The sequence below is a fragment of the Sphingomonas sp. RIT328 genome (assembly GCF_000632225.1).
GTDB classification, from domain to species: Bacteria; Pseudomonadota; Alphaproteobacteria; order Sphingomonadales; family Sphingomonadaceae; genus Sphingomonas; species Sphingomonas kyungheensis.
Genome location: NZ_JFYV01000017.1, coordinates 1 through 56599 on the forward strand (window position 1 = coordinate 1; position 56599 = coordinate 56599).

51 protein-coding genes (1 of these 51 cut by a window edge) are annotated in these 56599 nt (G+C 68.5%); 29 read left to right on the plus strand and 22 right to left on the minus strand.

Annotated features, from left to right (window positions below; translation table 11 throughout):
* Positions 1 to 1225: TonB-dependent siderophore receptor (locus BW41_RS09180; RefSeq protein ID WP_152542230.1), on the minus strand; the 1225-nt coding region annotated here is incomplete at its 3' end.
* A 205-nt stretch (positions 1226 to 1430) separates the two neighbouring features.
* Positions 1431 to 1985 (minus strand): dCTP deaminase, encoded by a 555-nt coding sequence (gene dcd, locus BW41_RS09185; RefSeq protein WP_037533833.1) that lies wholly within the window; start codon positions 1983 to 1985, stop codon positions 1431 to 1433.
* An 87-nt stretch (positions 1986 to 2072) separates the two neighbouring features.
* On the opposite strand from dcd, the gene BW41_RS09190 reads away from it, so the two are divergent.
* The 6 genes from BW41_RS09190 (at position 2073) to BW41_RS09215 (ending at position 8866) form a co-directional block, all read left to right on the plus strand.
* On the plus strand, positions 2073 to 2534 hold the full coding sequence (locus BW41_RS09190) for an NUDIX domain-containing protein (protein WP_037533911.1): 462 nt from the start codon (positions 2073 to 2075) through the stop codon (positions 2532 to 2534).
* Between the two features lie 57 nt (positions 2535 to 2591).
* Positions 2592 to 2891, plus strand: coding sequence for a putative quinol monooxygenase (locus BW41_RS09195; RefSeq protein WP_037533835.1), 300 nt, complete (start codon positions 2592 to 2594; stop codon positions 2889 to 2891).
* A 51-nt stretch (positions 2892 to 2942) separates the two neighbouring features.
* Complete coding sequence (locus tag BW41_RS09200) at positions 2943 to 4589, plus strand: NAD(P)/FAD-dependent oxidoreductase (RefSeq protein WP_037533837.1); 1647 nt, start codon at positions 2943 to 2945, stop codon at positions 4587 to 4589.
* A 583-nt stretch (positions 4590 to 5172) separates the two neighbouring features.
* Positions 5173 to 5796, plus strand: coding sequence for a TetR/AcrR family transcriptional regulator (locus BW41_RS09205; protein ID WP_373276441.1), 624 nt, complete (start codon positions 5173 to 5175; stop codon positions 5794 to 5796).
* 53 nt (positions 5797 to 5849) lie between these two features.
* On the plus strand, positions 5850 to 7556 hold the full coding sequence (locus BW41_RS09210; RefSeq protein ID WP_081793004.1) for a sensor histidine kinase: 1707 nt from the start codon (positions 5850 to 5852) through the stop codon (positions 7554 to 7556).
* A complete protein-coding gene (locus BW41_RS09215; protein WP_037533842.1) occupies positions 7553 to 8866 on the plus strand; it encodes a sigma-54-dependent transcriptional regulator in 1314 nt (437 codons plus the stop codon). Before BW41_RS09210 ends, BW41_RS09215 begins: the two co-directional genes overlap by 4 nt.
* Here BW41_RS09215 and BW41_RS09220 read toward each other — a convergent pair whose 3' ends face one another.
* Positions 8867 to 9475, minus strand: a complete 609-nt coding sequence (locus BW41_RS09220; protein WP_037533843.1) for a TetR/AcrR family transcriptional regulator — start codon at positions 9473 to 9475, stop codon at positions 8867 to 8869.
* 145 nt (positions 9476 to 9620) lie between these two features.
* On the opposite strand from BW41_RS09220, the gene BW41_RS09225 reads away from it, so the two are divergent.
* Genes BW41_RS09225 through BW41_RS09235 form a run of 3 tightly spaced genes read left to right on the plus strand, consistent with a single transcriptional unit; the run spans position 9621 to position 15599 of the window.
* Positions 9621 to 10805, plus strand: a complete 1185-nt coding sequence (locus BW41_RS09225) for an efflux RND transporter periplasmic adaptor subunit (RefSeq protein ID WP_037533845.1) — start codon at positions 9621 to 9623, stop codon at positions 10803 to 10805.
* A gap of 6 nt (positions 10806 to 10811) precedes the next feature.
* The gene (locus BW41_RS09230; protein ID WP_037533847.1) at positions 10812 to 14039 is read left to right on the plus strand and encodes an efflux RND transporter permease subunit; all 3228 of its coding nucleotides are present in this window, start codon (positions 10812 to 10814) and stop codon (positions 14037 to 14039) included.
* Between the two features lie 6 nt (positions 14040 to 14045).
* Entirely contained in the window at positions 14046 to 15599 is a 1554-nt protein-coding gene (locus BW41_RS09235) for an efflux transporter outer membrane subunit (RefSeq protein ID WP_200870392.1), read from the plus strand.
* Between the two features lie 635 nt (positions 15600 to 16234).
* Here BW41_RS09235 and BW41_RS09245 read toward each other — a convergent pair.
* The 4 genes from BW41_RS09245 to BW41_RS09265 all read right to left on the minus strand — a co-directional run bounded on the left by BW41_RS09245 (position 16235) and on the right by BW41_RS09265 (position 21087).
* Positions 16235 to 17260: a glycosyltransferase family 4 protein gene (locus tag BW41_RS09245; RefSeq protein WP_037533850.1), complete on the minus strand. Its 1026-nt coding sequence runs from the start codon at positions 17258 to 17260 to the stop codon at positions 16235 to 16237.
* Positions 17260 to 18135 carry a UDP-2,3-diacylglucosamine diphosphatase gene (locus BW41_RS09250; RefSeq protein ID WP_037533852.1) on the minus strand — a complete coding sequence of 292 codons (876 nt, stop codon included), beginning with the start codon at positions 18133 to 18135 and terminating at the stop codon, positions 17260 to 17262. The genes BW41_RS09245 and BW41_RS09250 overlap by 1 nt, the downstream gene beginning before the upstream one ends.
* 261 nt (positions 18136 to 18396) lie before the next feature.
* Positions 18397 to 20058, minus strand: coding sequence for an inorganic phosphate transporter (locus BW41_RS09260; RefSeq protein ID WP_037533856.1), 1662 nt, complete (start codon positions 20056 to 20058; stop codon positions 18397 to 18399).
* Positions 20059 to 20124: 66 nt separating this feature from the next.
* Entirely contained in the window at positions 20125 to 21087 is a 963-nt protein-coding gene (locus BW41_RS09265) for a cation diffusion facilitator family transporter (RefSeq protein ID WP_037533858.1), read from the minus strand.
* 79 nt (positions 21088 to 21166) lie between these two features.
* Here BW41_RS09265 and BW41_RS09270 point away from each other — a divergent pair, with 79 nt between their 5' ends.
* The 6 genes from BW41_RS09270 (at position 21167) to BW41_RS22055 (ending at position 25738) form a co-directional block, all read left to right on the plus strand.
* Positions 21167 to 21418 (plus strand): transcriptional regulator, encoded by a 252-nt coding sequence (locus BW41_RS09270; RefSeq protein WP_051583392.1) that lies wholly within the window; start codon positions 21167 to 21169, stop codon positions 21416 to 21418.
* A complete protein-coding gene (locus BW41_RS09275; RefSeq protein ID WP_037533860.1) occupies positions 21415 to 21807 on the plus strand; it encodes a type II toxin-antitoxin system death-on-curing family toxin in 393 nt (130 codons plus the stop codon). Before BW41_RS09270 ends, BW41_RS09275 begins: the two co-directional genes overlap by 4 nt.
* Positions 21808 to 22021: 214 nt before the next feature.
* Positions 22022 to 23410 carry a helix-turn-helix domain-containing protein gene (locus BW41_RS09280; protein ID WP_037533862.1) on the plus strand — a complete coding sequence of 463 codons (1389 nt, stop codon included), beginning with the start codon at positions 22022 to 22024 and terminating at the stop codon, positions 23408 to 23410.
* A gap of 133 nt (positions 23411 to 23543) precedes the next feature.
* Positions 23544 to 25136 (plus strand): isocitrate lyase, encoded by a 1593-nt coding sequence (locus tag BW41_RS09285; protein WP_037533864.1) that lies wholly within the window; start codon positions 23544 to 23546, stop codon positions 25134 to 25136.
* 216 nt (positions 25137 to 25352) lie between these two features.
* Positions 25353 to 25652, plus strand: coding sequence for a DUF805 domain-containing protein (locus BW41_RS21540; protein ID WP_037533866.1), 300 nt, complete (start codon positions 25353 to 25355; stop codon positions 25650 to 25652).
* Positions 25583 to 25738 carry a DUF805 domain-containing protein gene (locus BW41_RS22055; RefSeq protein ID WP_161773123.1) on the plus strand — a complete coding sequence of 52 codons (156 nt, stop codon included), beginning with the start codon at positions 25583 to 25585 and terminating at the stop codon, positions 25736 to 25738. The genes BW41_RS21540 and BW41_RS22055 overlap by 70 nt, the downstream gene beginning before the upstream one ends.
* Before the next feature lie 6 nt (positions 25739 to 25744).
* Here BW41_RS22055 and BW41_RS09295 read toward each other — a convergent pair whose 3' ends face one another.
* From BW41_RS09295 to BW41_RS09305, 3 genes are read right to left on the minus strand one after another with little or no spacing between them, the layout of a single operon-like run.
* Positions 25745 to 26692 (minus strand): aldo/keto reductase, encoded by a 948-nt coding sequence (locus BW41_RS09295; protein WP_037533868.1) that lies wholly within the window; start codon positions 26690 to 26692, stop codon positions 25745 to 25747.
* The gene (locus tag BW41_RS09300) at positions 26689 to 26889 is read right to left on the minus strand and encodes a hypothetical protein (RefSeq protein ID WP_037533915.1); all 201 of its coding nucleotides are present in this window, start codon (positions 26887 to 26889) and stop codon (positions 26689 to 26691) included. Before BW41_RS09300 ends, BW41_RS09295 begins: the two co-directional genes overlap by 4 nt.
* Positions 26890 to 26894: 5 nt before the next feature.
* Complete coding sequence (locus BW41_RS09305; RefSeq protein WP_037533916.1) at positions 26895 to 27266, minus strand: hypothetical protein; 372 nt, start codon at positions 27264 to 27266, stop codon at positions 26895 to 26897.
* A gap of 104 nt (positions 27267 to 27370) precedes the next feature.
* Here BW41_RS09305 and BW41_RS09310 point away from each other — a divergent pair, with 104 nt between their 5' ends.
* The 4 genes from BW41_RS09310 (at position 27371) to metH (ending at position 33375) form a co-directional block, all read left to right on the plus strand.
* The gene (locus BW41_RS09310) at positions 27371 to 28351 is read left to right on the plus strand and encodes an ArsR/SmtB family transcription factor (protein ID WP_037533870.1); all 981 of its coding nucleotides are present in this window, start codon (positions 27371 to 27373) and stop codon (positions 28349 to 28351) included.
* On the plus strand, positions 28348 to 29289 hold the full coding sequence (gene metF / locus BW41_RS09315) for a methylenetetrahydrofolate reductase [NAD(P)H] (RefSeq protein WP_037533872.1): 942 nt from the start codon (positions 28348 to 28350) through the stop codon (positions 29287 to 29289). Before BW41_RS09310 ends, metF begins: the two co-directional genes overlap by 4 nt.
* Positions 29290 to 29504: 215 nt before the next feature.
* On the plus strand, positions 29505 to 30551 hold the full coding sequence (locus tag BW41_RS09320) for a homocysteine S-methyltransferase family protein (protein ID WP_037533874.1): 1047 nt from the start codon (positions 29505 to 29507) through the stop codon (positions 30549 to 30551).
* Between the two features lie 145 nt (positions 30552 to 30696).
* Positions 30697 to 33375 carry a methionine synthase gene (metH, locus tag BW41_RS09325; RefSeq protein ID WP_037533917.1) on the plus strand — a complete coding sequence of 893 codons (2679 nt, stop codon included), beginning with the start codon at positions 30697 to 30699 and terminating at the stop codon, positions 33373 to 33375.
* A 51-nt stretch (positions 33376 to 33426) separates the two neighbouring features.
* On the opposite strand, the gene BW41_RS09330 is transcribed toward metH, so the two are convergent.
* The 3 genes from BW41_RS09330 to BW41_RS09335 all read right to left on the minus strand — a co-directional run bounded on the left by BW41_RS09330 (position 33427) and on the right by BW41_RS09335 (position 35290).
* Positions 33427 to 33675 (minus strand): hypothetical protein, encoded by a 249-nt coding sequence (locus tag BW41_RS09330; protein WP_152542234.1) that lies wholly within the window; start codon positions 33673 to 33675, stop codon positions 33427 to 33429.
* 219 nt (positions 33676 to 33894) lie between these two features.
* Positions 33895 to 34053 carry a hypothetical protein gene (locus tag BW41_RS21210; protein ID WP_153810794.1) on the minus strand — a complete coding sequence of 53 codons (159 nt, stop codon included), beginning with the start codon at positions 34051 to 34053 and terminating at the stop codon, positions 33895 to 33897.
* A gap of 28 nt (positions 34054 to 34081) precedes the next feature.
* Positions 34082 to 35290 carry a cation:proton antiporter gene (locus BW41_RS09335; RefSeq protein ID WP_037533878.1) on the minus strand — a complete coding sequence of 403 codons (1209 nt, stop codon included), beginning with the start codon at positions 35288 to 35290 and terminating at the stop codon, positions 34082 to 34084.
* A gap of 678 nt (positions 35291 to 35968) precedes the next feature.
* Here BW41_RS09335 and BW41_RS09340 point away from each other — a divergent pair.
* Complete coding sequence (locus BW41_RS09340; RefSeq protein ID WP_037533880.1) at positions 35969 to 36895, plus strand: right-handed parallel beta-helix repeat-containing protein; 927 nt, start codon at positions 35969 to 35971, stop codon at positions 36893 to 36895.
* A gap of 52 nt (positions 36896 to 36947) precedes the next feature.
* Here the strand turns inward: BW41_RS09340 and BW41_RS09345 are convergent, their stop codons facing one another.
* From BW41_RS09345 to BW41_RS09355, 3 genes are all read right to left on the minus strand, one after another.
* Positions 36948 to 37187 carry a hypothetical protein gene (locus BW41_RS09345; RefSeq protein ID WP_037533881.1) on the minus strand — a complete coding sequence of 80 codons (240 nt, stop codon included), beginning with the start codon at positions 37185 to 37187 and terminating at the stop codon, positions 36948 to 36950.
* Between the two features lie 6 nt (positions 37188 to 37193).
* Positions 37194 to 38258 carry a sialidase family protein gene (locus BW41_RS09350; protein ID WP_051583393.1) on the minus strand — a complete coding sequence of 355 codons (1065 nt, stop codon included), beginning with the start codon at positions 38256 to 38258 and terminating at the stop codon, positions 37194 to 37196.
* 97 nt (positions 38259 to 38355) lie between these two features.
* Positions 38356 to 40017, minus strand: coding sequence for an alkaline phosphatase family protein (locus tag BW41_RS09355; protein WP_037533883.1), 1662 nt, complete (start codon positions 40015 to 40017; stop codon positions 38356 to 38358).
* 91 nt (positions 40018 to 40108) lie between these two features.
* On the opposite strand from BW41_RS09355, the gene BW41_RS09360 reads away from it, so the two are divergent.
* From BW41_RS09360 to BW41_RS09385, 6 genes are all read left to right on the plus strand, one after another.
* The gene (locus BW41_RS09360; RefSeq protein WP_037533921.1) at positions 40109 to 42103 is read left to right on the plus strand and encodes a protein-disulfide reductase DsbD family protein; all 1995 of its coding nucleotides are present in this window, start codon (positions 40109 to 40111) and stop codon (positions 42101 to 42103) included.
* 120 nt (positions 42104 to 42223) lie between these two features.
* Positions 42224 to 43729 (plus strand): circularly permuted type 2 ATP-grasp protein, encoded by a 1506-nt coding sequence (locus BW41_RS09365; protein WP_037533885.1) that lies wholly within the window; start codon positions 42224 to 42226, stop codon positions 43727 to 43729.
* On the plus strand, positions 43729 to 44664 hold the full coding sequence (locus BW41_RS09370) for an alpha-E domain-containing protein (RefSeq protein WP_037533922.1): 936 nt from the start codon (positions 43729 to 43731) through the stop codon (positions 44662 to 44664). Before BW41_RS09365 ends, BW41_RS09370 begins: the two co-directional genes overlap by 1 nt.
* A complete protein-coding gene (locus tag BW41_RS09375) occupies positions 44664 to 45464 on the plus strand; it encodes a transglutaminase family protein (protein WP_037533887.1) in 801 nt (266 codons plus the stop codon). Before BW41_RS09370 ends, BW41_RS09375 begins: the two co-directional genes overlap by 1 nt.
* 86 nt (positions 45465 to 45550) lie before the next feature.
* On the plus strand, positions 45551 to 47638 hold the full coding sequence (locus BW41_RS09380) for a catalase (RefSeq protein WP_037533890.1): 2088 nt from the start codon (positions 45551 to 45553) through the stop codon (positions 47636 to 47638).
* Between the two features lie 109 nt (positions 47639 to 47747).
* The gene (locus tag BW41_RS09385; RefSeq protein ID WP_037533891.1) at positions 47748 to 48686 is read left to right on the plus strand and encodes a cell wall hydrolase; all 939 of its coding nucleotides are present in this window, start codon (positions 47748 to 47750) and stop codon (positions 48684 to 48686) included.
* A 6-nt stretch (positions 48687 to 48692) separates the two neighbouring features.
* Here the strand turns inward: BW41_RS09385 and BW41_RS09390 are convergent, their stop codons facing one another.
* Positions 48693 to 49457 carry an arginyltransferase gene (locus tag BW41_RS09390; protein WP_037533924.1) on the minus strand — a complete coding sequence of 255 codons (765 nt, stop codon included), beginning with the start codon at positions 49455 to 49457 and terminating at the stop codon, positions 48693 to 48695.
* Between the two features lie 223 nt (positions 49458 to 49680).
* Here BW41_RS09390 and BW41_RS09395 point away from each other — a divergent pair, with 223 nt between their 5' ends.
* A complete protein-coding gene (locus BW41_RS09395; RefSeq protein ID WP_037533893.1) occupies positions 49681 to 49923 on the plus strand; it encodes a hypothetical protein in 243 nt (80 codons plus the stop codon).
* A 256-nt stretch (positions 49924 to 50179) separates the two neighbouring features.
* On the opposite strand, the gene BW41_RS09400 is transcribed toward BW41_RS09395, so the two are convergent.
* Complete coding sequence (locus BW41_RS09400; RefSeq protein WP_037533895.1) at positions 50180 to 51418, minus strand: threonine ammonia-lyase; 1239 nt, start codon at positions 51416 to 51418, stop codon at positions 50180 to 50182.
* Between the two features lie 55 nt (positions 51419 to 51473).
* On the opposite strand from BW41_RS09400, the gene BW41_RS09405 reads away from it, so the two are divergent.
* Positions 51474 to 53153: an amidohydrolase gene (locus BW41_RS09405; RefSeq protein WP_051583395.1), complete on the plus strand. Its 1680-nt coding sequence runs from the start codon at positions 51474 to 51476 to the stop codon at positions 53151 to 53153.
* Between the two features lies 1 nt (position 53154).
* Here the strand turns inward: BW41_RS09405 and BW41_RS21215 are convergent, their stop codons facing one another.
* From BW41_RS21215 to BW41_RS09415, 3 genes are all read right to left on the minus strand, one after another.
* Entirely contained in the window at positions 53155 to 53331 is a 177-nt protein-coding gene (locus BW41_RS21215; RefSeq protein WP_153810795.1) for a hypothetical protein, read from the minus strand.
* Positions 53332 to 53534: 203 nt separating this feature from the next.
* Positions 53535 to 54230, minus strand: a complete 696-nt coding sequence (ctrA, locus tag BW41_RS09410) for a response regulator transcription factor CtrA (RefSeq protein WP_037533896.1) — start codon at positions 54228 to 54230, stop codon at positions 53535 to 53537.
* Positions 54231 to 54361: 131 nt separating this feature from the next.
* Positions 54362 to 55462, minus strand: coding sequence for an AI-2E family transporter (locus BW41_RS09415; protein ID WP_037533897.1), 1101 nt, complete (start codon positions 55460 to 55462; stop codon positions 54362 to 54364).
* 216 nt (positions 55463 to 55678) lie between these two features.
* Here BW41_RS09415 and BW41_RS09420 point away from each other — a divergent pair, with 216 nt between their 5' ends.
* Positions 55679 to 56536, plus strand: a complete 858-nt coding sequence (locus tag BW41_RS09420; RefSeq protein ID WP_037533898.1) for a fumarylacetoacetate hydrolase family protein — start codon at positions 55679 to 55681, stop codon at positions 56534 to 56536.
* A gap of 33 nt (positions 56537 to 56569) precedes the next feature.
* Here the strand turns inward: BW41_RS09420 and BW41_RS21545 are convergent, their stop codons facing one another.
* Positions 56570 to 56599, minus strand: partial view of a hypothetical protein gene (locus BW41_RS21545; RefSeq protein ID WP_200870394.1) — the 3' portion only. Its footprint extends 132 nt past the window's final position; only the last 30 of its 162 coding nucleotides appear in the window; its start codon lies beyond the right edge, outside the window; its stop codon occupies positions 56570 to 56572.

Here is a 56599-nt window from a genome sequence, read left to right on the forward strand (position 1 = left end):
GCTGCGGGGGGATGGGGACCGGGTGGTTCAGGTTTTGCGGCACTGAACGACGGACGGCGATCGGCACGTTGCCGTCGCGGATCTGTACGGCGATGCCGATGAGCAGATCATGGTGGAGCGGACCGGTGCGGATGCCGCCGGACAGGTCGCCGCGATAGACGAGGTTGGTGAAATCGTTGCCGCGCGTCCGCGCGACGGTGACGATCCCATCCCCGGTGAGCGGATCGTAGCGGCCGAACGACGAATAGGCCCGATCGCGCGTCAGATAGGAGCGCCCGATCGCGGCCGCGAGCCACCAGCGCGGCGCGACATCATAGTTCACCCGCGCCAGCAAATTGGTTTCGCGACCCCGCGCCTGCATCCAGTCGGCGCCGAGGTTGCGGTGCGGTGACGACAGCGGCGGCAGGACGATCCTGTCGTGCACCGCGGCCAGGCTGAATTCGGTCGGCTCGGTGACCGTCTTGGCGATATAGGCGGCGTCGACGAGAATCTGGACCGCGTCCGTCGGCGTCCAGTCGAAGGCGAGCGTCGCGAAGCCGCGCTGGCCCTTGGTCCACCGGACCCCCGTCGCGACGAGGCCGGTGCCGCCGTTGATCCGGATGCCGACCGCGCCGGAGCGCCGGCCGACATCGCCGGTCAGGCCGATCGCGCCATAGGCGTTGCCGCTGATCGTGATGCGGGTGACGGGCGTCGTGCCCGCGCGCGCGGTGACGAGATTGACGATGCCCGATGGCGTGGCAAATCCGTAATAGAGACCGGCCGCCCCTTTCAGCACCTCGACCCGGTCCATCGCCTCGACCGGCTGTTCGATGACGTTGACCACCGGCAGCACGCCATTCCACCGCACGTTGGTGAAATTGTTGAGCGTGATGCCGCGTATCGCCAGATTGCTGTAGATGCTGGTGTTGATCTGCGCCTGGCTGACGCCGGCGGTGTTGCGGACCGCATCGTTGAGCGACTGCGCCTGCTGGGCGTCGAGCAGGGGGCGGGTCAGCACCGACACGGTCAACGGCGTGTCGATCAACCGTGCGTCGCGGAATGTGCCGGCCTGCACATAATCGGCGCCGAAGCTGTCGCGCCGATCGGCGGTGACGACGATATCGTCACTGGCGCCATCCTCGGCGCGCTGCGCGATCGCTGCCGTCGGAAGCAGGCATCCGCTCGAGACGAGCGACATCGACAGCAGAAACGCCCGCGCCGAGCGGGCCTGCACGACAGCAACCACGATGATCCCCCTGTTCAGGTCATCATCGATGCCAGTGATGCAAATGACTTGCAATAGCTTGCAGGAAAGGGCTGGATCATCAGGAGGTTGGCGCCGGGGTCGGTCGCGCCGCCATGCGCGTGCGGGCCTTCATGCGCGAATCGGCCCCTCGTCACCGCAGGCGCCGGTCCGGTCGGACGGGGGGGCGGGTGCCCTCCCGGCGCGCCTACAGCTTCGGCAAGGTCACGCCGCGCTGGCCCATATATTTGCCCGCCCGGTCGGCGTAGCTGATCTCGCACGGCTCGTTGCCTTGCAGGAACAGGAACTGGCAGGCGCCCTCATTGGCGTAGATCTTGGCAGGCAGCGGCGTCGTGTTGGAGAATTCGAGCGTGACGTGCCCCTCCCAGCCGGGCTCGAGCGGCGTCACGTTGACGATGATGCCGCAGCGCGCATAGGTCGACTTGCCGAGGCAGATGACCAGCACGTCGCGCGGCACGCGGAAATATTCCACCGTGCGGGCGAGCGCGAAGCTGTTGGGTGGGATGATGCACACGTCGGTCTTGCGATCGACGAAGCTGTTGGCGGCAAAGTCCTTCGGGTCGACCAGGGCATTGTCGACATTGGTGAAGATCTTGAATTCGTCGGCGACGCGGGCGTCATAGCCATAGGAGGACAGGCCGTAGCTGATGCAGCCCTCGCGGCGCTGGCTCTCGACGAACGGTTCGATCATCCGCTGCTCGCGCGCGGCGTCGCGGATCCAGCGATCGGACAAGACGGACATAGGCTTCCCTTCGATCCGCCTCTTTGCCGGTTCGCCGGCATCGCGCAAGCGTTGGTCGCAGGCGCCGCGACCGGCTATGGCGGGGCGATGCGCCCGCTCATCGATCTCGGCTATCGCCTGCGCCGCCGCATGCTCGCGCTGCTGCGCTGGCGGACGCGCGGGGTCAAGGTGATGGCGTTCGATCCGGCGGGGCGGCTGCTGCTCGTGCGCCACCGTTACGGGCGGTCCGATTGGTGGATGCTGCCGGGCGGCGGCATCGGTCGTCGCGAATCCCCCGCCGATGCGGCGGTGCGCGAGCTGGCGGAGGAGACCGGCTGCACGCTCGACGCGCCGACCGCGATCGGCCGGTTCGAGGCGCGGCAGGAGGGGCGGCGCGATACCGTCTTCCTATTCCGCGGAACGACGCGGGACGCGCCGGTGGCCGATGGCGTCGAACTGGTCGAGGCGCGGCTGTTCGCGCTCGACGATCTGCCGGCGGCGGTGTCGCCGGCGACGGCGCGACGGATCGCCGAATATCGCGGCACCGCGGCGGCCGATGGCCGCTGGTAGGCTTGCCGCGACGTGCCGCCGCTCCCAGTTGGGGGCGACACGATAAGGATTAGCGGCATGGCCATCAAAGTGATCGCATTCGTCTCGATAAATCCCGGCGCGGAGGAGGCGTTCGTCGCGGCGGCGCGCGTCTGTGTCGCGGCGTCGCGGGTCGAGCCGGGCACGCTCCATTACGAGCTGTGGCGCGAGACCGAGGGCGCACGGCGGTTCGTCTTCAACGAACTCTATGCCGATCAGGCGGCGGTCGACGCGCATATGCGATCGGATCATTTCAAGGCGTTCGGCCTCGCCGCGCGCGATCTGGCGACGGCACGGCCAGAGATCATCGTGACCGAGGCGGTCGACGTCGCCGGCTGACCCGGCGCGCGCACGGGTGGCTGGCGGGCGCGAAATCGGCTAAGGCGGGTCATGCTCCGCATCACCGAATTGAAGCTGCCGCTCAACCATCCGGAGGAGGCGCTGGCCGCGGCGATCCGCAACCGGCTGCGCATCACGCCGCGCGACCTCGTCCGCTATACCGTCGCGCGGCGCGCGCACGACGCGCGCGACAAGATGGACATCCACTTCGTCTATTCGATCGACGTGACGGTCAAGAACGAGGCGGCGGTGCTCGCCCGGTTCAAGCGCGACCGCCACGTCAACCCGACGCCGGACACCGGCTATCGCTTCGTCGCCAAGGCCCCGGCGGGCTATGCCGGGCCGCGTCCGGTGGTGGTCGGGGCGGGGCCGTGCGGGCTCTTCGCCGGGCTGATCCTCGCGCAGATGGGCTTCCGGCCGATCATCCTCGATCGCGGCAAGGTGGTGCGCGAGCGGACAAAGGACACCTGGGGCCTATGGCGGCGTAGCGAACTCAATCCCGAATCGAACGTCCAGTTCGGCGAGGGCGGCGCCGGTACCTTCTCCGACGGCAAATTATGGAGTCAGATCAAGGATCCACGCCATCTCGGCCGCAAGGTGCTGAGCGAGTTCGTCAAGGCCGGCGCGCCCGAGGAGATCCTCACCGAGGCGCATCCGCATATCGGCACCTTCCGCCTGGTGACGATGGTCGAGAGCATGCGCGCGACGGTCGAGGCGCTCGGTGGCGAATATCGCTTCGAACGCCGGGTCGACGATATCGATGTGGCGACCGGGGCGGACGGCAGCCGCCGCCTCGCCGCGCTCCACCTCAGCACCGGCGAGCGGCTGGCGACCGACGGGCCGGTGGTGCTCGCGCTCGGGCATAGCGCGCGGGATACGTTCGCGATGCTGCATGCGCGCGGCGTCTTCCTCGAAGCCAAGCCCTTTTCGATCGGCGTGCGGATCGAACATCCGCAAAGCTGGATCGACGAGGCGCGGTTCGGGCCGTGCGCCGGCCATCCCGATCTCGGCGCGGCGGCGTACAGCCTGTCGCACCACTGCAAGAACGGGCGCACCGTCTACAGCTTCTGCATGTGCCCGGGCGGCACCGTCGTCGCCGCAACCTCGGAGCCGGGGCGGGTCGCGACCAACGGCATGAGCCAATATTCGCGCAACGAGCGCAACGCCAATTCGGGGATCGTCGTCGGCATCGATCCGGCGCGCGACTATCCCGGCGATCCGCTCGCCGGCATCGCGCTGCAACGGCAGCTCGAGACGCGCGCGTTCGAGGCGGGCGGCGGCGCCTATCGCGCGCCGGCGCAGCGGCTCGGCGACTTCCTCGCCGGCCGGCCGTCGACGCGGCTCGGCAGCGTCATCCCCTCCTATCGCCCCGGCGTGACGATGACCGATCTCGCCGAGGTGCTGCCCGACTTCGCGGTCACCGCGATGCGCGAGGCGCTGGTCGCCTTCGGCCAGCAGATCCCCGGCTACGACCATCCCGATGCGGTGATGACCGGGGTCGAGACGCGCACCTCGTCGCCGCTGCGCATCACCCGTGGCGACGATTTCCAGAGCGTCAACACCGCCGGCCTGTTCCCGGCGGGCGAGGGGGCAGGCTATGCCGGCGGCATCCTCTCCGCCGCGGTCGACGGCATCAAGATCGCCGAGGCGGTGGCGCGCGAGCTGGTCGGCCGGCCGGTGCTGGCGGATGCGGCCTGAGGGGGCGGGGGCTCGCTAGGAAAGAAGGTGTATTCGCGCGGAGGCGCGGAGCTTCGCGTAGCTGCCGCCGGCACCTGACGCAGTTGAGCAAGCCGTCCTCGTTCAAGACTTCCGCAAAAGGCGCTACGCGTGCCGCACACACCAGTATTCCCGCGCAGGCGAGACCCCTGCGAAAGTTTCGAAACCGCCGCGGCGAAGGCCGCGGCCCAGTTTGGAGGCCTTTGTAACTAATTGCAAAGCTTCACCAAACTGGACCCCGGCCTGCGCCGGGGTGGTACGTGGGCAGGTCGGGTTGCTACTTTCGCAGAGGTCTCGCGCAGGCGGGAATCCAGTGCCGAGCAGAACAGTGGCCGGAGACAAGAAACTGGGCTCCCGCTTTCGCGGGAGCACTGGCTACTCTTGGGTGCGTCGGCGCGGTCTGGCGGCGACGTTCGTATCTGCGCACCGGCGGTTGAGCGGAGGCGGCATCTTCGCTCCCGCCGACCCTTGCCTTGGCCTGTCCCCCGCCCGGCCGAGAAAGGTTGCAGTCCGCAACGCCTTGTATGGGACGCCCGCGAGTTCTATACTGAGCGATATGGAAAGCATGACCCTGTCGCATGACGACGCGCCGGTGCCCGCCAAGGGCCGCCCGCGCGAGTTCTGCACCGACACTGCGCTCGCCGCGGCGTTGCGCGTGTTCTGGAGCAAGGGCTATGAGGGCGCGTCGCTCGCCGATCTGACCGAGGCGATGGGGATCACCCGGCCGAGCCTCTACGCCGCCTTCGGCAATAAGGAAGCCTTGTTCAACAAGGCGCTCGATCTCTACGAGGCGGAAAAGCTCGCCTATGTCCGGCAGGCGCTCGACCAGCCGACCGCGCGCGGCGTCGCCGAGACGATCCTGCGCGGTGCGCTCGCCCTGCAGACCGGGCAGAGCGGCGATCCCAAGGGCTGTCTCGGCGTGATCAGTGCGATGCCGTGCGGCGCGGAGGCCGATTCGATCAAGGCGCATGTCAGTGCGCGCCGTGCCTCGTCGCATGCGGCGCTGATCGAGCGGTTCGATCGCGCCAAGGCGGAGGGCGACCTGCCGCCGCATGTCGACGCCACCGGGCTGACCTGCTGCCTCTACGCGCTGTTGCAGGGCATGGCGGTGCAGGCCGGATCGGGCGCGAGCCGTACCGATCTCGAGCGGCTGGTTGATACCAGCCTGACGATCTGGCCCAGCCGCTAGGCCGGCTGCGGCGGCTGGCGTGGCTGCCGCTGCTCGCCGGGCTGATCGCGGTGATGATCCTCGCCGGCACGCGCTGGGCGGAGACGACCGCGCGGACGGCGGCGGATCGCGAGGCGCTGACGCTGGCGCGCACCCATGCCGGCCTGCTGACCAGCGAGTTGCAGAAATTCCGGCTGCTGCCGCTGGTGCTCGCCGAATATCCCGACGTGCCGGTCGCGCTCGCCGGCGATGCCGCGGCGCTGCGGCGGCTCGACGCGACGCTCGAACTGCTCGCGACCCGCACCGATGCCGCCGCGCTCTATGCGATCGATGCGCGCGGCCGTGCGGTGGCGGCGAGCAACTGGCGCAGCCAGGCGAGCTTCGTCGGCCAGGATTATACCTTCCGCCGCTATTTCACCGAGGCGATGGCGCGCGGCACGTCGGAGCTGTTCGCGCTCGGTACGGTGAGCGGGCGGCCCGGCCTGTATCTCGCGCGGCGGATCGATCGCGGCGGGCGGGCGCTGGGGGTGATTGTCGTCAAGGTCGAATTCGACCGGCTCGAGCGCGAATGGGCGCAGTCGCCCGGCGCGACGATCCTGACCGATCCGCGCGGCCTGATCCTCGTCACCAGCGTGCCGGCGTGGCGCTTCCATCCGATCCGACCGCTCGACGCGGCGCGCCGCGCCCGGCTGATCCGCTCGCGCCAGTTCGGCGCGGCGCCGCCGTTCACCCCCGCCTTCGCGATCGACGGGCGCGACGTCCGCGCGATCCGCGACGCGCGGCCGCTCCGCTACCGCAGCGCCAGCGTCGCCGCGCCGCTCGATGGCGGGACGGTGTCGCATCTGACCCCGCTGCGTCCGGCGCTTGCGGGCGCGCGGACGCAGGCGGCGCTTGGCGGGCTGGTGCTGCTGCTCGTCGTCGCTGTCGCGGGCGGGATCGCGTGGCGCGGCGCCGACCGCCGCCGGTCGCAGACCCAGGCGCGCGAATCGCTCGAACGCGCGGTGGTGCAGCGCACGCGCGAGCTGCGCGAGGCGAATGCCCGGCTGATCGTCGAATCGCAGGAGCGCGCCGAGGCGGACCGCCGCTTCCGCGCCGCACGCGAGGAGCTGGCGCAGGCCAACCGGTTGGGCTCGCTCGGCCAGATCACCGCCGGCGTCGCGCATGAGATCAACCAGCCGCTCGCCGCGATCCGGACCTTCGCGGAGAATGGCGCGACCCTGCTCGACCGGGGCGCGGCCGATGCGGCGCGCGACACGCTCGGCCGGATCGTCGCGCTGACCGACCGGATCGCGACGATCACCGGCGAGCTGCGCGCCTTCGCCCGCCGCCGCACGCCGTCGCGCGGCGCGCCGACACTGGGCGCGGCGATCGAGGGGACGCTGTTGCTGATCGGCGAGCGCGCGCGCGGCATCGTCGTCGACACCGTCGCCGCAGAGCTGCGCGACGCGCGCGTCGTCGGCGATCGCATCCGGCTCGAACAGATTCTCGTCAACGTCATCGGCAATGCGCTCGATGCGGTCGCCGGATGCGACCAGCCCGAGGTGCGGATCGCGGCCAGCGCGACCGCGGAGACGCTGACGGTGCGCATCGCCGACACCGGCCCCGGTATCGATCCCGCCATCGCCGACACGGTGTTCGAACCCTTCGCCTCCGCCAAGCCGGAGGGACTCGGCCTGGGGCTGGCGATCGCGCGCGACATCGCGCGCGAATTCGGTGGCGAGCTGACCGTCGCACCGGACGGGCCGGGCGCGACCTTCCTGCTGACGTTGCGGCGCGCATGAGCGGGCAGGTGATGTTCGTCGAGGACGACGAGGCGCTGCGCTTCGCGACCGTGCAGGCGCTGGAGCTGGCCGGGCTGACCGTCCGCGCCTTCGCCGGGGCGGAGGCGGCGCTCGCCGCGCTGCCCGCCGATTTCGACGGCGTCATCGTCTCCGATATCCGCATGCCGCGCATCGACGGGCTGCAATTGCTTGCCCGGCTGCGCGCGATCGACGCCGATCTGCCGGTGATCCTCGTCACCGGTCATGGCGATGTGCCGATGGCGGTGGCGGCGTTGCGCGACGGCGCGTTCGACTTCCTCACCAAGCCGTTCGCCACCGACCACCTCGTCGCGACGATCGGCCGGGCGCTGGAGCGGCGCGCGCTGGTGATCGAGAACCGGCGGCTGCGCGCCGCGCTCGATGCCGGCGACGACCATCCGCTGATCGGCGACAGCGCCGCGATCGTCCGGCTGCGCGCGACGATCGCGCGGCTCGCCGCCGCCGATCTCGACGTGCTGGTCGAAGGCGAGACCGGCACCGGCAAGGAACTGGCCGCGGTGCTGCTCCACCGGCTTGGCCCCCGGCGCGGCCGGCCGTTCGTCGCGGTCGATTGCAGCGCCTTGGGTGAGGAAGGGGCGGCCGATCTGTTCGGCCATGCCGCCGACAGCGTCGCGCACACCCGGCTGTCGCGCACCGGCGCGATCGCGGCGTCGAGCGGCGGCACTTTGCTGCTCGACGCGGTCGACGCGCTGTCGCCGGCGATCCAGGCGGCGCTGACCCGCGTCATTGAGGAGCGCGAGGTGCAGCCGATCGGCGCGGAGCGGGCGGAGGCGGTGCAGCTGCGCGTCGTCGCGACCAGCCGCGACGACCTCGCGCAGGCGGTCGCGGCGGGGCAGTTCCGGGCCGACCTCTACCATCGGCTGGCGATGACGCGGATCGCGTTGCCGCCGCTGCGCGAGCGCGAACATGACCGGCTGCTGCTGTTCGTCGCCTTCGTCGATCAGGCGCGCGAGGCGCTGGCGCGACCCGATTATGCGATCGGCGAGGCGGAGCGGCAGCATGTCCTGTCGCATGGCTGGCCGGGCAACGTCCGCGAATTGCGCAACTATGCCTATGCCTGCGTGCTCGCCGCGGAGGATCGGCCGGACAGCGCCCCGCAGGACCTGCCGAGCCAGGTCGCCGAATTCGAGACGCGCGTCATCGTCGATGCGTTGCGCGCGAGCGGCGGCAATGTCGTCAGGGCCGTCGAACTGCTCGGCGTGCCGCGCAAGACGCTCTACTATAAGCTGGCGCGCTACGGCATCGATCCCGATGCCTTCCGCCGGGCGTGATCAGCCGTCCTGCTTGTCGACCACGGCGGCGCGACGCAGCGCATCGACGTCGCGGTCGATCGTCGCGACCAGCGCCTCGACCAACGCCGAATCATCCTCGTCGGGGCGCACCATGCTGTGGTGCAGCATGCCCAGCGACATGATCAGGATGACATCGGCAAGCGCCGACCGCCGGTCCGCCAGCGCGTCTCCGGGGGCGAGCATCTCGAGCGCGTCGAGCATCAGCGCGCGGACGTCCTGATGCGTCGCGTTGAAGATCGAGGCGATGCGGCTGTTGCGCGCCGCCTCGGCCAGAATCTCGGCGAACAGGCGCGGGTCGCCGTCGCTCTCGTCGTCGTCCCGGCCGGGGGTGACGAGCTGGTGGAGCCAGTCGCGGACGTGGCCGACGTCCTTGGCCTGGATCGCCCGGCGTAGCGACTCGGCGGACAGGAAGGACCGGCAGTCCGAATTGACGATCGCCGCGACGATATCCTCCTTGGCGGAGAAATCGCGATACAGCTGACCGACCGCGACGCCCGATTCGCGCGCGATCTGGGCGATGCCGGTGGCATGAAAACCGTTTTCGATGAACAATCTACGTGCCGCCTCGATGACCTTGAAACGGCGCATTTCCGCATTGTTTCGTGGTGCACCGCAACAAATTCTCGAGCCGTCCATTCCATTCCTCGTCGGCGAGCCTTGACGCCAGTTCCTGACTGCGAGTAGCAGAGCGTGAGTGATCGATCACTCACATTCTTATCAGCGGACATTTTGCATGGCGAATAGGCGACACGGGGTGGCGGTGCTAGCGTTGGCGCTGTCACTGGCGGCGTGCGGCAGCAAGCAGCAGCAGCAACAGCAGGCGCCGCAGGGCCCGCCGCAGGTCGAATATCTGACCGTACGTGAACAGTCGGTGACGCTGACGACCGAATTGCCGGGTCGCACCACCGCCTATGAAACATCGGACGTACGGCCGCAGGTCAACGGCCTGATCCGCGCGCGGCTGTTCACGGAAGGCGACATGGTCCGCGCCGGCCAGCCGCTCTACAGCATCGATCCCGCGCCCTATCAGGCGGCGGTGGCGAGCGCGCGCGCGGCGCTGTCGCGCGCGCGCGCCAATATTGCCTCCACCGCCGCGCTCGCGCGCCGCTATGGCGAATTGGTCAAGATCAACGCGATCGCCCGCCAGGAATATGAGAATGCGCAGACCAGCGCGGCGCAGGCGCAGGCCGACGTCGCCGCGCAGCAGGCGGCGCTGCGCACCGCGCAGATCGACCTGTCGCGCACCACGGTGCGGGCGCCGATCGCCGGGCGGATCGGCCGTTCGCTGGTCACCACCGGCGCGCTCGCGTCGGCATCGCAGACGCAGCCGCTGGCGACGATCCAGCGGCTCGACCCGATGTACGTCGACATCCAGCAGTCGAGCGCCGGGCTTCTGAAGCTGCGCCAGCAGATCCTCAGCGGCCAGGTCGCGCGCGACGGCAATGCCCGCGTCCGGCTGACGCTGGAGGACGGCAGCGCCTATGGCCCGCAGGGCAGCTTGCGCTTCGCCGACGTCACCGTCGATCCGACGACCGGATCGCAGACGATCCGCGCGCTCTTCCCCAATCCCAACGGCCTGCTGCTGCCCGGCATGTTCGTCCGCGCCTCGCTGGTCGAGGGCACGCAGGCAAAGGCGCTGCTGGTGCCGCAGCGCGCGGTCAGCCGCGACGAAAAGGGCCAGGCGACGACGATGGTGATCGGCGCGGACGGCAAGATCCAGGTCCGCACGCTGCAGACCAGCCGCACGATCGGTGAGGACTGGCTCGTCACCGGCGGCATCAAGCCGGGCGAGAAGGTGATCGTCGCGGGTGCGATGATGCTGCGCCCCGGCATGCCCGTCCAGGGCAAGCCCTGGGACCCCAACGCCAAGCCCGCCGCCCCCCAGGGCGCCGGTGCGCCCGCAGCTCAGGCAAAGTAACCCCTCATGGCCCGCTATTTCATCGACCGGCCGATCTTCGCCTGGGTGATCGCGATCATCCTGATGCTCGCCGGCGTCATCGCGATCCGCTCGCTGCCGATCGCCCAGTTCCCGGCGATCGCGCCGTCGGCGGTGTCGATCACCGCCACCTATCCGGGCGCGGATGCGACGACGCTCGAAAACACGACGACGCAGATCATCGAGCAGCAGATGAAGGGGATCGACAACCTTCGCTACTTCTCGTCCTCCTCGTCGTCGGCGGGCACCGTCACGGTGACGCTGACCTTCGAACAGGGCGCCGATCCCGATATCGCGCAGGTGCAGGTCCAGAACAAATTGCAGGCGGCGACGCCGCTGTTGCCGCAGGAGGTGCAGCGTCAGGGGCTGATCGTCGCCAAGGCGACGCAGAACTTCCTGATGTTCGTCGGCCTCTATTCGTCGGACGGCAGCCATAGCGACGTCGACCTCGCCGACTATGTCGCGTCCAAGTTGCAGGACCCGCTCGCCCGCGTGAACGGCGTCGGCGATACGCAGATCTTCGGGTCGCAATATGCGATGCGAATCTGGGTCGATCCGATCAAGCTCAACAATTACGCGCTGACGATGGCCGACGTCACCTCGGCGATCACCGCGCAGAATGCGCAGGTCTCCGCCGGGCAGCTCGGCGCGCAGCCCGCGCCCAAGGAGCAGATGCTCAACGCGACCGTCTCGGTCGAATCGCGACTGACCTCGCCCGAACAATTTGCGGCGATCCGGTTGAAGAGCAACACCGACGGTTCGGTCGTCCGCCTCAGCGACGTCGCGCGCGTCGGCATCGGCGCGGAAAACTACGCCTTCTCGGCGCAGTGGAACGGCAAGCCCGCCTCGGGCATCGGCATCAAGCTGGCGCCGGGCGCCAATGCGCTCGACACGGTCAAGGCGGTGAAGGAGCGCGTTAACGCGATCGCCAAGCAGTTCCCGCCCGACGTCAAGGTCATCTACCCCTATGACACGTCGCCGTTCGTGCGCCTGTCGGTGGAGCAGGTGGTCCATACGCTGATCGAGGCGGTGATCCTCGTCTTCCTGGTGATGTTCCTGTTCCTGCAGAACTTCCGTGCGACGCTGATCCCGACGATCGCGGTGCCGGTGGTGCTGCTCGGCACCTTCGCGATCCTCGCCGCGGCGGGCTTCTCGATCAACACGCTGACCTTGTTCGGCATGGTGCTGGCGATCGGCCTGCTGGTCGACGACGCGATCGTCGTCGTCGAGAACGTCGAGCGACTCATCCAGACCGAGGGGCTGAGCCCCAAGGAGGCGGCGCGCAAGTCGATGGACGAGATCACCGGCGCGCTGATCGGCATCGCGCTGGTGCTGTCGGCGGTGTTCCTGCCGATGGCCTTCTTCGGCGGGTCGACCGGCGTCATCTATCGTCAGTTCTCGATCACCATCGTCTCGGCGATGGTCCTGTCGGTCAGCGTCGCGCTGATCCTCACCCCGGCGCTGTGCGCGACGATCCTCAAGCCGCACGATCCCGGCAAGGCGGAAGGCAACGGCCCGCTCGCGCGCTTCTTCCGCTGGTTCAACGACAAGTTCGATCGCGGCCAGGATCGCTATGCCAGGGGCGTGCGCTCGACCGCGCGCAACTGGAAGCGCTCGCTTGTCGTCTATGCGCTGATCGTGATCGGCATGGCGGTGCTGTTCGTGCGCCTGCCCACCGGCTTCCTGCCGGAAGAGGATCAGGGCATCATGATCGCGCTGGTCCAGGGCCCGCCGGGCGCGACCACCGCACGCACCCAGAAGGGCCTCGACACGATCCGCGACCATTTCCTCCAGACCGAGGGGAAGAACGTCCAGGGCGTGTATACGATCAACGGCTTCAGCTTTGCGGGGCAGGGCCAGAACAGCGGCATCGCCTTCATCCCGTTGCAGGAATGGTCGCATCGCAAGGGCGCCGAGAACAAGGCGCAGGCGCTGGTCGGCCGGGCGATGGGCGCATTCTCGCAGTTCAAGGACGGCATGATCTTCGCGGTCATCCCGCCCGCGGTGCAGGAATTGGGCAATGCCAGCGGGTTCGACCTGCAATTGGTCGACGAGGCCGGCATCGGCCACGAAAAGCTGCTCGCGGCGCGCAACATGCTGCTGGGCATGGCGTCGCAGGACAAGTCGCTCATCGGCGTGCGTCCCAACGCGCTCGACGATGCGCCGCAGCTCAAGATCGACGTCGATCAGGACAAGGCGAAGGCGCTCGGGCTGGACCTCACCACGATCAACAACACGATCGCGACCGCCTGGGGCAGTGCCTACGTCAACGACTTCATCGACCGCGGCCGCGTCAAGCGCGTCTACATTCAGGCGGATGAAGACTATCGCCTGAAGCCCGAGGACGTCGCCAATTTCTACGTGCGCAGCGACACCGGTACGATGGCGCCCTTCTCGGCCTTTTCGACGGTCCGCTGGTCGCAGGCGCCGGCGCAGCTCACCCGCTACAATGGTCTGCCGTCGATGGAGATCCTCGGCCAGCCGGCACCGGGCGTGTCGTCGGGCGCGGCGATGAAGGCGATCGAGGCGATGCACGCCAAGCTGCCGCCGGGGACGCGACTCGACTGGACGGGTCTGTCCTATGAGGAACGCCTGTCGGGCGGACAGGCGCCGGCGCTCTACGGCCTGTCGCTGCTGATCGTCTTCCTCTGCCTCGCCGCGCTGTACGAAAGCTGGTCGGTGCCGATCTCGGTGCTGCTGGTCGTGCCGCTCGGCATCATCGGCGCGCTGCTCGCGGCGACGCTGACCGGGCTCAACAGCGACATCTACCTCCAGGTCGGGCTGATCACGACGATCGGCGTGTCGGCAAAGAACGCGATCCTGATCGTCGAATTCGCCGAGGAACGGATCAACGAGGGGATGCGGCCGTTCGACGCCGCGGTCGAGGCGGCGAAGCTGCGGTTGCGGCCGATCCTGATGACGTCGCTGGCGTTCATCTTCGGCGTGCTGCCGCTCGCGGTCTCGACCGGCGCCGGTGCCGGCGGGCAGAATGCGATCGGCCGCGCGGTCGTCGGCGGCATGCTGTCGGCGACGGTGCTTGCGATCTTCTTCGTGCCGATGTTCTTCGTCGTCGTGCTGCGGCTGTTCGGCCATGGCGAGGACGGCAAGCGCGGCGCGCAGGACGACGGGCATGACCGCCACGACGATCATCCGCAGGATGATCGCCCGCATGATGATGGCGCACGCGGCGATACGCCCGCGCCGCAGGGAGCCTGAGTGGTGATGACGAGCAAGATCCTCCTCGGCCTGCTGGGCGCGACCGCGCTCGCCGGCTGCAACCTCGCGCCGCATTATGTGCGGCCGGTGGGCGAAGTGCCGGCGGCGCTGCCGCAGGGCGGTGTCTATCCGGCCGCGGCGACCGATGCGCCCGACGTCACCAAGATCGGCTGGCGCGACTTCTTCACCGACGACCGGTTGCGCCGGACGATCGCGCTGGGCCTCGACAACAATCGCGACCTGCGCGTCGCCGCCGCCAACGTGCTGCAGGCGCGCGCGCAATATCGCATCCAGCGCGCCGATCTGGTGCCCTCGACCAGCCTGTCGGCTTCCGGCACCTACACCAACAACATCCAGGGCGCGGCGAGCACGCTCGGCGGCGCCGCCAGCGGCAGTAGCGGGACGGGGACGGGGACGGGCACCGGTGTCGGCACCGGGACCGGCGCCGGGTCGAGCGCGGGCAGCGGCACCAGCGGCAGCGTCGGGACGAGTTCGTCCAACTTCGAATTCTACTCGGTCAATGCGGGCTTCTCGGCGTTCGAACTCGATCTGTTCGGCCGGGTGCGCAACCTCAACCGCGCCGCGCTCGAACAATATTTCGCCACCGAAGAGGCGCAGCGCTCGACGCGGATCAGCCTGATCGCCGAGATCGCCACCGCCTGGCTGACCTTGGCGTCGGATCAGGACCAGCTGGCGATTTCACAACGCTCGCTCACCTCGTTCGAACAGTCGCTCGAACTGACCCGCGCGCAATTCCGCATCGGCGTCGCCTCCGAGCTCGAGGCGCGGCAGGCGGAGACGACCTATCAGGGCGCGCGCAACGACATCGCGGTGCTCAAGACGCGGGTGGCGCAGGACAAGAACGCGCTCGACCTGCTCGTCGGTACGCCGGTGACCACCGAGCTGTTGCCGCAGGGGCTCGGCAGCGGCGACGCCGCCTTGCAGGTGCTGCCCGCCGGGATCCGCTCCGACGTGCTGCTGCGTCGTCCCGACGTCTTGCAGGCGGAGCATCAACTGATCGCGCAGAACGCCAATATCGGTGCGGCGCGGGCGGCGCTGTTCCCGCGCATCTCGCTGACCGCGACGCTGGGCACGATCAGCACCGCGCTGAGCGGCCTGTTCGCGGGCGGCAGCTTCACCTACACCGGAGCGCCGTCGGTTTCGCTGCCGCTGTTCGACGGCGGCCGGCTGCGCGGCAACGTCGACCTCGCCCGCGCGCAGCAGCAGGCGGCGGTGTCGACCTATGAGAAGACGGTGCAGACCGCCTTCCGCGAGGTCGCCGATGCGCTCGCCCAGCGCGGCACGATCGACGAGCAGCTCGCGGCGCAATCCGCGCGTGTCGAGGCGGCGAATGTCGCGCTGCGCATCTCCGACGCGCGCTATCGCGCCGGGGTCGAATCGTTCCTGACGACGCTCGATTCGCAGCGCACCGCTTATGCGGCGCAGCAGCAGCTGGTGGCGACGCGGCTCAACCGGGGGAGCAATATCGTCGAACTGTACCGGTCGCTGGGCGGCGGGCTCGATGTCGACGATCCGGCCAAGCCGGTCGCGGCGCGATAGGGGCGTTCGGCGGCATCCTGGTGTCGCTGCGGCGAGGGGCGGCTTCGGCCGGCGCGGGACGGTTGCGCTGGCCGCAGCGTGCCGGCGCGGCGCGAGCAAGTCGGCAGGGCTGATGGGGGCCTTTGGGGTCTATCCCGCTTTCCTTTTCTCTCGCGCCCTTTGCGAGAGTCGCCCGCATAGCTTCAAGCACCAGTGTTCCCGCGCAGGCGGGAACCCAGTGGCCAAGCAGAACACCGTCTCGGGGTAAAGAACACTGGGCTCCCGCTTCGCGGGAGCACTGCGCTGCCCTCTTCGTCATGCCGGACCTGTTCGGCATCCATAGTTTCGCATGCGTAAGTCGGTGACTTTCCGGCACAATGGACCCCGGAACACGTCCGAGGTGACGGCGCTACTGAGGCGAGGCTTCCGTAGAAATCCGGCCTTTGCAGATGCTCTGGCGAGATTGGCGCGATAGTCATACCGTCGCTGGTATCGCGCCCATGTTCCACGCAATACTGTAGCAAGGCAGTCTGCGTAATCCGGAAGCGACTCTGTCTTACGATGCCGAGGGTCGGCCCATCGTGTCCCAGACCATCTGCCAGACAGGAGCGGAGCGCCGCCCTTGGTCTTTCAGCCTCGCCCCGCCAGCCCCCGGCTTAGGCGGCGCGGACCTCCGCCGCGCGGATCGGGGCGAGGCTGTCGAGGAACTGGCGAGCGCTCGCCTGCCAGGTGAAGCGTTTGGCATAAGCGGCACAGGCGGCGCGGTCGCGGGTCATCGCGAGGCGGATCGCGGTGTCGAGGTCGCCGTCGATCGCACCGACCTCGGGCGACAGGACATCGACCGGTCCGGGCGCGGGCAGCGCCGCGACCGGCGTGCCGCAGGCGAGCGCCTCGATCATCACCAGCCCGAACGTATCGGTGCGGCTCGGGAAGACGAGCAGATCGGCGCTGCGATAGGCGGCGGCCAGCGCGTCGCCGAAGCGCGCGCCGAGGAAATGCGCGGCGGGGTAGCGGGCGGCGAGCGTCGCGCGCGCCGGACCGTCGCCGATCACGACCTTGGTGCCCGGCACCCTAGTGTCGAGGAACGCCTCGATATTCTTCTCGATCGCGACGCGGCCGACGTAGAGCTGGATCGGTCCCGGAAGCGCCGCGATCGCCGGATCGACCGGCCCCTCGGCGGCGAAGACGGTAAGGTCGACACCGCGCCCCCAGCGCCGCAACCGATTGAGCCCATGCGCGCGCAGCGCGGTGTCGACCGATGGCGTCGAGGTCAGGATCGCGTCGGCAGGGGCGTGGAACCAGCGGATGTAGCGCCAGATCCATTCGGCGCTCACCCCGGTGCGCGCGGCGACATAATCGGGGAATTGCGTGTGATAGGCGGTGGTGAAGCGCAGCCCCCTGGCGACGCACCAGCGCCGTGCCGCGACGCCGAGCGGGCCTTCGGTGGCGATATGGATCGCCTCGGCGTCGAAATCGCCGATCAGCCGGCCGATGCTGCGGCCGCCGGCGATCGCCAGCCGGATCTCGGGATAGCTCGGGCAGGGCAGGCTGACGAAACGGTCGGGCGAGACGACGAGCAAATCATGCCCCTGCGCCTCGACCTCGCGCTTGATCGCGGTCAGCGTGCGGACGACGCCGTTGACCTGCGGCTGCCAGGCGTCGGTGACCAGCGCGATGCGCATCAGGCGGCGATCGATCCGGCCCGCTGCGCGGCGCGATCGGCGGCGACGCGGGCGGCGATCTCGTCACCCCACAGCAGCAATTCCATCCGGCCGTCGAAATGTTCGACCAGCGCGGTGCAGCCTTCGACCCAGTCACCGTCGTTATAATAAGCGACGCCGTTGATGTCGCGGATCTCGGCGGTGTGGATATGCCCGCAGACGACACCGTCGACGCCGCGCGACCCGGCGGCATGCGCGACCACCTCTTCGAAGCGCGAGATGAAGGCGACGGCATTCTTGACCTTCGCCTTGGCGTGTTTCGACAGCGACCAATAGGGCATGCCGAGCCGCCGCCGCGCCGCATTGACCCAGCGGTTGAGCACCATCAGCGCGGTATAGGCGCTGTCGCCGATCTTCGAGAGCCAGCGGTGGGCGAGGGTGATCGCGTCGAATTCGTCGCCGTGCAGCACCAGCAGGCGGCGGCCGTCGGCGGTGGTGTGGATCGCCTTGCGCCGGATGCGCACGCCGCCAAAGTCGAGCCCGGCGAACTGGCGGAACACCTCGTCGTGATTGCCGGGGATATAGGTGACCCTGGTGCCGCGTTTGGCGCGCTTCATCAGCCGCCAGACGACGTCGTTATGCGCCGCGGGCCAGTAGAATTTCTTCTTGAGCCGCCAGCCGTCGATCATATCGCCGACGAGATAGAGCTGTTCGCTGTCGACATGGTCGAGGAAGTCGATCAGCATGTCGGCGTTGCAGCCGCGCGTGCCGAGATGGACGTCGGAGATCCAGATCGTCCGGAAGCGGCGGCGGGGGATATCGCCGCGCTCGACGACCGATGGGCGTTGCGGCAGAAAGGCGAGAACGTCGGCGCTGCTCGCATCGATGACGGTCATGGATCGGCCCCCGGGGGGCCTATCGCCCCGCTGCCTCCATGCCATCGGCATGTGACGGCGCGATCACGAAGCGATGACGATCGTGTTGCAGTCTTGGCGCGTCGTCGCCAAGTCTTGCGGGATGCTTGTCGGTCGTTACGCCGGCTCGATGCCCACATGGGCAAGCAAGGCAACGACTTGTCTTATCTCTGCTATTCGGCGGCGCGGCATCGCCGGCAGACCGGCGACGGTGGCGTCCCTGCCGATCACGCCGCGCGCCGCTCAGGCGGCGGTGGCCACGCGCAGGATGGCGGTGAGCGCCCAGTAGAGCCCGCCGGCGAGCAGCATCGCCGCCGGCAGCGTCATCACCCAGGCGAGCGCCATGTTGCGCAGCGTCCGCCATTGCAGCCCGGCGCCGTTGCCGACCGCCGCGCCCGCGACGCCCGAGGTGAGGACGTGCGTGGTCGATACCGGCATGCCGAAGCGGTCGGCGAGGAGGATCGTGCTCGCCGCCATCAGCTCCGCCGATGCGCCCATCCCATAGGTCAGGTGCGTCTGGCCGATCTTCTCGCCAACGGTGACGACGATCCGCCGCCAGCCGACCATCGTGCCGAGGCCGAGCGCGATCGCCACCGTCACCTTGACCCAGAAGGGGATGTAGCGCGTGCCCTGTTCGAGGCTGCCGCCATAGCCCTTGATCTGCTCGATCTCGCGCGCGGAGAAGCGCGCCTTGGCGCCCTCGTCGGTGACGATCTGCTTGCTCGCGTCGAGCACCAGATACATGTCGGCGCGCAGGTTCGGCGTCGCGGCGGCGGGGACGCGGCTCAGCGCGCCATAGCTGCCGATCCGCTGGCCGACATCGGCCGACAGCGCGGCGAGCGCGCCATAGACGTCGGGATCGTTGACGCGGCGCACCGACAGGCCCTGGGTGATCGTCGCGCGCGCGGCGTCGAGAGAGGCGGGCGGCGTGCCGGCATGCGCGGCGAAGGTCGCCTGTGCTGCGCGCGCCTGCGCGACATAGGCGGGGGTGGCGCTCGACGGCACGGTGCGGTTGAGCGCATAAGCGGTGGGGGCGCAGCCGATCAGGATCAGCATGATCAGCCCCATGCCCTTCTGCCCGTCGTTGCTGCCGTGTGCGAAGCTGACCGCGGTGCAGGTGAAGACGAGCAGCGCGCGGATGCCGCGCGGCGGCGGCGCATCGGTCGGCGGCTCGCGATAGAGTTTCGGATCGCGGAAGAAGCGCTTCATCACCAGCATCAGGATCAGCGCCCCGGCGAAGCCGACCAGCGGGCTGACCAGCAGCGACAGGAAGACGTTCTTCGCCTGATGCCAGTCGACACCCGAGGTGCCGCTCAACCCGCGTGCGAGCAGCTGGTTGGCGAGGCCGACGCCGAGCACCGAGCCGATCAGCGCATGGCTCGACGAATTGGGCAGCCCCGCCGCCCAGGTCGCGAGGTTCCAGATCACCGCGGCGAGCAGCAGCGCGAAGATCATCGCGAAGCCGCCGAGCGAGCCGACGTGGAGGATCAGATCGACCGGCAGCAGCGTGACGATCGTATAGGCGACCGCGCCGGACGAGGTCAGCACGCCGAGGAAGTTGAAGAAGCCCGACCAGACCACCGCGAGCGGTGCCGGCATCGCATGCGTGTAGATCACCGTCGCCACCGCATTGGCGGTGTCGTGGAAGCCGTTGACGAATTCGAAGCCGAGCGCGATCAGCAGCGCGAGGCCGAGGAACAGGAAGACGCCGGTCGCCAGCGTCTCGCCCACCTCCGCCGTGTCCGACACGACGCTCGCCCCGGCATAGCCCAGCGCGCCGACCAGCACGACGAGGAACAGCCAGCGTCCCGCCGGGTGCAACTGCCCGTCGAGTCGCGGGCCGGGGCCGTGGGGCCGCTCGGTCGATGGTGGGGAGGCGGACGCAGCGGAGACCATGGTAGCCATATTAGCCGCGGTGCACTGCCGATGTGACGGGTTCGTGACATTTGTCGCCCGGCCGCAGCATGAGGATCACTCCGCGGACGCTGCCGGCGGCGTGAGCGTCGCGGCATTCTCACGCTTTTCCGGGCGGATATAGATGGATGACGGGATCGGTACGGCGTCGCGCAGACGATCCTCCATCTGCTCGATGATCGTCTCGCCTTCGCCCATCGTGATGCTGTCGACGAAATCGGCGCTGACCGCTACGAAGATCGCGTCGGGTGCGGTGTGGATGGTGCGGACGTGATTGACCGCACTGATCGCCGGATGCGCCGCGACGATGCCGCGCACCGTCTCGACCACCTTCGGGTCGGCGCGTTCGCCGATCAGCAGCCCCTTGGCCTCGCGTGCGAGCAGCATCGCGACCATGCCGAGGATCAGGCCGATGAGGATCGAGGCGATGCCGTCGATCCGCGGATCGGCGAAGGCATGGCTTGCCCAGACGCCGATCGCGGCGATCACCAGGCCGGCGAGCGCCGCCGAATCCTCGAACAGGACGATGAAGCCGGCCGGGTCCTTGCTCTGGCGGATCGCCTGCCACCAGCCTTCGCCGCCCTTCGCCTTGGCGAATTCGCGCATCGCGATGAACCAGGACGAGCCCTCGAGTGCGACCGCGATCGCCAGGACGATGTAATTGACCAGCGGGTCGCGCAGCGGTTCGGGTTCGAGGATATGCAGATAGCCTTCGTAGACCGAGACACCCGCGCCGACCGCGAAGATCAGGATGGCGACGACGAACGCCCAGAAATACAATTCGCGGCCATAGCCGAACGGATGGATCGCATCGGGCGCGCGCTTGGCGCGATGCTGGCCGTAGAGCAGCAGGATCTGGTTGCCGCTGTCGACGCAGCTGTGCACGCCCTCGGTCAGCATCGACGACGAGCCGGTGATGCCGGCGGCGACGAACTTCGCGACGCCGATCCCGAGATTGGCGGCAAGCGCGCCATACAGCACGATATTCTCGCGAATGCGCGCGGTCAGCCCCTGATCCATCCCATGTCCCGTCATTGGTGTTGCAGGCGTTACGCGCGAGGGGGTGGTGAGGCTCCCTCGACGATGTTATAACGGGCGTATGAACAAGGTGCTTGACAATAAGACGGCCCAGGAAGTCCGCATCATCAAGATCGGCAATTCACAGGGCGTGATCCTCAGCAAGGAGGTGCTCGCGCAGCTTCGCGTCGGACTCGGCGACTCGCTGTACCTCACCGAACATCCATGGGGCGTCGGTCTGCGCGCGCACGACCCCGATTTCGCCGAAGCGATGGCGGCCGCCGAAGACATCATGCGCGAGGATCGTGACATCCTCGCGGTTCTCGCAAAATGACGACGACACCGCCGCGGTTCCTCAGTCCGGATATGGCGGTGGCGGTTCACGATCGCCAATTGGCCGAACATGGCGGGCTGGCCGGGGTGAAGGATATCGGCCTGCTCGAATTAGCGCTGGCGCGTCCGGTGAACAAATTCGGCTATGGCGAGACCGACCCGAGCGTGCTGGCCGCTGCATATGCCTATGGCATCGCGCGAAATCATCCGTTGGCCGATGGCAACAAGCGTACCGCCTGGGTCATGGCGCGTCTGTTTCTGCGGCTCAACGGGGTGGAGATCGCCTTCGACAAGGCGGATGCGATACGGACGATGCTCGCCCTTGCCGCCGGGGAATTGGAAGAGTCCGCGCTCGCCGACTGGTTCCGAGGCCACATCGTCCGGCCGTAGAACGGGAATGGCCGCCAGCGTACGAGACGCCGGCGGCCACCTTTCCTCCCCAGGAAACTTTCGTCGTCATCCCTAGCGTCCTGCGCCGGGCGTGGCAGGGGGCAGGTGCGGCGCGTCCGGTCATCGTGTCCACCGGACGGACATGGTGTTTCGTCAAGCTGTAAGGATTTGACAACGGCTACGGCATATCTGATCCTCGAGCCGAGGAGATCCGATGCCCGACCGCAAATTATTCGCCGGCCATGCCGTCCGCCGCCTGCGGCGTCAGGCGGGGCTGACCCAGGCGGCGATGGCGGAGGTGCTCGGCATATCGTCGAGCTATCTCAATCTGGTCGAGCGCAACCAGCGGCCGCTGTCCGCGACATTGCTGGTCAAGCTCGCCGAATCCTACGATTTCGATCCGCGTGCGCTGACCGCGGGCGAGCCCGGCGGCGGCGAGGCGGCGATCCGCCGGCGGCTCGCCGATCCGATGTTCGCCGATCTCGAGATCGACCGCAACGAGGTCGGCGAATGGCTCGCCGGCGCGCCCGGCGGGGCGGAGGCGTTCGCGCGCGCCTATGACCGGCTCGGCGCCGGCGGCGGCAGCGGCGTCGGCGGCGGCGTCGATCCGGTCGCCGAGGTGCGCCGCGCGATCGAGCGCTGGCGCGGGCATTTCGCCGATCTCGACAGCGCCGCCGAGGCGCTCGCCGACGAGTTGCGCCTCGGCGCCGGCGACCTGTACGGCGCGATCGCCGAGCGGCTGCGCGTCAAGCATCAGCTCACCATCCGCATCCTGCCGATGGACGTGATGCCCGACCTGCTGCGTCGGCTCGACCTCCACGCCCGGCAGTTGCAGCTGAGCGAGGTGCTCGATCCCGCCTCGCGCACCTTCGCCGCCGCCTATCAGCTCGCGCAGATCGAGGCGCGGGCCGAGATCGACGCGCTCGCCAAGGGCGCGGATTTTGCCGACCGGTCCGCCGAACGGTTGTTCCGCCGCCACCTTGCCAGCTATTTCGCGGCGGCGGTGATGATGCCCTATGCGCGCTTCCTGCGCGCCTGCGAATCGACCGGCTATGACTTCGAACTGCTCCAGCGGCGGTTCGGCGCGGGGTTCGAACAGGTCGCGCACCGGCTGACGACGCTGCATCGCGTCGGCGCGCGCGGATTGCCCTTCTTCCTGATCCGCGTCGACCGCGCCGGACAATGTTCGAAGCGCTTTTCGGGCGCGAGCGCGTCGCCGCTCGCCGAGGCGGAGGGTCGATGCCCGCTGTGGCGGCTCCACCATGCCTTCGACCGGCCGGGCAGCCTCGCGGTGCAGCTCGTCGAGCTGGAGGATGGCGCGCGCTGGCTGACGATCGCGCGGACGGTGACGCCGCAGCGCCGCCGCTACGGCGGCGTGCTCGCCGAATTCGCGGTCGGCATCGGCGTCGCCGCCGAGCTCGGCGGCGCGCTGGCGGTGGCGCGCGGGGTCGACCTGAAGGGCGATGCGACGCCGATCGGGCTCGGCTGCCGCGCCTGCCATCGCACCGACTGCCCGCAACGCTCCGCGCCGCCGGCGGGGCGGGCGCTGCTGATCAACGAACGCGACCGCGGCGTGTCGGGGTTCACCTTCACGAACGACTGAAAACTTTCGTACAAAATTACTGATGATCTGCCGAGGGTGTGACATCGCAACGCTGTAAAACGGCGGATATCTGCTCTGCATCGTGTGAAGTTCGGTACAGTCTCGCCTCGACACCACCAAGCGAGGACGGGACATGAGCTATCAGCAGCAGATCGGCGCGGCGCGGCAACGGATCGCGACCCAGCCGCATTGGAGCGGGATCGACGCCGAATCGGTCGCGCGGATGCGGGTGCAGAACCGCTTCCGCACCGGGCTCGACATCGCGCGCTACACAGCGGCGATCATGCGCCGCGACATGGCCGCCTATGACGCCAATCCCGCCGCCTACACCCAGTCGCTCGGCTGCTGGCACGGCTTCATCGGCCAGCAGACGATGATCAGCATCAAGAAGCATTTCGGCACCACCGATCGCCGCTACCTCTATCTGTCCGGCTGGATGGTCGCGGCGCTGCGCAGCCAGTTCGGGCCGTTGCCCGACCAGTCGATGCACGAGAAGACCAGCGTCCCGGCGCTGATCGAGGAACTCTATACCTTCCTGCGCCAGGCGGATGCGCGTGAACTGGGGCTGCTGTTCCGCGATCTCGATGCGGCGCGCGCTGCCGGCAATGCGATCGAGGCGCAACGGATCGGCCAGGCGATCGACCAGCACCAGACGCACGTCGTGCCGATCATCGCCGACATCGACGCCGGCTTCGGCAATGCCGAGGCCACCTATCTGCTCGCCCGCAAGATGATCGAGGCCGGCGCCTGCGCGCTCCAGATCGAGAACCAGGTCAGCGACGAGAAGCAGTGCGGTCATCAGGACGGCAAGGTCACCGTGCCGCACGACGACTTCCTCGCCAAGGTGCGCGCCTGTCGCTACGCCTTCCTCGAACTCGGCGTCGAGGACGGCATCATCGTCACCCGCACCGATTCGCTCGGCGCCGGGCTGACCAAGCAGATCGCCTATTCGGCCGCGCCCGGTGACCTCGGTGATCAGTATAATGCCTTCCTCGACTGCGAGGAGATCGATCCGGCCGCGGTCGGCAGCGGCGACGTGGTGATCGCCCGCGACGGCAGGCTGTTGCGCCCCAGGCGGCTGCCGTCGAACCTGTTCCAGTTCCGCGAGGGGACGGGGGCGGACCGCTGCGTGCTCGACTGCATCACCAGCCTGCAACACGGCGCCGACCTGTTGTGGATCGAGACCGAAAAGCCGCATATCGAGCAGATCGCGGCGATGGTCGATCGCATCCGCGCCGTCGTGCCGAACGCCAAGCTGGTCTACAACAACAGCCCGAGCTTCAACTGGACGCTCAACTTCCGTCAGCAGGTCTATGACGCCTGGGCAGAGGCGGGGCGAGACGTGGCGGGCTATGACCGCGCGCGGCTGATGGCGGCGGACTATGACCGCACCGCGCTCGCGGTCGAGGCGGACGAGCGGATCCGCACCTTCCAGAAGGATGCCGCGGCGCGTGCCGGCATCTTCCACCATCTCATCACGCTGCCGACCTATCATACCGCGGCCTTGTCGACCGACACGCTGGCACGCGCCTATTTCGGCGAGGCGGGGATGCTCGGCTATGTCGAGGGCGTGCAGCGTCGCGAGATCCGCGAGGGCATCGCCTGCGTCAAGCACCAGAACATGTCGGGCTCCGACATCGGCGACGACCACAAGGAGTATTTCGCGGGCGAGGCGGCGCTGAAGGCGGGCGGCGCGGGGAATACGATGAACCAGTTCGCGGCGTGAGGGTGCGGGGCGGGGTACGTGCCCCGCTCCATAGCCTGTTCGAGGCGGCGCGAAGACGCGTCGCCTTGCACGTCGTTTCCGAGCTTCCTCGGCCCGACCATGTCTGGCCTCCTCTATAATGACGGTACGGCGCCACGGCGGCGGCGTGCGTCATCGATGGATCGGTTGGATAGAAGAATCTCTGCCCCGTCGATCGTGGGGGAGAAGAAACGACGGATGCTGTCCGGTTACGTCGCGCGGCCCTTCCGGCTCTTTGCAGCGTTCCGCGGCCGATCGTCGCGGCGGGAATTCCTGTGCTTCACCATAATGATGTGGACGAGCATGTTTGCCGCAATTGGCATCGGTGGCGCGTTTGACAGGGAGGACAGCCACAATTGGACCGTCGGGCTGTTCCTCGTCGTGATGCTCGCCTTCATCACCCCCGCTTTGGCTGTGAAGGACGGCGGGTGCATGACTTCAATGCATCGGGATGGTGGGTTCTCGCGTCCGCCGTGCCCTACCTGGGCTTTCTCGTAGAACTGTGTTTCGCCGTCATGCCGGGTACCGCTGGCGAGAACGACTTCGGGCCTGACCCACGCACCGCCGCCAACGTAACGGCCTGATCGTCGTCACGCCCCCGCGTTGGTCAATCGCTCGAGCTGATCCTTGCTCAGCTCCAGCGTCATCGCGGGGAGCAACTCCTCGACCTGCGCCACCTTGGTCGCGCTGGCGATCGGCGCGGTGACGCCGGGTTGCGCGATCAGCCAGGCGAGCGCGATCTGGGCGTGGCGTGCGCCGGTTTCCTCGGCGACCGCATCCATCGCGGCGAGCACCGCCGCGCCCTTGCCGTCGAGCAGATCGCCCATCCGGCCGCCCCGCACGCTCTGACCCAGATCGTCGCGGCTGCGATATTTGCCGGTGAGGAACCCCGAGGCGAGGCCGTAATAGGGCAGCACGCCGATATTCTCGGTGACGCAATAATCCTGCAACTCGCCCTCGAACTTGTGGCGGCTGACCAGGTTATATTCGGGCTGGAGCACGTGATAGCGCGGCAGGCCGTGCGCCTTGGCGGCGTCGACCGCGGATTTGAGGCGCGCGGCGTGGAAATTGGAGGCGCCGATCACCCGCACCTTGCCCGCGTCGATCAGCCGCCCGAAGGCCTCGAGCACCGCCTCCTGCGGCACCGAATCGTCGTCCTGATGCGCGTAATAGAGATCGATGCGGTCGGTGCCGAGCCGCTGGAGCGAGGCTTCGGCGGCGGCGATGATCCGAGACGGCGCGAGCTTCTCGCCGCCCTCGCCGGGGAGCATGCCGACCTTGGTGGCGATCAGCACCGCGTCGCGCTTGCCGCTCGCGGCGAGCCATTCGCCGATCATCGCTTCCGATTCGCCGCCCTTATGGCCGTCGACCCAGGCGGAATAGACGTCGGCGGTGTCGATCATCGTGCCGCCGCCGGCGACGAAGGCGTCGAGCACCGCGAAGCTGGCGGCACGATCGGCGGTCCAGCCGAAGACGTTGCCGCCGAGGACGAGCGGGGCGATCTGCAGATCGGTGGAGCCGAGGCGGCGCTTGGTCATGGCTGGGCGTCCGTGTCGTTGGTGGTCACTGCGTCGAGGTCGATGCTGTTGGCGTCGAGCATCGCCGCGGCGTCGTTGAGCTGGGCGGCTTCGTCGGCGCTCACCGCGCCGGAATCGTCATGCCCACGCGCGCAGGCGAGGAGGGCGAGGGGAAGCACCGCCGCGATCAGCCGCGGCGACGGGCGATGCCTCCCCATCCGGCTCAGTCCTTGATCGCGCGGCCGGCGCGCTCCAGCGTGTTGCCGGTCGCATCGGCGGCGCGATCGGCGCCGTTGCTGATCGCCGCACCGGCGCGATCCGCCCCGCGGTCGATCCGCGCGCCGGCGCGATCCGCGTTGGCGTCGATATTGTCGCCCGCCCGGTCGATCGCCGCGCCGGCATTGTCGAGGTGGCGTTCGGCCGAACCGAAGGCGCGGTCGGTGGCGGCATCGACATCGCTCACCGCATTGCGCGTCGTTGCCTCGGTATCGGCGGCGATGGCATTGGCGGCCTGTTCGGTCTGGTCCTGGGCGTTCTGGCTACAGGCGGCGAGGCCGATCGCCAGCGGCGCGGCGAGGATCAACAAACGCTTCATCGTCTTCTCCCGGTAGAATCGGATCATAGCGCTGGGCAACGCGGCACGGCGGCTTCGGGTCCGCGTTGACCGCATATAAAGATATCTTTATATGTTGATGCGACATGACCCTCGCGCTCGACATCTTCCGTGCCTTAGCCGATGCGACGCGGCTGCGCATCTTCTCGTTGCTGCGCACGATGGAGCTGTCGGTCGGCGAGCTTGCGCAGGTCCTCGGGCAGAGTCAGCCGCGCGTCAGCCGCCACGTCAAGATCCTGTGCGACGCCGGCCTCGCCGAACGGCGCAAGGAGGGCAGCTGGGTATTCGTCGCGCTCGGCCGCGCCGCGGCGACGGCGCCGGTGGCGGCGGCGATCGACGAATGGCAGCGGACCGAGCCCGATCATTGGGCGGTCGCCGATGCCGCGCGCCTCGCCGCGGTCCGCGCCGATCGCGCGGCGAGCGCGGCGCAATGGTTCGAAGGCCATGCCGACGAATGGGACGCGATCCGCTCGCTCCACGTTGCCGAGAGCGAGGTGGAGGCGGCGATGGCCGAGGTGCTCGGCGATGGTCCGCTCGGCCAGTTGATCGACATCGGCACCGGCACCGGGCGGATGCTCGAACTGTTCGGCGACCAGGCGGACAGCGCGCTCGGCATCGACCGTTCGTCGGAGATGCTGCGGCTCGCGCGGGCCAAGCTGCACGATCGCGCCAATACCGAATTGCGGCAGGCCGACCTCTATGCGCTGCCGATGGCGGACGGCGCAGCCGATGTCGCGATCCTGCACCATGTGCTCCATTTCGCGCAGCAGCCCGGCGCCGCGATCGCCGAGGCGGCGCGGGTGCTCGGCCCGGGCGGGCGGTTGCTGATCGTCGACTTCGCGCCGCACGACCGCGAGGATCTGCGCACACGCGACGCGCACACCCGGCTGGGCTTCGCCGACGAGCAGATCGCCGGCTGGTTCGGCAATGCCGGGCTGGCGCTGGCGCGGACCGAGACGCTGAAGGGCGGCGAATTGACGGTGACATTGTGGCTCGGGCGCAAAGCCGGTGCGAGCCTGCGTGAGGTGACGATGACGAGGGTCGGACAAACGGTGGGGGCGGCATGACGATTTCGGTGACCCAGCTCGAAGAGGCGCAGATCGCGCTCAAGGCGCCACTTTACGCGGACGTGGCGGGCGACATCGCCGTGTCGTTCGAATTCTTCCCGCCCAAGACGGAGAAGATGGAAGAGCAATTGTGGGAGGCGGTGCGCACGCTCGAACCGCTTGCGCCCGATTTCGTCTCCGTCACCTATGGCGCGGGCGGATCGACGCGCGAGCGCACCCATGCGACGGTGGCGCGCATCCAGCGCGAGACCAGCCTGGCCGCGGCGGCGCACCTCACCTGCGTCGAGGCGACGCGCGCGGAGATCGATCAGGTCGCGGAGGATTATTGGGCGGCGGGCGTGCGGCATATCGTCGCGCTGCGCGGCGATCCGCCCGCGGCCGGCGCGAAGTTCGCCAGCCATCCGGGCGGCTATGAGAATGCCGCGGCGCTGGTCGCGGGGTTGAAGCGGCTGCATCCGTTCGAGATCTCGGTCGCGGCCTATCCCGAATGCCATCCCGATTCGCGCGACATGGCCGCGGATATCGACAACCTCAAGGCGAAGTTCGATGCCGGCGCGACGCGCGCGATCACGCAATTCTTCCACGAGCCCGAAACCTTCTTCCGCTATCGCGACAAGGTCGCGGCGGCGGGGATCGATGCGGAGATCGTGCCGGGGATCATGCCCGTTACCAATTTCGCCAGCGTCGTGAAGATGAGCAAGATGTGCGGCACCGACGTGCCGGCGTGGATGGCGCGGCTGTTCGAGGGGCTGGAGGATCATCCCGCGTCGCGGCAGCTGATCGCCGCCACGCTCGCCGCGGAATTGTCTAGAAAGCTGTATGCCGGCGGGGTGAAGTCGCTGCATTTCTATACGCTCAACCGCGCGGAACTGGCGTTCGCGATCTGCCACCTGCTCGGCGTGCGGTCGAAGCCGGTGGCGAGCGCGGCGGCGGCGTAGCGACGGTAATTCCTCCCCGGCACGGGGAGGGTCGTGCGGGTCGCCATGTCCCCCCGGACATGGCTGGAATTGCCGGGGGCAATTCCTCCTGCGCGACATGCAACGCATGGTGGAGGGGGCTCTCCACCAGCGATATCGTTCGTGGAGAGCCCCCTCCACCCCTCGGCTGCGCCGAGCGGTCCCCCTCCCCGTGCCGGGGAGGATCGGAGATTGACATGACCACACGCGACACATTCCTCGGCGAGGCCGCCAAGCGCATCCTGATCACCGACGGCGCCTTCGGTACCGAGATCCAGAACTGGAAGCTGTCCGAGGCGGATTATGCCGGCACGCTCCAGCTCGGCCACGACCAGAAGGGCAATAACGACATCCTCGCGCTGACCAAGCCCGAGGTGCCCGAGGCGATCCACCGCGCCTATTTCGAGGCGGGCGCCGACATCGCCGAGACCAACACCTTCTCCGCCAATCGCATCAGCCAGGCCGATTACGGCGCGGAAGGGCTGGTGCGCGAGATCAACCTGGAAAGCGCGCGGCTCGCCCGCCGCATCGCCGACGAATATCAGGCAAAGGACGGCCGCCCGCGCTTCGTCGCCGGGGCGATCGGCCCGACCAACAAGACCTTGTCGCTGAGCCCCGACGTCAACGATCCCGGCTATCGCGAGATCGACTTCGATTACCTCAAGCAGGTCTATCGCGAGCAGATCGACGCCTTGGTCGAGGGCGGCGCGGACTTCATCCTGATCGAGACGGTGTTCGATACGCTCAACGCCAAGGCCGGGATCATGGCGACGATCGAGGCTGCCGAGGATCTCGGCCGCGACCTGCCGCTGATGCTGTCGATGACGCTGACCGACCTTAGCGGGCGCAATCTGTCGGGCCATACCGTCGAGGCCTTCTGGCATGCGGTGCGCCATGCCCGGCCGGTGACGATCGGGCTCAACTGCTCGTTCGGCGCCGAGCAGCTGCGCCCGCACGTCAAGACGCTGAGCGAGATCTGCGACACGCTGATCATGGTCTATCCCAATGCCGGCCTGCCCAACGAGCTCGGCGCCTATGACGAGGCGCCGGCGACCACCGCGGCTCTGGTCGGCGAATGGGCGCAGGCGGGGCAGGTCAACGTGCTCGGCGGCTGCTGCGGCTCGACGCCGGCGCATATCAAGGCGATCGCCGACATGGCGCGGGGCGTCGCGCCGCGGCAGCTGCCGGTGCCGCCGGTCCGCACCCGCCTCGCCGGTTTGGAGCCGTTCACGATGGCAGCATAAAACATCCTCCCCGGAACGGGGAGGGGGACCAGCCGGAGGCTGGTGGAGGGGGCTCTCCACGAAAGACAACGCTGGTGGAGAGCCCCCTCCACCCCTCGGCTACGCCGAGCGGTCCCCCTCTCCGTGCCGGGGAGGAATAGGAATGATGATGACCACCACGTCCTCCGCCCAGTTCGTCAATATCGGCGAGCGCACCAACGTCACCGGATCGGCGGCGTTCAAGAAGATGATCATGGCGGGCGACTATACGCGCGCGGTCGAGGTCGCGCGCCAGCAGGTCGAGAACGGCGCGCAGGTCGTCGACGTCAACATGGACGAAGGCCTGCTCGACGCGCATCACGCGATGACCACCTTCCTCAAGCTGATCGCCGCCGAGCCCGATATCGCGCGCGTGCCGATCATGATCGACAGCTCGAAATGGAGCGTGATCGAGGCCGGGCTCAAATGCGTCTCGGGCAAGCCGATCGTCAATTCGATCAGCATGAAGGAGGGCGAGGAGGCGTTCCTCTACCATGCGCGCAAGTGCATGGCCTATGGCGCGGCGGTGGTCGTCATGGCGTTCGACGAGGTCGGCCAGGCCGACACCCAGGCGCGCAAGGTCGAGATCTGCGCGCGCGCCTATGACCTGCTGATGGGCATCGGCTTCCCGCCCGAGGATATCATCTTCGATCCCAACGTCTTCGCGGTGGCGACGGGGATCGAGGAGCATAACAATTACGCGGTCGACTTCATCGAGGCGTGCCGCGAGATCAAGGCGCGCTGCCCACACGTCCATATCTCCGGCGGCCTGTCCAACCTGTCGTTCAGCTTCCGCGGCAACGAGCCGGTGCGCCGCGCGATGCATTCGGTGTTCCTCTACCACGCCATCCCCGCGGGGATGGACATGGCGATCGTCAACGCCGGCCAGCTCGACGTCTATGATACGATCGATCCCGAATTGCGCACCGCCTGCGAGGACGTCATCCTCAACCGCGATGCCGAGGCGGGTGACCGGCTCGTCGCGCTCGCCGAGAAATACCGCGGCACCGATGCGGTGGCGGAAAAGGCGGCGGCCGAATGGCGCGGCCTGCCGGTCACCAAGCGGCTCGAATATGCCCTGGTCAAGGGGATCGACGCGCATGTCGTCGAGGATACCGAGGAATGCCGCCAGCAATTCGCCCGCCCGATCGAGGTGATCGAGGGGCCGCTGATGGACGGGATGAACGTCGTCGGCGACCTGTTCGGATCGGGCAAGATGTTCCTGCCGCAGGTGGTGAAGAGCGCGCGCGTGATGAAGAAGGCGGTCGCGCACCTGCTCCCCTTCATCGAGGCCGCCAAGGAACCCGGCGCCAAGGGCAAGGGCAAGATCGTCATGGCGACGGTCAAGGGCGACGTGCACGATATCGGCAAGAACATCGTCGGCGTCGTGCTCCAGTGCAACGGCTTCGACGTCGTCGATCTCGGCGTGATGGTGCCCTGGTCGAAGATCATCGCGGCGGCGAACGAGAATGACGCCGACATGATCGGCCTGTCGGGCCTGATCACCCCGTCGCTCGACGAGATGGTGACGGTGGCGGAGGAGATGAAGCGCGCCGGCATGACGATGCCGCTGCTGATCGGCGGCGCGACGACCTCCAAGGTCCATACGGCGCTGCGCATCTCGCCCGCCTATGACGGGCCGATCGTCCATGTGCTCGACGCCAGCCGCGCGGTCGGCGTCGCCACCACGCTCGTCTCCGACACGCAGCGCGACGCCTATGTCGCGAGCGTCGCCGAGGATTACGAGAAGGTGCGGATCGCGCGCGCCAACAAGGGGCAGAACGACCTGCTGCCGCTCGCCGAGGCGCGGGCGCGCGGCTTCGTCGCCGACATGGCGCTCAAGGCGATGCCGGTGGCGCGGCCGGGCGTGCATGTCTTCGACGACTGGGATCTCGCCGACCTGCGCCAGTATATCGACTGGACGCCGTTCTTCCGTGCCTGGGAACTCGCCGGCAACTTCCCCGCGATCCTTACCGATACGGTGGTCGGCGCGAGCGCGAGCGCGCTGTACGCGGATGCGCAGGCGATGCTTGACCGGATCGTCGCCGAGAAATGGCTGACCGCGCGCGGCGTCGCCGGCCTGTGGGCCTGCCACCGCCATGACGACGATGTGTGGGTCTATACCGAGCATCGCGAATCGCACCGCAGCCCCGATGGCGCGAGCATCCCCGAGGGCTTCCACATCCCCAATCTCGACCGCAGCGGCGAAGCGACGGTGCGGCTGCCCTTCCTGCGCCAGCAGATCGCCAAGCGCGAGGGGCGCGCCAACCTTTGCCTTGCCGATTTCATCGATCCGGCGGGCGACTGGATCGGCGGCTTTGCGGTCGGCATCCACGGCATCGACGCACATATCGCCCGCTTCAAGGCGGACAATGACGATTACAACGACATCCTGCTGAAGGCGCTGGCGGATCGCCTTGCCGAGGCCTTCGCCGAGGCGTTGCACGCGCACGTCCGCCGTGAGCTGTGGGGCTATGCCCCCGACGAGCAGCTGACCAACGAGGCGCTGGTCCGCGAACAATATCGCGGCATCCGCCCCGCGCCCGGCTATCCCGCCTGCCCGGAGCATAGCCTCAAGCGGACGCTGTTCGACATGCTCGACGCGGAGGCGAACGTCGGACTGGAGCTGACCGACAGTTTCGCGATGCTGCCGACCGCGGCGGTCAGCGGCTTCTACTTCGGCCACGCCCAGGCGGAATATTTCGGCGTCGCGCGGATCGGCCAGGATCAGGTGGCGGACTATGCCGCGCGGCGCGGCGTCGAGGTGGCGCAGGCGGAACGCTGGCTGCGGCCCAATCTGGATTGAGCCGATCCGTCCCGATCCTTCCCCATGCAAGGGAGGGACCGGGGCGGCGGATCATTTCGCGCGGATCGTCACGCCATAGTCCGCCCAGCCGGCGACGGTGCGGCACAGCGTGTCCGGCAGCGTCTTGTCCTTGGCGAGCAGCGGGCTGGTGGTGCGCGGCATGCAGATCTTGGCGGCGGGATCGGCGATGACCCGCGCCGGTACGATAACGACCGGCGGCTTCCTGGCCGCGAGCGCCGGGCCGGCGGCGGCGATGGTCGTGGCGGCGAGCGCGGTGGTGATACGGAGTGCGACGAACATGATGACCCCTTGCTGATGCGGCTGCGGGTGCAGCGACATCGGGGCTGGTGCATTAGTCGTGCCAGACACCGGGGATTGGAAAAGCCACGCTATTTCGGCCAGCCAATTGGTCGCTTGCGCCGCCGGTCGGTGAAAACCGCCATTGAGCGGCCGATCGTGCCAATTCGGACGGATCGACCGGTCGCGTCATGCCGTCCGTCCCGCTGAGCGGGCGCACGCTCAGCGCAGAAGCAGCCACAAGGCCATTCCCACCAAGGCGGGCGGCAGGAGGGTCGCCAATATGCCGCCGGCCCAGCCCAGATGGCGGTAGGTGAAGCGGACGACCTCGGTCCAGACGCTCAGCGCCGCCTCCGCCGCCCATTCGGCGAGCCATGTCATGACCCCGATCGGTCCGGCCCCGCCGCGGTCAGGACCCGCGACGGCGCAGCGAGGCGTCGCGTTTCAGCATCGGCGCGACGACGGGGATCGTCATCATCGTGCTCGCCACCGCCATCAGCAGCAATGCGGTGAACGTCTCATGCGTGATGATCTGCTTGTCGAGCAGGATGTTGACGAAGATGATCATGATCAGCGCCTTGGTCTGCAACAGCCAGCCGATCGCGCGCGCATCGCCCTTGGGCCATTTGAGGATGCGGCCGGCAAGGTGGATGCCGGCGAGCTTGCCGCCGACCGAGGCGGCGAGCAGCAGCGCCGCCACCGCGAACACCGAAGCGCCGCCGACGCCCCATTGCGTCTTCAGGCCGGTCGACAGGAAATAGACCGGCATCACCGCGAGCAGGATCGTCTGCCGGAAGCGGTCCATCCGCGCCTCGCCGAACCAATGCGCGTCGAGCACGGCGCCGGCCAGGAATGCGCCGACCATGAAGTGCAGCCCCGCCCAGTCCGCCGCAAAGCCGCACAGCGCCAGCCAGATCAGCCCGACATACCAGCGATCATTCTCGCCGAGCGCGCGCAGCAGGCGGCGGATCGCCCAGGTCGCCACCGCAAACCCGATCAGGAACCCCACCTGCCGGCCGACCCGCTCCCAGTCGAGCAGGATCAGCGCGAGCACGCCCCAGATCGCGATATCGTCGAGGCTGGCATAGCGCAGCACGCGCTGGCCGAACGGCGCGCGCAGGATGTCGAGCTTCTCCATGAACAGGACGAGGATCGGCAGCGCGGTGACCGCGCAGGCCATGCCGATGCCGAGCACCACCTGCCATTCCGCGCCGAGCGGCCCGCGCCAGCCGGGATAGCGCAGCATCAGCAGCGCCGCGGCGCTGCCCGCGAGCAACGGCACGCCGAGCGCGAGGCCGGCAGTGATCCCGGTCTCGCCACGCCGCCGCCACGCCTCGCCGATGTCGAGTTCGAGCCCCGCCACCCAGACGAACAGCATCACCGACCACCAGGCGATGCCGTTGAGCGCGCCCATCGTCGCCGGGGCGAAGACGAAGGCATAATAATCGGGGAAGATCGCGCCGACCACCCCCGGTCCGAGCAGGATGCCGCCGATGATCTGCACGACGACCAGCGGCGCCCAATAATCGGTCCGCCCGACGCGCCAGATTAGCCACGGCAGCGTGAAGATGATCAGGATGGCGAGGAGAAAAATCTCCGTCGGCGACATGGCGTGCATCGAATCCCCCCCCGTGCGGCCCCCCGGCCGCCGTCTCCCTTGCTCAAGGGGTTAGCCGAGGCGGTGCTGGGAGCGCAATCATCGGTTGGTTGATGCGGGTGTCGGCCGGACGCCTCTTTGGCGATCTGGCCGTATCGTCCCGGAGGGGCGGGTCACGCGTCGGCATGATGGCCAGCCTCAGTCCGTCGTGGCCGTTCCGCGCTTGTCATTGCGGGTGTCTTGCACAGGTCCCGCCAGTGCTCCCGCGAAAGTGTACACAAAAGCGGGAGCCCGGTGCTTCTTCGCGCGCCAGCCGTTGCTTTGCTTGACCACTGGATTCCCGCCTGCGCGAGACCTCTGCGAAAGTAGCAACCTGACCTGCTCCCGTACCACCCCGGCGCAGGCCGGGGCCCAGTTTGGTGAAGCCTTGCAATCAGTTACAACGGCCTCCCAACTGGGCCCCGGCCTTCGCCGGGGCGGCTTCGAAACTTTCGCAGAGGTCTCGCCTGCGCGGGAATACTAGGTAAGTATCAGCTTCAGCGTTTTACGCACCGGTTCTGCCGACCGGCCTTGGCGCCTGCCAGACACGCGAAGCGCCCTCGGCGACAGCGCCCGCCGGCGCATCCTTGCATCAATCCGGGACGCCGCGCGTGCGGATCGCTGCGGCGGCGCGGCGCGAGAGGCGATAAGGTGCGCGGCATGACCCGTCTGCTGCTCGCGCTCGCCCTGCTCGCCGCTCCCGCCTTCGCGCAAAGCGGCAAGCCGTTCACCATCGCCGAGACGGGCGAGGGGTTCGACGATCTGCAGGCGGCGGTCTCGTCGGTGCGGATGGGAACCGCGACGATCCGGATCGCGCCCGGCGTCTATCGGCAATGCGCGGTGCAGCAGGGCGGGCGGATCACCTATCAGGCGGTGACGCCGGGCACCGCGATCTTCGAGAAGCAGACGTGCGAGGACAAGGCGGCGCTGGTGCTGCGCGGGCAGGGCTCGCGCGTCGACGGATTGGTGTTCCGCGGCTATCGCGTCGCCGACGGCAATGGCGCGGGCATCCGGACCGAGATGGGCGACCTTACCGTCAGCAATGCGATGTTCCTCGACAGTCAGGAGGGCATCCTCGGCGGCGAGCCGACCGGGCAGCGGATCACCATCGATCATTCGACCTTCGCCGGGCTCGGCCAGTGCGACGAGGCACCCAATTGCGCGCACGCCATCTACCTCGCCAATCGCGGGCAGGTGACGATCACCCGTTCGCGTTTCGAGCGCGGCACCGGCGGCCATTACGTCAAGCTGCGCGTCCCCAACGTGACGATCACCGACAACAGCTTCGACGACACCGCCGGGCGCAAGACGAACTATATGATCGACCTGCCCGATGGCGCACGCGGGCTGATCGCGCGCAACAGCTTCGTCCAGGGGCGCGGCAAGGAGAATAGCAGCGGGCTGATCGTGGTGGCGGCGGAAGCCCGGACCTATCCGTCGGCGGGCTTGCGCATCGAGGACAATGACGCGCGCCTCGCCCCGGGGGCGCCGGGCAACCCGGCCTTCGTCGCCGACTTGAGCCACGAGCGGCTGGCGGTCGGCGCGAACCGGCTGGGGGCGGGGATCCGGATGTTCGAGACGCGCTGAGCGCGGCGTTCGCTTCGTCGAGCTCGTAACCGCCTGACGGCGATGTATTGAATCAGCGGAGGCGCTCTATCGTCTCGCCCTCGTCGGGCAGCGCGGGCGGAACTCCCGCCGGTCGGCGGGCGGTGCGGACGATCACCGCGGTCGACAGCAGGATCGACGAGACGAGCGCGCCGACCGAGAGCAGCCCGGCCGGTGTCATCGTCAGCTCGGCGCGCACCCGGCTGCGTTTGCCGAAGCGCAGGGTGATCGCCGCATGCTGGGTGTTCGGCTGGTGGGGATGGTGCCTCGCCATGATCGGTCAACGAGCGACGCGGGCCGACGGTCCCGGCGCGACGCGCAGCCGCCGCGGATCGAGCACCACATAGCGGATGTGCGTGCGGTTCCACGTATAGCTGATATGGATCAGCCCGTCGCGGCTCTGGATCACCGCGGGATAGGCATAGCCGTCGGGCCGCGGCTTGCTTTCCAGCGTCAGCACCGGCTGCCAGCGCACGCCGTCGTCGGACAGCGCGACGGCGAGCGGATAGCGCGGGCCGTCGCCGGGCCGGTCGGGCCAGTGCGCGCTGTGATTGTAGACGATCAGCTGCCGCCCGTCGGTGAGCGTCACCGCATCGGTGCCGGCATTGGGATTGGGCAGGTCGATCGCGGCGAGCGGCGACCAGCTGCGCCCGTCGTCACGCGACCAGCTCATCGCCAGCGCCCCCTGCCGGGTGCGCGCGACGAGTTCGAGCCGGCGATCGGGATAGACGAGCACGCTCGGCTGGATCGCCTCGATCCCCATCGGCGAGGCGATCGGCGGCCCGACCTGCCAGCTCGCACCCGCGTCGGTCGAGCGTTCCATGCGCAGGAACCAGCGATTGTGCTCGGGCGTGCCCTCCTCGCGACTCGACGGAGCGAGCCAGGCGCCCTCCGGCGTCACCACCGGCTTGTTCTTGATCGGACCGAGCACGCCGTCGGGCAGGCGGCGCGGTGCGCTCCAGTGGCGGCCGCCGTCGCGTGACACGATCTCCATGCCCCACCAGGCGCGCGGATTCGGCCCGACCTTGTAGAACAGGTGGAGCGGCTGGCCGTGGGGTGCGAACAGCACCGGGTTCCATGTCGGGTAACGTTGGCCATCGGCGCTGCGCCCGTCGGCGACGCTGACCGGCTTGCTCCAGCCGGACCGGTCGTGGCGGGCGAACCAGATGGTGACGTCCGGCCGGCTCTCGCCGCTGCCGCCGAACCAGGCGGCGGCGATCGTCCCGTCGGGCAGCTCGGCGAGCGTCGAGGCATGCGCCTGCGGGTACGGCGGCGCGGGATCGATGAACGCGCTGCTCACGATCGGCGAGGCGGCGGCGATGAGCAGCGCGGATATGGCTATCATAAGGGTTCCGATGCCGGCGGGGACGGGTGCGTTAGCATCGGTGTGGCGGCGGGGGGAAGCGCGGGGGCTGGCTACCCCCGCGTTGGTTTGCCGCCCCTTACCGCGCGCAGGTGTCGCCCGCGCCCGGATCGAGATCGAGGCAGCGGCCGTCGAGGCCGTGCACCGGCAGGCCGATCGTCGCCGCCAGCGTCGGCGCGATGTCGACCGTCTCGACCGACAGCGGCTGTTCGAAGCCGGCCATGCCCTTGCGCCAGAACAGGATCGGCACGCGGCGATCGTAATCCCACGGGCTGCCGTGCGTCTCGACATAGCCCGGGCCGGGGGTCTCGATCGTCGTCACGCGCGGTTTGAGCAGGACGAGCAGGTCGCCCGACACGGCGGGGTTGAACGAGGCGCGGGCACGTTCGAGCAAAGTCCAGGTTTCGGGCGGGGTCGTCGCGAACGGCTGCGCTGCGATCTGCGCGCGGGTGAAGGCGGCGGCGACCTGCGGCTGCGCGGCGAAACGCTTCTGCGCTTCCGCCAGCACGCGGGCGCGATTCGCCGGCGACAGGCCCTTGGCGAGATAGACGTCGCCCTCCGCCCCGACCAGCACCGGCCCCTTGAGCCCGAGCGCCGCCGAGACCGCGGCATCGACCGCCTTGATCGTCGCGTCGCCGGAGACGTGGGTCTCCATCGGCATCGCATGCTGCTGCTGCCGCTCGGTCATGTCGTGCGCGCCATGGTCGGCGGTCAGCACCACCTCGTAATCGAGGCCCCAGCCGTCGAGCGTCTGGAAGAAGCTGGCGAGCGTCTGGTCGAGCTGATCCATCTGGATGCACATTTCGGTGCCCTGCGTGCCCAGCGAATGGCCGATATAGTCGGTCGCCGAGGCGCCGATGTCGATGATGTCGGTGGTTTCGCCCCGGCCGAGCTTCATGTCCTGAATCAGCCCGGCGGCGATCGCGAACACCGCCGCGTCGCTGGCGGGCGAGGCGCGGAACGCCTTGAGGTCGCCCGCGGCGCGTTCGAACCGGCCCTGGCCGTAGACGGTGCCGGCGACGGTGATCGGCCGGTCGAGCGGCTGGCAGAATCCGGGCAGCGGCAGCGCCGGCTGCGGCTTGGCGACCATCGCGGCGACCGCGTCGCGCCCGCGCTGCACCGCGCGCGGCACCGCGCGGCCGGCGTAGCTGCTGTAGGTCTTGCCGTCCCACCACCAGAGTTCGTCGACCTTGTGGCCGCCCATCATCACCGCGGCGCGGTCCTTGCCGGCGACCGAGACGGCGCGCGTCGCCGGGTGCGCCGCCTTCATCATCTCGCCCAGCGTCGGCACCTTGAGGTGCTTGTCGCTGACGACGTAATTGTTGTGGTCGGTGCCGGGGACGGTCTCGTCCTCGCTGCAATAGACCGTCTTGTCGGCGCGCGCGACCGACTGGTCGATCCAGTTGTTGGCGACGATGCCGGTGTGCGCCGGGCGCATGCCGGTGAGGATGGTCGAATGGCCCGGGCAGGTCTCGGTCGCGGCATGGCTCTGATAGCCCGAGGGGAAGACCGCGCCGGTCAGCAGCCGCGCAAAGCCGCCGGTGAAATGGTTGCGATATTGCTGGAACAGATCGGCGGAGAATTGATCGACCGAGATCGCGACGATCAGCCGTGGCGGCGTGGTCGGCGCTGCGGCGGTGGCGACGGGCGCGGGCGTCGCTGCCGGGGGCACGGACTGGGCGGCGGCGGTGGCCGCGAAGCCGGAAGAAGCAAGCAGGGCGGCGGCGATCAGCGCTTTCATCGGGAACACTCGTTTTGCGGGGCCGGCGCCGCTATGGCGGTCGGCGATGAATCGGGCAACTCAGGTCGGGCGGTATGCCGCCGTGAAAGCGATGCGCGCGCTGTGTTGCGTGTTGATGACGCTGGCGCTGTTCTGGACGGGGGCGGCGCATGCCGATCTCGCGCCGGCGGACGGGCCGAAACATCTGGCGATGCGACTCGTCGCCGACAGCGACGCGCCGCGTGCCGGGCAGAGCGTGACGCTGGCGATCGACACGCGGCCGGCGCCGGGCTGGCACGGCTATTGGCGCAATCCCGGCGATGCCGGCTTCGCCCCGGCGTTCGACTGGACGCTGCCCAAGGGCGCCAGCCTCGGCGGCGAGGTGCAATGGCCGGTGCCGACGACGTTGCTCGTCGCCGGGCTGATGAACTACGTCTATGAAGCGCCCTATGCGCCGCTGGTCAGCCTGCGCGTGCCGGCGGGTCTTGCGAAGGGCACGCCGCTGCCGATCAAGGTCGCGATCAACTATCTCGTCTGCACCAATGCGATCTGCGTGCCCGAGCAGCAGACGCTCGGCCTCGACCTCGTCGTCGGCGACGGGGCGCCCGCGCATGGCGCGGACTTCGACCGCTGGCGCGCCGCCATCCCCAAGCCGCTCGACGCGGCGGGGACCTATCAGGTCAAGGACGGCGCGCTCGTCATCGCCGTGCCGCTGCCGGCGGCGGCGAAGGTGGACAAGGCCGCCTTCTTCCCGTTCGGGCCGGACATGATCACCTATGCCGCGCCGCAGACGGTGACGCGCGACGGCGACCGGCTGCTGATCGCCACCAAGGGCGCGCCCAAGGGGCCGATCGCGGGCGTGCTGCGCATCGGACCCGATCTCGGCCTCAGCATCCATGCGACGGCGGGGACGGTGGCGCAGGCGAGCGATCGCAGCGGCTGGGCGGCGGCGCTGCTCGCCTTCGCCGGGGCGGTGCTCGGCGGGCTGATCCTCAACGTCATGCCCTGCGTCTTCCCGATCCTCAGCCTCAAGGCGCTGCATCTCGCCCGCGGCGGCGAGGACGAGCGCGCGGCGCGGATCGATGCGCTCGGCTATTTGCTCGGCACGGTGCTGATGTGCGTCGCGCTCGGCGGGCTGATCCTGGCCTTGCGCGCCGGCGGTTCGGTGGTCGGCTGGGCGTTCCAGTTGCAGGACCCGCGCATCGTCGTGCTGCTGATCGCGCTGACCTTCGCGATCACGCTCAACCTCGCCGGGCGGTTCGAGATCCCGGTGCCGCAATTCGCCAGCCACGGCGGTGCGGCGGGATCGGTGGCGACGGGAGCGCTCGCCGCCTTCGTCGCGACGCCGTGCAGCGGGCCGTTCATGGGCGCGGCGCTCGGCGCGGCGCTGGTGCTGCCGTGGCCGGCGGCGCTGGCGGTGTTCGCCGGGCTGGGGATCGGACTGGCGCTGCCCTTCCTCGCGATCGGCTTCGTGCCGGCGCTGCGGCGGCGGCTGCCGCGGCCGGGGCTGTGGATGGAGCGGTTCCGCCGCATCCTCGCGGTGCCGATGGCGCTGACCGTGCTGGCGCTGCTGTGGCTGGCGTGGCGGCAGGCGGGGACGATGGGACTGGCGATCGGCATCGCGACGATGGTGGTCACCGGCCTCGTCCTGTCGCTCGGCGGCGCACGGCAGCGGCGCGGTGCCGGCTTCGGCTGGGCGCTGGCGCTCGCCGCCTTGCTGCTCCCCGCCGGCCTCGCCGCGGCGCTGACCGGCGGCGCGGCCAAGCCCGCCGCGGTCGGCGGCGATGCGTTCAGCGAGGCGCGACTCGCCGCGCTGCGCCGACAGGGGCGGCCGGTGTTCGCTTATTTCACCGCCGACTGGTGCCTGTCGTGCAAGGTCAACGAAGCCTCGTCGATCGACACCGCGGCGACGCGCGCCGCTTTCGCAAAGCACAAGGTCGCGGTGCTGGTCGGCGACTGGACCGACGGCGATCCCGCGCTCGGCCGCTTCATCCAGGCGCACAATCGCGCCGGGGTGCCGCTCTACCTCTATTACGCACCGGGGGCGGCGGAGCCACGCGTCCTGCCGCAGGTGCTGACGCCAGGCATGCTGACCGCCCTGCGGTGATCGCCATCGGTCTCGGAACGGAGCGGATTTAGGCGGTTACTTCCGTTGTAAGCCTCTTGTGCGACGCAGCGATTGCCCGCAGCATGGAACCGGCAGGCGGAGGAGGGCTTTACCGTTCCGATGGGGAAACGACCGGCGTTCGATGAGATCATGGGGATGTCCGGCGAGGCGCCGCCGCGTCCCGCGCTCGCCGCGCTCGGTCGCTGGCTCGACCAGACCCCGGACGACGAACTCCGCCGCCGTCAGGAGGCGGCGGAAACGACCTTCCGCCAGCTCGGCATCACCTTCGCCGTCTATGGCGACAGCGATACCCGCGAGCGGATCATCCCGTTCGATATCGTACCGCGCGTCTTCCTCGCCGACGAATGGGCGCGACTGTCCGAAGGACTGGTGCAGCGCGTCGAGGCGATCAACGCCTTCCTCGACGATATCTACGGCGAGCGCCGCATCCTGGCCGAAGGCGTGCTGCCGCCCGACCTGATCCTCGGCAATCCGCAGTTCCGCCCGGAGATCGCCGGGATGCGCCCGCCGCACGGCATCTGGGCGCATATCTGCGGCATCGACCTGGTGCGCACCGGCCCCGACGAATTCTTCGTGCTCGAGGACAATGCGCGCACGCCGTCGGGCGTCAGCTATATGCTCGAAAATCGCGAGGCGATGGTGCGGCTGTGCCCCGAGCTGTTCCGCGAATACCGCGTCGAGCCGGTCGACAGCTATCCCGACCGGCTGCTCGCGACGATGAAATCGGTGGCACCGCCGGGCGTGCGCGGCGGGTCGGCGGGGCCGGTCTGCGTCGTGCTGACGCCGGGTCATTACAATTCCGCTTATTACGAACACAGCTTCCTCGCCGATTCGATGGGGATCGAGCTGGTCGAGGCGGCCGATCTCGTCGTCGACGACGATTACGTCTGGATGCGCACGATCGCCGGGCGGGTGCGCGTCGACGTTATCTATCGCCGGGTCGACGACGATTATCTCGACCCGCTCGTCTTCCGCGCCGATTCGATGCTCGGCGTGCCGGGGCTGATCGCCGCTTATGCCGCGGGCAATGTCGCGATCATCAACGCGCCCGGCAACGGCATCGCCGACGACAAGGCGATCTACAGCTATATGCCCGAGATCGTCCGCTTCTATTCGGGCGGCGAGGCGAAGCTGCCCAATGTCGAGACGTGGCGCTGCCGCGAGCCGCAGGCGCTGCGCTACGTGCTCGACCATCTCGACGAGCTGGTGGTCAAGCTGGTCGACGGATCGGGCGGCTACGGCATGCTGGTCGGCCCGACCGCGAGCCGCGCCGAGATCGACGCCTTCCGCGCCGCGCTGATCGCCGAGCCGCATCGCTATATCGCGCAGCCGACGCTGGCGCTGTCGACCGTACCGACGCTCGCCGATAGCGGGCTCAGCCCGCGCCACGTCGACTTCCGCCCGTTCGTGCTGACCGGATCGAACGGCGTGCAGGTGGTGCCCGGCGGGCTGACGCGGGTGGCGCTCAAGCAAGGATCGCTGGTCGTCAATTCGAGCCAGGGCGGCGGCACCAAGGACAGTTTCGTGCTGATGGCGGAGCCTGCGGGGCAGTCGCAGACCCAGACGATGGGCGGGATGACGCAGCGGCAGGGAGGCGGCGCATGATGCTCTCGCGCACCGCGTCGTCGCTCTACTGGCTCGGCCGCTATATCGAGCGCGCGGATTTCTACGCGCGGCTGATCGAGGCGACGGTGCGGCTCGACGTGATGTCGTCGCGCCCCGCGGGCGAGGTCGCCTGGTCGTCGGCGCTGGCGGTGACCGATACCGAGGCGGACTTTGCGGCGTTCGGCGGCGAGTTGACGCAGACCGACGTGGTGCGCTTCCTCGCGCTCGACACGCGGCACGGCGGCTCGGTGATCCGCTGCCTCGACCGCGCGCGCACCAACGCCAAGGCGGTGCGCACCGCGCTGAGCCGCGAGGCGTGGACCGCGATCAACCGCGCCTGGCTGGTGTTCGAGAATCGCCGCCAGATCGGCGAGACGCAGGCGACGCTCAGCCTGGTCGAGGCGGTGAAGAACGAGACGCGCGGTTTCGAGGGCGCGGTGCACCAGATGCTGCGCAATCAGGCGCATTGGTTCATCCGGCTGGGGCAAGCCGTGGAGCGCGCCGACAACACCGCGCGGCTGCTCGACGTCAAATATCATATCCTGCTCCCCGCCGGCGAGACGGTCGGCGGCGTCGTCGATCGCGATCAATGGACGACGATCCTGCAGACGGTGTCGGCGGTGACCGCCTATCGCTGGCTCTATTCGGACGGGCTGGTCCCCGCCAACGTCATCGACCTGCTGATCGCCAGCCGCGACCTGCCGCGCAGCCTGATGGCCTCGGCGGACACGACGGTCGAGCTGCTCGGCCTGCTCGCCGAACGCACCGGCAGCCATGGCGAGGCCGACCGGATGGCGCGGATGCGCGCGACGCGGCTCGGCAAGACCCGCTCGGGCGAGGTCATCGCCAGCGGCCTGCACCAATATCTGCAAGCCTTCATCCGCGAGAACGGCCAGCTGCACGAAGCGATCGGCCGCCAGTTCCGGTTCGGCTGATGCGCCTGTCGATCGATCACCGTACCGTCTACCGCTTCAGCGAGCCGCAGAGCCGGCTGGTGCAGATGCTGCGCATGACGCCCGAGAACAGCCACGACCAGACGGTGGCGCGCTGGCGGATCGACGTCGATTGCGACGTCAAGATGCGGCGCGGGCGCGACGGTTTCGGCAATGCGATCACGATGCTCTACGCCGAGGGGCCGATCGCCGACATCGAGATCGCGGTGCGCGGCGAGGTGCTGACCAGCCATTCCGACGGCGTGGTGCGCGGCGTGTCAGAAGCGCTGCCGCCCGCCGTCTTCCTGCGCGCGACCGAGGCGACGCCGCGCGATCCGGCGATCGCCGCCTTCGCCGCCGAAATTACCGCCGCGGCGGATGGCGTCGTCGGCATGCTGCACGGGCTCAACCGCGCGATCCACGCGCGCTTCACCGCCGACCGCGCGCGGCCGGAGCCGGGGCTGAGCGCCGCGGCGGCCTTCGACCGACCGACCGCGACGTCGCGCGATCTCGCGCAGATCTTCGCGGTGGCGGCGCGGTCGCTCGACGTGCCGGCGCGCTACGTCACCGGCTACAGCATCGTCGAGGGCGCGACGCGGCCGACCCCGCACGGCTGGGCGGAGGCCTTCGTCGAAGGGCTCGGCTGGGTCGGCTTCGATCCCTTCACCGGCCGCTCGCCGCAGGAGGAGAGCGTCCGCGTCGCCGCGGCGCTCGATGCGGCGGGCGCGGCGCCGGTGGCGGGATCGCGGCTCGGCGAGGGCGAGGAGGAACTTGACGTCGCGGTCACAGTATCCGCCCAATAGGGCATTAAACTCGGTGTCACGAAGGCACCGACTTCGATCAGCTTCGTTGAGTGAGCGCAGATCCCTGCGAAGCGAGATTTCCGATCATGACCGATACCCTGGCCCGCAACCCCGGCAACGGCGGCGAGACGCATCAGACCACCGACGCCGACCATCCGGTGCTCACCACCAATCACGGCACGCCGATCAGCGACAACCAGAACCAGCTGAAAGCCGGTGCGCGCGGCCCGGTGCTGCTCGAGGATGAGGTCTATCGCGAGAAGATCAACCATTTCGATCACGAGCGCATTCCGGAGCGGATCGTCCATGCGCGCGGTTCGGCGGCGCACGGCTATTTCGAATGTACCGAAAGCCTCGCCGACATCACCGTCGCCGACCTGTTCCAGAAGAAGGGCCAGCGCACCGAGGTGTTCACCCGCTTCTCGACCGTCGCGGGTGGCGCGGGATCGGTCGACACGCCGCGCGACGTGCGCGGCTTCGCGGTCAAATTCTACACGCGCGAAGGCAATTGGGACCTGGTCGGCAACAACATCCCGGTCTTCTTCATCCAGGATGCGATCAAATTCCCCGATCTGATCCATGCCGCCAAGATGGAGGCCGACCGCGGCTATCCGCAGGCGGCGACCGCGCATGACACCTTCTGGGACTTCATCAGCCTGATGCCCGAGGCGACGCACATGATCATGTGGGCGATGTCGGACCGCACGCTGCCGCGCACCTTCGCCAATATGGAAGGTTTCGGCGTCCACACCTTCCGCTTCATCAACGCCGAGGGCAAGAGCACCTTCGTCAAGTTCCACTGGAAGCCGCGCGCCGGCCTCGCCTCGACGATCTGGGATGAGACGGTGAAGATCGCCGGTGCCGATCCCGACTTCCAGCGCCGCGACCTGTTCGAGCGGATCGAGCGCGGCGACTACCCGACCTGGGATCTCGGCGTGCAATTGTTCGACGAGGACTTCGCCAACAGCCAGCCCTATGACGTCCTCGACGCGACCAAGATCATCCCCGAGGAAGTCCTGCCGGTGAAGATCGTCGGCAAGATGGTGCTCGATCGCTATCCCGACAATTACTTCGCCGAGACGGAGCAGGCGGCGTTCGTGCCGAGCCATGTCGTACCGGGCATCGGCTTCTCCAACGATCCGTTGTTGCAGGGGCGGCTGTTCAGCTACACCGACACGCAATTGTCGCGTCTCGGCTCGGTCAACTTCCACCAGTTGCCGATCAACGCCGCCAAGGGCCGCGAGGCGGCGACAGGCTGTCCGTTCCTCAACCAGCAGCGCGACGGCCACATGCAGATGGCGGTGCCCAAGGGACGCGCCAACTACGAGCCCAACAGCCTCGCCAAGGCAGGGGAAGAGGCGGGCGCGCGCGAAGACCCGGCCAAGGGCTACAAGACCTTCCCGTCGGAGGAGCAGGGACAGAAGCTGCGTATCCGCCCCGAGAGCTTCGCCGATCATTACAGCCAGGCGCGGCTGTTCTTCCGCTCGATGGACACGGCGGAACAGGCGCATATCGCATCGGCGCTGGTGTTCGAGCTGTCGAAGGTCAGCCTCGACCATATCCGCACCGCGATGCTCGCCAACCTGCGCAACGTCGATGAGGACCTGGCGACGCGCGTCGCCGAGGGACTGGCGATGGATCTGCCGGACGCCGCCCCGACCGCCGCGCCGGTGCTCGACATGGCGGTGTCGCCGGCGTTGCGCATCATCCGCGGGCCGCTCGAAAAGCATACGCTCGAGGGGCGCACCGTGGGCATCCTGATCGCCGACGGCAGCGATGCGGCGGCGCTCGCCACGCTCAAGGATGCGGTCAAGGCGGCCGGTGGTCATGCGATGACGATCGCGCCCAAGGTCGGCAAGGTGCCGCTCTCCGACGGATCGACGATCGCCGCCGATGCGCAATTGTTCGGCCAGCCTTCGGTGACGGTCGATGCCTGCGCGGTGATCCTGTCCGACGCGGCGGCGGCCAAGCTCGTCAAGGAAGGCGCGGCGGTCCAGTGGGTGATGGACGCCTTCGGTCACCTCAAGGCGATCGGCGCGAACGAGGCGGCCAAGCCGCTGCTCGACAAGGCGGGCGTCGAGGCGGACGAGGGCGTCACCGATCTCGCCGGCTTCGTCGAGGCGGCGAAGCAGCGCTATTGGGATCGCGAGGCGAAGGTGCGCACGCTGGCGTAACGGCCCCGGGCGGCAGCCCCGGCTGCCGCCATTAACCCTATCATAAGCCGCCCGCTCTACCCGTCATACGGTGAGCGGGCGGCATATCTCTTTCTTCGGGCAGGCATTCATGGGGCTGACGCTGCTCGTCACCTCGTCCTGCATGCCCTCCGGCAACGATGCGACGCGGGTCGCGCAGGCGGTGCCGGCGCCGAGCCCGCGCCAGTTGCTGCGCGCGCTCGCGCTCGACACCCCCGGCCTCGACGGTCTGCCCGATACGCTGCGCGCCTCGCTCGCCGCGGATGACGACGGTGCGGCGAATCCGCGGGCCGCGCCCGCCTTCCTCGCCCAGGCGGCGAGCGCGGAGGATGCGGCGCGCGCCAGCGACTGCCTGACCGCCGCGGTCTATTACGAGGCGCGCTCCGAACCGCTCGACGGTCAGCGCGCGGTCGCCCAGGTGGTGCTCAACCGGGTGCGCGACCGGGCTTTCCCGCACAGCGTCTGCGGCGTCGTCTTCCAGGGTTCGAACCGGCGCACCGGTTGCCAATTCTCCTTCACCTGCGACGGATCGATGGCCTATCGCCGCGAACCCGGTGCGTGGGCGCGGGCGCGCGCGGTCGCCGAGGCGGCGCTCGCCGGCAGCGTCTATGCGCCGATCGGTGGGGCGACCTTCTATCACACCAGCGCGATCCTGCCGTGGTGGGCATCGAGCCTTGCGCGGATCGGCTCGGTCGGCGCGCACATCTTCTACCGCTGGCGCGGCGCGATGGAGGGGGCGTTGAGCTTCCGCGCCGCTTATGCCGGCGTCGAGCCGCTCGCGGCGCCGTCGGAGCCGGTCGCGCAGACCGCGGCGCTCTATCGCGACAGCGGCGAGGATGGCGGCGTCACCGTCCATCGCGGGCAGCTCGCCGCGATCGTCCGCCCCGATCCGCCGGCCGGCACCGCCATTGCCGTCGCGGCACCGCGGATGACCGTTACCGCGGGCGTGCGCGTCCATCTCGGCAGCGTCGCGCCGACGCGCGTCGTCACCGAGGGCGCGACGGTCGGCGAGGAAAGCGATCCCGGCTGAGCGGTGTCACACCGCGGCGGCGAGATCCGCGTCGCTGAGCGGCCGCCAGCCGTTCGGCCCGAGCATCTCCAGCGGGCGATAGCGCGTCTTGTACGCCATCCGCGCCGAGCCCTTCACCCAATAGCCGAGATAGACGTAGGGCAGTCCCGATTCGCGCGCGCGCATGATGTGATCCATGATGATCACGTTGCCGAGGCCCGGGCGACCGTCGCCGCCTTCGGTATCCGCGGCGAAGAAGCTGTAGATCATCGACAGGCCGTCTGCCTGCCGGTCGGTGAGGCAGGCGCCGACCAGTTCGCCGCGCGACCCGTCGGCGGTGCGGGTGCGATATTCGACGATCATCGAATTGACCGGCGAATGTTCGATCATGTCGGCGTAATCGTCCTCGTCCATCCCGGCCATGCCGCCGCCGGGGTGGCGCGCGGCGAGGTAGCGGCGCAGCAGCTGGAACTGTTCGTCGGTCGCCCACGGCCGGCAGATCGCGATGTCGAGATCGGCATTGCGGCGCAGCAGCTTGCGCTGGCTGGCATTGGGCGTGAACGCCTGGGTGACGATACGGACCGAGACGCAGGCGGTGCAGCCTGCGCACGACGGACGATAGGCGACCCCCTGCGAGCGACGGAAGCCGATCCGGCTCAGCGCGTCGTTGAGTTCGCTGGCATGCGGGCCGCTCAATTCGGTGAACACCTTGCGTTCCTGCCGCCCGGGCAGATACGGGCAGGGTGCGGGCGTCGTGACGAAGAAGCGCGGAAAACGGAATGGCGCAGTCACCGCCGGCAATCTCCTGGGAACGTCACACGCGAAGCGGTACCACCCGACCTATGAAAGAAGCGTGCCGCCTTGCAAAGTGGCTTTCCGGTCGGAAACGGTTAATTTGCGGCTAATTGTCTTTTCGTGCGTTGGCTTGCCGTCAGATCAAGTCAATGTTGCACCGCAGGAACAAAGTTGGTAACCGCTCGTTCCCGGTATCCAATCCGCTTGGAGTTTTCTGTTTATGTCGAAGTTTGCTGGTTCGCTCGCCGCCCTGGCGATGATTGCCGCCCCGGTCGCTGCTAGCGCCGCTCCTGCCAACCCCGCCGCGTCGCTGTCGGTTGCCAAGTCGGTCCGCGCCAGCGCGCCGTCGGCGAAGAAGAGCGACCTGGCTGGTGGCGGTCTGCTCGCCGCGCTGATCGTCGCTGGCGTGGTCGCGATCGGCGTCGTCGCCGTCGTGCAGGACGACAACGCCGACAGCAACTAAGCTTCGGCTTATGCTTTCGAACGGGGGCTGCGCCACGGCGCGGCCCCCGTTTTTGCGTCCGGTGTCTTGGCGGTGCCAGCATAACCGCGCCGGCGGGAATCCCGTGGCCGAGCAGGACAACCGCTCATGGCAAGAATACTGAACTCCCGCCTTCGCCGGAGCACTGATACTTCGCGCGGCGCCGAATAAGGGCAGGGCTTGGTCGGGCGATCGGTCCAAAGGACGTCCATCGCTTCCCGACGGGGGCCCCGCCGGCCTACGCCTGCTCGATCATGCTCGTCTCGAATCCACCTTCGCGCAGCGCCGCGATCAGCCGGTCGAGGTGCGGGCGGTCGCGGGTTTCGCATTCGATCTCGGTGAACAGGCCCTTGGCCGGCAGCGAGGTGAAGATGCGCTGGTGATAGACTTCGATGATGTTGACGCGCTGCGCGTCGAAGATGCGCGCGACGTGGAACAGCGCGCCCGGCTGGTCCTGGAGGCGCACGCGCAGGCGTGCCAGCCGCCCCGACCGGGCGAGGTCGCGCAGCAGCACGTTGGCAAGCAGCCGCGTGTCGATATTGCCGCCGCACAGGATGATACCGACGGTCCGCCCGCGGAACCGCTCGGGATAGGCCATCAGTGCGGCGAGCCCCGCGGCGCCGGCGCCCTCGACCACCGTCTTCTCGATCTGGAGCAGCAGGCTGACCGCCTCTTCGAGGTTGCGCTCGCCGACCAGCACGATGTCGTCGACCAGCTCGGCGACCATCCGCGCGGTGATCCCGCCCGGCTCCTTGACCGCAATCCCCTCGGCGAGCGTATCGCCGGCGCAGGGCAGGCTGGTGCCGCGGATGCGATTGTACATCGACGGGAACAGTTCGGCCTGCACGCCGACCACCTCGATCGGGTGATCGGCCGCACGCGCGACGATCGCGGTGCCCGAGATCAGCCCGCCGCCGCCGATCGGGATCAGCAGCGTATCGAGCGTCGGCACGTCCTCCAGCATCTCCGCCGCGGCGGTGCCCTGGCCGGCGATGACGCGCGGATCGTCGAACGGGTGGACGAAGGTGAAGTCGCGCTCCGCCTCGAGCACGCGGGCATGGGCGTAGGCGGCGTCGAACGTCTCGCCCTCCAGCACCACCGTCGCCTTATGGCCTTCCGTCTGCATCACCTTCACCGTCGGCGTGGTGCGCGGCATGACGATCGTCGCCGGAATGCCGAGCCGGTTGGCGTGATAGGCGAGGCCCTGCGCGTGATTGCCCGCCGAGGCGGCGATGACGCCCTTGGCGCGCGCCTCCGGCGACAGCTGCAACAGCGTGTTGAGCGCGCCACGCTCCTTGTACGCCGCAGTGAACTGCAGATTCTCGAACTTGAGGTAGACGTTGGCGCCGGTCATCTCGCTCAGCGTACGGCTGATCAGCGTCGGCGTGCGGACGATCTTGTCGCGGATGCGGGCATGGGCGGCGCGGACGTCGTCGATCGATACGGGCAGCGCGGCGGCGGCAGGGTTCGTGGCCATATCGGTCCCGCTAGACCATCTGGTGCAGCGGGGGAACAGCGCTTATGCGCACGGCATGGCACGACGGCTTTTCAGCACCTTCGCCGGGACGGCGATCACGACCCTCACGCTGGCGGCGGCGCTGCTGCCCGGAGTCGCCGCGGCGGACGGGCTGGTCGACAACGTCAACGGCATGACGCTCGACAAGGACGGCAAGGTCGTCCGCTTCCAGGCGATGCTGGTCACGCCTGACGGCCATGTCGCGCGGCTGCTCAGCGCCAAGGACAAGCGGCCCGACAAGCTCGACTGGCGTGCCGATTTCAAGGGCAAGACCTTGCTGCCCGGCATGATCGACGCGCACGGCCACGTCATGGAACTGGGCTTCCGCGCGCTCGAACTCGATCTGTCGGAGACGAAGAGCCTCGCCGAGGCGCAGGCGAAGATCGCCGATTATGCCCGCGCCAATCCGGATCGCGCCTGGATCATCGGCGGCGGCTGGAACCAGGAGGCGTGGAATCTCGGCCGCTTCCCGACCGCTGCCGAGCTCGACGCGGCGGTGCCCGACCGGCCGGTCTGGCTCGCCCGCGCCGACGGCCATGCGAGCTGGGGCAATAGCGCCGCGCTCAAGGCGGCGGGCGTCACCGCCAAGAGCGTCTCGCCCGCAGGCGGGCGGATCGAAAAGGGGACAGGAAGCCAGCCCGCGGGCGTGTTCGTCGACGCCGCGCAGGCGCTCGTCGCCAAGGTGGTGCCGCAGCCGCTCGGCAAGGATCGCAACGCCGCCTTCCTCAAGGCGCAGACGATCCTGCTCGGTTACGGCGTCACCGCCACCGCCGACATGGGCACGACCATCGAGGACTGGCTGACCTATCGCCGCATCGGCGATCTCGGCGGCCTGCGCGTGCGGATCATGAGCTACGGCATGGGCGTCGACACGACGGTGCAGATCGGCGGCACCGGGCCGACGCCCTGGCTGTACGGCGACCGGCTCAAGCTGGTCGGCGTCAAGCTCTATGCCGATGGCGCGCTGGGTTCGCGGGGGGCGTGGCTCAAGGCGCCCTATGCCGATGCGCCGGGCCAGTCGGGCGCGGGCTTCATGAGCGATACGGTGCTGCGCAACCTGATGAGCCGCGCGGCGATGGACGGCTATCAGGTCGCGGTCCACGCGATCGGCGACCGCGCCAATGCCGAGGTGCTCGATGCGATCGACGAGATGGCGCAGACCTACAAGGGCGACCGGCGCTGGCGGGTCGAACATGCGCAGATCGTCGATCCCGTCGATCTGCCGCGCTTCGGCCGCTACGGCACGATCGCGTCGATGCAGCCGACGCACGAGACCAGCGACCGGACGATGGCGGAGGCGCGGCTCGGCGCGGCGCGGCTGACCGGCGCCTATGCCTGGGCGTCGATGCTGCGCAACGGTGCCAAACTCGCCTTCGGGTCGGACTATCCGGTCGAGCGGCCCGATCCCTGGGCAGGCTGGGCGGCGGCCTTTACCCGCCAGGGGGCCGACGGTCAGCCTTCGGGGGGCTGGCGGCCCGAAGAGGCGGTGACGCGCGAACAGGCGTGGTGGGCCTTCACCGGCGGCGCGGCCTATGCCGGTTTCGCCGAGGACCGGATCGGCCGGCTCGCCCCCGGGCTCGACGCGGACTTCGTCATTGTCGATCAGGACCCGCTGCTCGCCTCCCCCGCCGACCTGCGCGCGACGCGCGTGCAGGAAACCTGGGTCGGCGGGCGGAAGGTCTGGGAGCGCAAGTAGCTCAGCCGTTGGGCGCGGTGTCGGCGGCGTCGATCAGCTCGATCGCGTGGGCGAGGTGCGCGGCGGCGATCTGAGACGAGAAGGTCGGCATGGTGTCCAGCAGTTGCAGGGCGTCTGCAATCAGGGCGCGGGCAGTTACCGTTGCCAGATCATTCTGCTGATTCAAGTCATTCGTCATCATCGGCCTCGTCGTACTGCGACTCCTTTATTATCTCGTCTCATAAGGTGGCGTTAATAACCAGTCAGTATTTGTAGCTGATTTGGATCAGGCCGATCCGCGATGGCAAGTATAGTGAGCGGTATTGCGCACTAGTAACAACAAGGCCGCGGCATCGGGGGATGCCGCGGCCGTTTATGGTAGACCGAACAGAGGAACGGGCGTCAGGCGACCGCGCCGATCTCCTCGGGCTCGCGCAGGACGTAGCCGCGGCCCCATACCGTCTCGATATAATTCTCGCCGTCGCAGGCCAGGCTGAGCTTCTTGCGCAACTTGCAGATAAAGACGTCGATGATCTTCAATTCCGGCTCGTCCATGCCGCCGTACAGGTGATTGAGGAACATTTCCTTAGTCAGCGTGGTGCCCTTGCGCAGCGAGAGCAGCTCGAGCATCGCATATTCCTTGCCGGTCAGATGGACACGGCTGCCATCGACCTCGACCGTCTTGGCGTCGAGATTGACCGCGAGCTTGCCGGTGCGGATGACCGACTGGCTGTGGCCCTTCGAGCGGCGGACGACGGCGTGGATGCGCGCGATCAGTTCTTCGCGGTGGAACGGCTTGGTGACGTAATCGTCGGCGCCGAAGCCGAAGCTGCGCACCTTCGAATCCATTTCGTTGATCCCCGACAGGATCAGTACCGGCGTCGCGACCCGCGCGACGCGCAGCTTCTTGAGCACGTCATAGCCGTGCATGTCGGGCAGGTTGAGGTCGAGCAGGATGATGTCGTAATCGTACAGCTTGCCCAGATCGAGGCCTTCCTCGCCCAGATCGGTGGTGTAGACGTTGAACCCTTCCGTGCCGAGCATCAGCTCGATCGCCTTGGCGGTGGTGGGCTCGTCTTCGATCAACAGCACTCGCATCGCATCAACCCCTGTTGGTCCGACCCTGAGCACCCCTGCTGCACGGCGCGACCCGATTCCATTAACCAAAGAACATCTGAAGGCAAAAGGTTAATTAGGATTTAATCCAGCGCGCTGAACGGTGCGGATAGTTAATCTTTTTTAGCTTCCTCGTCGGGATCGGTTGGCGTCAGGTCCGGTCCGAGCAGCGTCTGGTGGCGGCTGCGCGGAATGTCCTCGCCGAGCACCTCGCGCAGGTAGAGGCTGCGGACGAGGGTGAAGATCACCACCAGCAGCGCCGCCGAGAAGAACAGGCCGAAGATGCCGAAGATCACGCCGATGCCGATGATTGCGAAGACGGTGATCGCCGGCGGGATCGAGATGACGCGGGCCTGCACATAGGGCGTGATGAAATTGGTCTGGATCAGCCGCACCACCGCATAGGTGACGAGCGTGCCGATCAGCGGCCCGGTCCCCTGCGTCGCGGCGAGGCCGAGCGCTGGCACCATCGCCGCGGTCGGGCCGATATAGGGAATGAACTCCGACAGGCCGGCGAGCAGCCCCAGCGCCGCGGCCGACGGCACGCCAGAAATCCACAGGCCGATGCCGACCAATATCCCCATGCTCGTCATCAGGATCAGCGACGAGCGCAGCCACAACCGCAAGGTCGAGCCGACGTCGAACAGCGCATCCTCGATCGCCGGACGCTTGCCGCGCGGGATCAGGAACAGGAAGCCGCGCTGGTAGATGCCGGGATCGGCGGCGAAGAAGGCGGCGCCGACGAGCAGCAGCAGGCTGTTGAGCACCAGTTCGCCGCCGCCCTGGAGCAGGCCGCTGACGTCCTGCGCGGCACGCGACCCGGCATAGGCCTGCTGCACCGCGTCGACCAGCTTGGCGCCGACCGGACTGCGCGACGCCCAGGCGGCGAGCTGGTCGAGCAGGCTGGGCAATTGCGTCACCAGCACGTTGACCTGTTCGCGGAACTGGACGCCGAACAGCCAGACGAGGAAGCCGACGATGCCGAAGGCGGTGGCGATGCCCAGGCCGACCGACGCCTTCTCGGGAACGCGCAGATGATCGCGGTACAGATCGGCAATCGCGTGAATGGCGATCGCGCCGAGCATCGACCCGAAGGCGAGGATGAGCAGATTGCCCGCCTTGAACAGCGCCGCGGCGACCGCGGCGATGATCAGGATATAGACCAGCCGCCGGATGAAGCGGCTGTCGGCAGCGTCGGGGGCAAGGCGGTTCATGCGGGCGGACGGGCAGGGGAGGGTACGCAGGCGGCAATGGTCACGTACGCATCTCCTTGGGGCCGCATCGACCTGTGCGCGGCTAAACGTCCGATTCCGCGATTTGGCCGCATGTCCTGGCGTGTACGCTTCCGTCGCGCAGGGTAGGGCTGTACGGACCCTGTCGCCGCTGCCCCGATCGGGGATATCCCTGCACGCTTGCGAAAGACCGATGATATGAAATTCTGCCGCTTCGGCCAGCCCGGCCAGGAACAGCCCGGCCTCATCGACGATACGGGCCGCATCCGCGACCTGTCCGCGCTGGTCGGCGACATCACCGTCGATACGCTCGCCACGGTGCGGGCCGCCGATGTCGCCAGCCTGCCGGTGGTCGAGGGGACGCCGCGCTATGGCGTGCCGGTCAAGGGCATCGGCAAGATCGTCGCGATCGGGCTCAACTATCGCGACCATGCGATCGAATCGAACCTGCCGATCCCGACCGAGCCGATGATGTTCCAGAAGCCGCTGTCGAGCCTGTCGGGTCCCTATGACGACGTCATGCTGCCGCGCGATTCGACGCATAGCGACTGGGAGGTCGAACTGGGCGTGATCATCGGCAAGACCTGCCGCTACGTCAGCGAGGACGAGGCGCTCGACAAGGTCGCCGGCTATGTGCTGGTCAACGACGTGTCGGAGCGGTTCAACCAGAAGCAGCGCGGCTCGCAATGGTCGAAGGGCAAGGGGCATGACACCTTCTGCCCGGTCGGCCCGTGGCTGGTGACGCCCGACGAGGTCGGCGACGCGCAGGCGCTCGACATGTATCTCGACGTCAACGGCGAGCGGATGCAGACCGGCAATACCCGGACGATGATCTTCGATCTCAAGCAGCTGATCGCCTATGTCAGCGAATATATCACACTCTATCCGGGCGATCTGCTGATCACCGGGACGCCGCCGGGCGTCGGCGAGGGCAAGAAGCCCGAGGCGGTCTATCTCAAGGCCGGCGACGTGATCGAACTGGGCGTCGACCGGCTCGGCACGCAGCGCCAGCAGGTCGTCGCGTGGCGGCAGCTCGGCGACGCGCCGCTCGCCTGACCGGCGCGTGCGGGGCGGCTGCGGCCGCCCCGTTCAGGGCGCTGCGGGGTTGCCCGAATCCAG

Bases quoted from the DNA above. Each gene is read 5' to 3' on its own strand.
- BW41_RS09250 (WP_037533852.1), bottom strand. From the start codon at position 18,135: ATGACCGTCATCGATGCGAGCAGCGCCGACGTTCTCGCCTTTCTGCCG.
- BW41_RS21210 (WP_153810794.1), bottom strand. From the start codon at position 34,053: ATGACATGGCTCGCCGAATGGGCGGCGGAGGCGGCGCTGAGCGTCTGG.
- metH (WP_037533917.1), top strand. From the start codon at position 30,697: ATGATGACCACCACGTCCTCCGCCCAGTTCGTCAATATCGGCGAGCGC.
- BW41_RS09230 (WP_037533847.1), top strand. From the start codon at position 10,812: ATGGCCCGCTATTTCATCGACCGGCCGATCTTCGCCTGGGTGATCGCG.
- BW41_RS09330 (WP_152542234.1), bottom strand. From the start codon at position 33,675: ATGTTCGTCGCACTCCGTATCACCACCGCGCTCGCCGCCACGACCATC.
- BW41_RS09310 (WP_037533870.1), top strand. From the start codon at position 27,371: ATGACCCTCGCGCTCGACATCTTCCGTGCCTTAGCCGATGCGACGCGG.
- BW41_RS09420 (WP_037533898.1), top strand. From the start codon at position 55,679: ATGAAATTCTGCCGCTTCGGCCAGCCCGGCCAGGAACAGCCCGGCCTC.
- dcd (WP_037533833.1), bottom strand. From the start codon at position 1,985: ATGTCCGTCTTGTCCGATCGCTGGATCCGCGACGCCGCGCGCGAGCAG.
- BW41_RS09285 (WP_037533864.1), top strand. From the start codon at position 23,544: ATGAGCTATCAGCAGCAGATCGGCGCGGCGCGGCAACGGATCGCGACC.
- BW41_RS09235 (WP_200870392.1), top strand. From the start codon at position 14,046: ATGACGAGCAAGATCCTCCTCGGCCTGCTGGGCGCGACCGCGCTCGCC.
- BW41_RS09190 (WP_037533911.1), top strand. From the start codon at position 2,073: ATGCGCCCGCTCATCGATCTCGGCTATCGCCTGCGCCGCCGCATGCTC.
- BW41_RS09195 (WP_037533835.1), top strand. From the start codon at position 2,592: ATGGCCATCAAAGTGATCGCATTCGTCTCGATAAATCCCGGCGCGGAG.
- BW41_RS09210 (WP_081793004.1), top strand. From the start codon at position 5,850: ATGATCCTCGCCGGCACGCGCTGGGCGGAGACGACCGCGCGGACGGCG.
- BW41_RS09305 (WP_037533916.1), bottom strand. From the start codon at position 27,266: ATGAAGCGTTTGTTGATCCTCGCCGCGCCGCTGGCGATCGGCCTCGCC.
- metF (WP_037533872.1), top strand. From the start codon at position 28,348: ATGACGATTTCGGTGACCCAGCTCGAAGAGGCGCAGATCGCGCTCAAG.
- BW41_RS09270 (WP_051583392.1), top strand. From the start codon at position 21,167: ATGAACAAGGTGCTTGACAATAAGACGGCCCAGGAAGTCCGCATCATC.
- BW41_RS09265 (WP_037533858.1), bottom strand. From the start codon at position 21,087: ATGGATCAGGGGCTGACCGCGCGCATTCGCGAGAATATCGTGCTGTAT.
- BW41_RS09365 (WP_037533885.1), top strand. From the start codon at position 42,224: ATGGGGAAACGACCGGCGTTCGATGAGATCATGGGGATGTCCGGCGAG.
- BW41_RS09345 (WP_037533881.1), bottom strand. From the start codon at position 37,187: ATGGCGAGGCACCATCCCCACCAGCCGAACACCCAGCATGCGGCGATC.
- BW41_RS09220 (WP_037533843.1), bottom strand. From the start codon at position 9,475: ATGCGCCGTTTCAAGGTCATCGAGGCGGCACGTAGATTGTTCATCGAA.
- BW41_RS09300 (WP_037533915.1), bottom strand. From the start codon at position 26,889: ATGGGGAGGCATCGCCCGTCGCCGCGGCTGATCGCGGCGGTGCTTCCC.
- BW41_RS09385 (WP_037533891.1), top strand. From the start codon at position 47,748: ATGGGGCTGACGCTGCTCGTCACCTCGTCCTGCATGCCCTCCGGCAAC.
- BW41_RS09260 (WP_037533856.1), bottom strand. From the start codon at position 20,058: ATGGCTACCATGGTCTCCGCTGCGTCCGCCTCCCCACCATCGACCGAG.
- BW41_RS09355 (WP_037533883.1), bottom strand. From the start codon at position 40,017: ATGAAAGCGCTGATCGCCGCCGCCCTGCTTGCTTCTTCCGGCTTCGCG.
- BW41_RS21215 (WP_153810795.1), bottom strand. From the start codon at position 53,331: ATGACGAATGACTTGAATCAGCAGAATGATCTGGCAACGGTAACTGCC.
- BW41_RS09245 (WP_037533850.1), bottom strand. From the start codon at position 17,260: ATGCGCATCGCGCTGGTCACCGACGCCTGGCAGCCGCAGGTCAACGGC.
- BW41_RS21540 (WP_037533866.1), top strand. From the start codon at position 25,353: ATGCTGTCCGGTTACGTCGCGCGGCCCTTCCGGCTCTTTGCAGCGTTC.
- BW41_RS09280 (WP_037533862.1), top strand. From the start codon at position 22,022: ATGCCCGACCGCAAATTATTCGCCGGCCATGCCGTCCGCCGCCTGCGG.
- BW41_RS09205 (WP_373276441.1), top strand. From the start codon at position 5,173: ATGACCCTGTCGCATGACGACGCGCCGGTGCCCGCCAAGGGCCGCCCG.
- BW41_RS09370 (WP_037533922.1), top strand. From the start codon at position 43,729: ATGCTCTCGCGCACCGCGTCGTCGCTCTACTGGCTCGGCCGCTATATC.
- BW41_RS09225 (WP_037533845.1), top strand. From the start codon at position 9,621: ATGGCGAATAGGCGACACGGGGTGGCGGTGCTAGCGTTGGCGCTGTCA.
- BW41_RS09400 (WP_037533895.1), bottom strand. From the start codon at position 51,418: ATGGCCACGAACCCTGCCGCCGCCGCGCTGCCCGTATCGATCGACGAC.
- BW41_RS09335 (WP_037533878.1), bottom strand. From the start codon at position 35,290: ATGCACGCCATGTCGCCGACGGAGATTTTTCTCCTCGCCATCCTGATC.
- BW41_RS09295 (WP_037533868.1), bottom strand. From the start codon at position 26,692: ATGACCAAGCGCCGCCTCGGCTCCACCGATCTGCAGATCGCCCCGCTC.
- BW41_RS09200 (WP_037533837.1), top strand. From the start codon at position 2,943: ATGCTCCGCATCACCGAATTGAAGCTGCCGCTCAACCATCCGGAGGAG.
- BW41_RS09215 (WP_037533842.1), top strand. From the start codon at position 7,553: ATGAGCGGGCAGGTGATGTTCGTCGAGGACGACGAGGCGCTGCGCTTC.
- BW41_RS09275 (WP_037533860.1), top strand. From the start codon at position 21,415: ATGACGACGACACCGCCGCGGTTCCTCAGTCCGGATATGGCGGTGGCG.
- BW41_RS09375 (WP_037533887.1), top strand. From the start codon at position 44,664: ATGCGCCTGTCGATCGATCACCGTACCGTCTACCGCTTCAGCGAGCCG.
- BW41_RS09340 (WP_037533880.1), top strand. From the start codon at position 35,969: ATGACCCGTCTGCTGCTCGCGCTCGCCCTGCTCGCCGCTCCCGCCTTC.
- BW41_RS09320 (WP_037533874.1), top strand. From the start codon at position 29,505: ATGACCACACGCGACACATTCCTCGGCGAGGCCGCCAAGCGCATCCTG.
- BW41_RS09350 (WP_051583393.1), bottom strand. From the start codon at position 38,258: ATGATAGCCATATCCGCGCTGCTCATCGCCGCCGCCTCGCCGATCGTG.
- BW41_RS09380 (WP_037533890.1), top strand. From the start codon at position 45,551: ATGACCGATACCCTGGCCCGCAACCCCGGCAACGGCGGCGAGACGCAT.
- BW41_RS09405 (WP_051583395.1), top strand. From the start codon at position 51,474: ATGGCACGACGGCTTTTCAGCACCTTCGCCGGGACGGCGATCACGACC.
- ctrA (WP_037533896.1), bottom strand. From the start codon at position 54,230: ATGCGAGTGCTGTTGATCGAAGACGAGCCCACCACCGCCAAGGCGATC.
- BW41_RS09395 (WP_037533893.1), top strand. From the start codon at position 49,681: ATGTCGAAGTTTGCTGGTTCGCTCGCCGCCCTGGCGATGATTGCCGCC.
- BW41_RS09360 (WP_037533921.1), top strand. From the start codon at position 40,109: ATGCGCGCGCTGTGTTGCGTGTTGATGACGCTGGCGCTGTTCTGGACG.
- BW41_RS09415 (WP_037533897.1), bottom strand. From the start codon at position 55,462: ATGAACCGCCTTGCCCCCGACGCTGCCGACAGCCGCTTCATCCGGCGG.